This window comes from Flavobacterium fryxellicola (genome assembly GCF_900143245.1).
Taxonomy (GTDB): Bacteria; Bacteroidota; Bacteroidia; order Flavobacteriales; family Flavobacteriaceae; genus Flavobacterium; species Flavobacterium fryxellicola.
Genome location: NZ_FRDK01000005.1, coordinates 115,344 through 173,014 on the forward strand (window position 1 = coordinate 115,344; position 57,671 = coordinate 173,014).

The 57,671-nt window shown below is 35.1% G+C and carries 62 protein-coding genes (2 of these 62 cut by a window edge); 12 read left to right on the forward strand and 50 right to left on the reverse strand.

Going from position 1 to position 57,671, the window contains the following annotated elements:
* Positions 1-1,310, forward strand: the 3' portion of a protein-coding gene (locus BUA03_RS09440; protein WP_066081241.1) for a sodium:solute symporter. The gene continues 199 nt to the left of window position 1, outside the view; only the last 1,310 of its 1,509 coding nucleotides appear in the window; the start codon falls outside the window, past its left edge; its stop codon occupies positions 1,308-1,310.
* Between the two features lie 371 nt (positions 1,311-1,681).
* Here BUA03_RS09440 and BUA03_RS09445 read toward each other — a convergent pair whose 3' ends face one another.
* Positions 1,682-2,047, reverse strand: coding sequence for a CoA-binding protein (locus BUA03_RS09445; protein ID WP_066081244.1), 366 nt, complete (start codon positions 2,045-2,047; stop codon positions 1,682-1,684).
* Between the two features lie 146 nt (positions 2,048-2,193).
* Between BUA03_RS09445 and BUA03_RS09450 the strand changes: the two genes are divergently transcribed.
* Positions 2,194-2,823 carry a MarC family NAAT transporter gene (locus BUA03_RS09450; RefSeq protein WP_066080979.1) on the forward strand — a complete coding sequence of 210 codons (630 nt, stop codon included), beginning with the start codon at positions 2,194-2,196 and terminating at the stop codon, positions 2,821-2,823.
* A 46-nt stretch (positions 2,824-2,869) separates the two neighbouring features.
* On the opposite strand, the gene ctlX is transcribed toward BUA03_RS09450, so the two are convergent.
* The 37 genes from ctlX to rpsL form a co-directional block, all read right to left on the reverse strand.
* Positions 2,870-3,805 (reverse strand): citrulline utilization hydrolase CtlX, encoded by a 936-nt coding sequence (gene ctlX / locus BUA03_RS09455; RefSeq protein WP_066081247.1) that lies wholly within the window; start codon positions 3,803-3,805, stop codon positions 2,870-2,872.
* Between the two features lie 69 nt (positions 3,806-3,874).
* On the reverse strand, positions 3,875-4,789 hold the full coding sequence (locus BUA03_RS09460; RefSeq protein WP_066080981.1) for a dimethylarginine dimethylaminohydrolase family protein: 915 nt from the start codon (positions 4,787-4,789) through the stop codon (positions 3,875-3,877).
* Between the two features lie 65 nt (positions 4,790-4,854).
* Positions 4,855-6,138, reverse strand: a complete 1,284-nt coding sequence (locus BUA03_RS09465) for a citrate synthase (protein WP_066080984.1) — start codon at positions 6,136-6,138, stop codon at positions 4,855-4,857.
* Positions 6,139-6,293: 155 nt separating this feature from the next.
* On the reverse strand, positions 6,294-7,586 hold the full coding sequence (eno, locus tag BUA03_RS09470) for a phosphopyruvate hydratase (protein WP_066080987.1): 1,293 nt from the start codon (positions 7,584-7,586) through the stop codon (positions 6,294-6,296).
* A gap of 666 nt (positions 7,587-8,252) precedes the next feature.
* Positions 8,253-9,353 (reverse strand): glutamine-hydrolyzing carbamoyl-phosphate synthase small subunit, encoded by a 1,101-nt coding sequence (gene carA / locus BUA03_RS09475; RefSeq protein ID WP_066080990.1) that lies wholly within the window; start codon positions 9,351-9,353, stop codon positions 8,253-8,255.
* A gap of 413 nt (positions 9,354-9,766) precedes the next feature.
* A complete protein-coding gene (gene rplQ / locus BUA03_RS09480) occupies positions 9,767-10,282 on the reverse strand; it encodes a 50S ribosomal protein L17 (protein ID WP_066080993.1) in 516 nt (171 codons plus the stop codon).
* 36 nt (positions 10,283-10,318) lie between these two features.
* On the reverse strand, positions 10,319-11,311 hold the full coding sequence (locus BUA03_RS09485; RefSeq protein ID WP_066080995.1) for a DNA-directed RNA polymerase subunit alpha: 993 nt from the start codon (positions 11,309-11,311) through the stop codon (positions 10,319-10,321).
* A 21-nt stretch (positions 11,312-11,332) separates the two neighbouring features.
* The gene (rpsD, locus tag BUA03_RS09490) at positions 11,333-11,938 is read right to left on the reverse strand and encodes a 30S ribosomal protein S4 (RefSeq protein ID WP_066080998.1); all 606 of its coding nucleotides are present in this window, start codon (positions 11,936-11,938) and stop codon (positions 11,333-11,335) included.
* A gap of 90 nt (positions 11,939-12,028) precedes the next feature.
* The gene (gene rpsK / locus BUA03_RS09495; protein WP_024981527.1) at positions 12,029-12,412 is read right to left on the reverse strand and encodes a 30S ribosomal protein S11; all 384 of its coding nucleotides are present in this window, start codon (positions 12,410-12,412) and stop codon (positions 12,029-12,031) included.
* A gap of 8 nt (positions 12,413-12,420) precedes the next feature.
* On the reverse strand, positions 12,421-12,795 hold the full coding sequence (gene rpsM / locus BUA03_RS09500; RefSeq protein WP_066081001.1) for a 30S ribosomal protein S13: 375 nt from the start codon (positions 12,793-12,795) through the stop codon (positions 12,421-12,423).
* Between the two features lie 2 nt (positions 12,796-12,797).
* Positions 12,798-12,914, reverse strand: coding sequence for a type B 50S ribosomal protein L36 (gene ykgO, locus BUA03_RS09505; protein WP_007094966.1), 117 nt, complete (start codon positions 12,912-12,914; stop codon positions 12,798-12,800).
* A 12-nt stretch (positions 12,915-12,926) separates the two neighbouring features.
* Positions 12,927-13,142: a translation initiation factor IF-1 gene (gene infA, locus BUA03_RS09510; protein ID WP_007136545.1), complete on the reverse strand. Its 216-nt coding sequence runs from the start codon at positions 13,140-13,142 to the stop codon at positions 12,927-12,929.
* A 4-nt stretch (positions 13,143-13,146) separates the two neighbouring features.
* A complete protein-coding gene (secY, locus tag BUA03_RS09515) occupies positions 13,147-14,493 on the reverse strand; it encodes a preprotein translocase subunit SecY (protein ID WP_066081004.1) in 1,347 nt (448 codons plus the stop codon).
* A 13-nt stretch (positions 14,494-14,506) separates the two neighbouring features.
* Positions 14,507-14,959: a 50S ribosomal protein L15 gene (rplO, locus tag BUA03_RS09520; RefSeq protein ID WP_066081007.1), complete on the reverse strand. Its 453-nt coding sequence runs from the start codon at positions 14,957-14,959 to the stop codon at positions 14,507-14,509.
* A gap of 11 nt (positions 14,960-14,970) precedes the next feature.
* Positions 14,971-15,153, reverse strand: coding sequence for a 50S ribosomal protein L30 (gene rpmD, locus BUA03_RS09525; protein WP_027310825.1), 183 nt, complete (start codon positions 15,151-15,153; stop codon positions 14,971-14,973).
* Between the two features lie 12 nt (positions 15,154-15,165).
* Positions 15,166-15,693: a 30S ribosomal protein S5 gene (gene rpsE, locus BUA03_RS09530; protein ID WP_066081010.1), complete on the reverse strand. Its 528-nt coding sequence runs from the start codon at positions 15,691-15,693 to the stop codon at positions 15,166-15,168.
* Positions 15,694-15,699: 6 nt separating this feature from the next.
* On the reverse strand, positions 15,700-16,050 hold the full coding sequence (rplR, locus tag BUA03_RS09535) for a 50S ribosomal protein L18 (RefSeq protein WP_066081012.1): 351 nt from the start codon (positions 16,048-16,050) through the stop codon (positions 15,700-15,702).
* A gap of 11 nt (positions 16,051-16,061) precedes the next feature.
* Positions 16,062-16,604, reverse strand: coding sequence for a 50S ribosomal protein L6 (gene rplF, locus BUA03_RS09540; RefSeq protein WP_066081015.1), 543 nt, complete (start codon positions 16,602-16,604; stop codon positions 16,062-16,064).
* 17 nt (positions 16,605-16,621) lie between these two features.
* Positions 16,622-17,020 (reverse strand): 30S ribosomal protein S8, encoded by a 399-nt coding sequence (gene rpsH, locus BUA03_RS09545; protein ID WP_066081018.1) that lies wholly within the window; start codon positions 17,018-17,020, stop codon positions 16,622-16,624.
* 123 nt (positions 17,021-17,143) lie between these two features.
* Entirely contained in the window at positions 17,144-17,413 is a 270-nt protein-coding gene (gene rpsN, locus BUA03_RS09550) for a 30S ribosomal protein S14 (protein WP_007136553.1), read from the reverse strand.
* Between the two features lie 3 nt (positions 17,414-17,416).
* Positions 17,417-17,968, reverse strand: coding sequence for a 50S ribosomal protein L5 (gene rplE, locus BUA03_RS09555; RefSeq protein ID WP_066081021.1), 552 nt, complete (start codon positions 17,966-17,968; stop codon positions 17,417-17,419).
* A gap of 2 nt (positions 17,969-17,970) precedes the next feature.
* On the reverse strand, positions 17,971-18,285 hold the full coding sequence (gene rplX, locus BUA03_RS09560) for a 50S ribosomal protein L24 (protein WP_066081024.1): 315 nt from the start codon (positions 18,283-18,285) through the stop codon (positions 17,971-17,973).
* 11 nt (positions 18,286-18,296) lie between these two features.
* The gene (rplN, locus tag BUA03_RS09565) at positions 18,297-18,665 is read right to left on the reverse strand and encodes a 50S ribosomal protein L14 (protein WP_026717863.1); all 369 of its coding nucleotides are present in this window, start codon (positions 18,663-18,665) and stop codon (positions 18,297-18,299) included.
* A 2-nt stretch (positions 18,666-18,667) separates the two neighbouring features.
* Entirely contained in the window at positions 18,668-18,928 is a 261-nt protein-coding gene (rpsQ, locus tag BUA03_RS09570) for a 30S ribosomal protein S17 (protein ID WP_066081027.1), read from the reverse strand.
* Positions 18,929-18,945: 17 nt separating this feature from the next.
* Positions 18,946-19,137, reverse strand: coding sequence for a 50S ribosomal protein L29 (gene rpmC / locus BUA03_RS09575; RefSeq protein WP_066081030.1), 192 nt, complete (start codon positions 19,135-19,137; stop codon positions 18,946-18,948).
* Between the two features lie 13 nt (positions 19,138-19,150).
* The gene (gene rplP / locus BUA03_RS09580) at positions 19,151-19,576 is read right to left on the reverse strand and encodes a 50S ribosomal protein L16 (RefSeq protein ID WP_007803637.1); all 426 of its coding nucleotides are present in this window, start codon (positions 19,574-19,576) and stop codon (positions 19,151-19,153) included.
* Between the two features lie 19 nt (positions 19,577-19,595).
* Positions 19,596-20,354: a 30S ribosomal protein S3 gene (gene rpsC, locus BUA03_RS09585; RefSeq protein ID WP_066081035.1), complete on the reverse strand. Its 759-nt coding sequence runs from the start codon at positions 20,352-20,354 to the stop codon at positions 19,596-19,598.
* 6 nt (positions 20,355-20,360) lie between these two features.
* On the reverse strand, positions 20,361-20,771 hold the full coding sequence (gene rplV, locus BUA03_RS09590) for a 50S ribosomal protein L22 (RefSeq protein ID WP_066081038.1): 411 nt from the start codon (positions 20,769-20,771) through the stop codon (positions 20,361-20,363).
* Positions 20,772-20,777: 6 nt separating this feature from the next.
* Positions 20,778-21,056 carry a 30S ribosomal protein S19 gene (gene rpsS, locus BUA03_RS09595; protein ID WP_007136562.1) on the reverse strand — a complete coding sequence of 93 codons (279 nt, stop codon included), beginning with the start codon at positions 21,054-21,056 and terminating at the stop codon, positions 20,778-20,780.
* Between the two features lie 6 nt (positions 21,057-21,062).
* Positions 21,063-21,887, reverse strand: a complete 825-nt coding sequence (gene rplB, locus BUA03_RS09600) for a 50S ribosomal protein L2 (RefSeq protein WP_035668122.1) — start codon at positions 21,885-21,887, stop codon at positions 21,063-21,065.
* A 9-nt stretch (positions 21,888-21,896) separates the two neighbouring features.
* Entirely contained in the window at positions 21,897-22,187 is a 291-nt protein-coding gene (gene rplW / locus BUA03_RS09605) for a 50S ribosomal protein L23 (protein WP_066081040.1), read from the reverse strand.
* Positions 22,188-22,193: 6 nt separating this feature from the next.
* Positions 22,194-22,823 (reverse strand): 50S ribosomal protein L4, encoded by a 630-nt coding sequence (rplD, locus tag BUA03_RS09610; RefSeq protein WP_035668126.1) that lies wholly within the window; start codon positions 22,821-22,823, stop codon positions 22,194-22,196.
* Entirely contained in the window at positions 22,823-23,440 is a 618-nt protein-coding gene (gene rplC / locus BUA03_RS09615) for a 50S ribosomal protein L3 (protein ID WP_066081043.1), read from the reverse strand. Before rplC ends, rplD begins: the two co-directional genes overlap by 1 nt.
* A 154-nt stretch (positions 23,441-23,594) precedes the next feature.
* Positions 23,595-23,900, reverse strand: a complete 306-nt coding sequence (gene rpsJ / locus BUA03_RS09620; protein WP_011963470.1) for a 30S ribosomal protein S10 — start codon at positions 23,898-23,900, stop codon at positions 23,595-23,597.
* A gap of 11 nt (positions 23,901-23,911) precedes the next feature.
* Positions 23,912-26,068, reverse strand: a complete 2,157-nt coding sequence (fusA, locus tag BUA03_RS09625) for an elongation factor G (RefSeq protein ID WP_066081046.1) — start codon at positions 26,066-26,068, stop codon at positions 23,912-23,914.
* 10 nt (positions 26,069-26,078) lie between these two features.
* Positions 26,079-26,555, reverse strand: coding sequence for a 30S ribosomal protein S7 (gene rpsG, locus BUA03_RS09630; RefSeq protein WP_035668130.1), 477 nt, complete (start codon positions 26,553-26,555; stop codon positions 26,079-26,081).
* Between the two features lie 71 nt (positions 26,556-26,626).
* A complete protein-coding gene (rpsL, locus tag BUA03_RS09635) occupies positions 26,627-27,010 on the reverse strand; it encodes a 30S ribosomal protein S12 (RefSeq protein WP_007136570.1) in 384 nt (127 codons plus the stop codon).
* Between the two features lie 269 nt (positions 27,011-27,279).
* Between rpsL and BUA03_RS09640 the strand changes: the two genes are divergently transcribed.
* The 4 genes from BUA03_RS09640 to rlmB all read left to right on the forward strand — a co-directional run bounded on the left by BUA03_RS09640 (position 27,280) and on the right by rlmB (position 34,709).
* Entirely contained in the window at positions 27,280-28,986 is a 1,707-nt protein-coding gene (locus tag BUA03_RS09640; RefSeq protein ID WP_066081049.1) for a BamA/TamA family outer membrane protein, read from the forward strand.
* Positions 28,987-29,070: 84 nt separating this feature from the next.
* Positions 29,071-32,166, forward strand: a complete 3,096-nt coding sequence (locus BUA03_RS09645; protein ID WP_066081052.1) for a SusC/RagA family TonB-linked outer membrane protein — start codon at positions 29,071-29,073, stop codon at positions 32,164-32,166.
* A gap of 10 nt (positions 32,167-32,176) precedes the next feature.
* A complete protein-coding gene (locus tag BUA03_RS09650) occupies positions 32,177-33,724 on the forward strand; it encodes a SusD/RagB family nutrient-binding outer membrane lipoprotein (RefSeq protein WP_066081055.1) in 1,548 nt (515 codons plus the stop codon).
* A gap of 250 nt (positions 33,725-33,974) precedes the next feature.
* Positions 33,975-34,709 carry a 23S rRNA (guanosine(2251)-2'-O)-methyltransferase RlmB gene (rlmB, locus tag BUA03_RS09655; protein WP_066081058.1) on the forward strand — a complete coding sequence of 245 codons (735 nt, stop codon included), beginning with the start codon at positions 33,975-33,977 and terminating at the stop codon, positions 34,707-34,709.
* A 60-nt stretch (positions 34,710-34,769) separates the two neighbouring features.
* Here rlmB and BUA03_RS09660 read toward each other — a convergent pair whose 3' ends face one another.
* Positions 34,770-35,558, reverse strand: coding sequence for a rhomboid family intramembrane serine protease (locus BUA03_RS09660; protein ID WP_066081061.1), 789 nt, complete (start codon positions 35,556-35,558; stop codon positions 34,770-34,772).
* A gap of 269 nt (positions 35,559-35,827) precedes the next feature.
* Here BUA03_RS09660 and BUA03_RS09665 point away from each other — a divergent pair, with 269 nt between their 5' ends.
* Complete coding sequence (locus tag BUA03_RS09665; protein ID WP_066081064.1) at positions 35,828-37,105, forward strand: replication-associated recombination protein A; 1,278 nt, start codon at positions 35,828-35,830, stop codon at positions 37,103-37,105.
* Positions 37,106-37,177: 72 nt separating this feature from the next.
* Here the strand turns inward: BUA03_RS09665 and BUA03_RS09670 are convergent, their stop codons facing one another.
* Genes BUA03_RS09670 through BUA03_RS09695 form a run of 6 tightly spaced genes read right to left on the reverse strand, consistent with a single transcriptional unit; the run spans position 37,178 to position 41,899 of the window.
* Entirely contained in the window at positions 37,178-37,924 is a 747-nt protein-coding gene (locus tag BUA03_RS09670) for a hypothetical protein (RefSeq protein WP_066081067.1), read from the reverse strand.
* Positions 37,925-37,927: 3 nt separating this feature from the next.
* Entirely contained in the window at positions 37,928-38,617 is a 690-nt protein-coding gene (locus tag BUA03_RS09675) for a YjjG family noncanonical pyrimidine nucleotidase (RefSeq protein WP_066081070.1), read from the reverse strand.
* 9 nt (positions 38,618-38,626) lie between these two features.
* Positions 38,627-39,322, reverse strand: a complete 696-nt coding sequence (gene radC / locus BUA03_RS09680; RefSeq protein ID WP_066081073.1) for a RadC family protein — start codon at positions 39,320-39,322, stop codon at positions 38,627-38,629.
* Positions 39,323-39,333: 11 nt separating this feature from the next.
* A complete protein-coding gene (locus tag BUA03_RS09685; protein WP_066081076.1) occupies positions 39,334-39,792 on the reverse strand; it encodes a GNAT family N-acetyltransferase in 459 nt (152 codons plus the stop codon).
* An 8-nt stretch (positions 39,793-39,800) separates the two neighbouring features.
* Positions 39,801-41,156, reverse strand: a complete 1,356-nt coding sequence (locus BUA03_RS09690; protein WP_066081079.1) for a UDP-N-acetylmuramate--L-alanine ligase — start codon at positions 41,154-41,156, stop codon at positions 39,801-39,803.
* A 44-nt stretch (positions 41,157-41,200) separates the two neighbouring features.
* A complete protein-coding gene (locus BUA03_RS09695) occupies positions 41,201-41,899 on the reverse strand; it encodes a tetratricopeptide repeat protein (RefSeq protein ID WP_066081083.1) in 699 nt (232 codons plus the stop codon).
* A gap of 131 nt (positions 41,900-42,030) precedes the next feature.
* On the opposite strand from BUA03_RS09695, the gene BUA03_RS09700 reads away from it, so the two are divergent.
* Positions 42,031-48,516, forward strand: coding sequence for an alpha-2-macroglobulin family protein (locus BUA03_RS09700; protein WP_066081086.1), 6,486 nt, complete (start codon positions 42,031-42,033; stop codon positions 48,514-48,516).
* A 75-nt stretch (positions 48,517-48,591) separates the two neighbouring features.
* Here the strand turns inward: BUA03_RS09700 and obgE are convergent, their stop codons facing one another.
* The 4 genes from obgE to hpt all read right to left on the reverse strand — a co-directional run bounded on the left by obgE (position 48,592) and on the right by hpt (position 52,274).
* A complete protein-coding gene (gene obgE / locus BUA03_RS09705) occupies positions 48,592-49,593 on the reverse strand; it encodes a GTPase ObgE (RefSeq protein WP_066081089.1) in 1,002 nt (333 codons plus the stop codon).
* A 72-nt stretch (positions 49,594-49,665) separates the two neighbouring features.
* Positions 49,666-50,940, reverse strand: a complete 1,275-nt coding sequence (locus tag BUA03_RS09710; protein WP_072675733.1) for a hemolysin family protein — start codon at positions 50,938-50,940, stop codon at positions 49,666-49,668.
* Between the two features lie 215 nt (positions 50,941-51,155).
* On the reverse strand, positions 51,156-51,728 hold the full coding sequence (locus BUA03_RS16915; protein ID WP_066081098.1) for an adenylate kinase: 573 nt from the start codon (positions 51,726-51,728) through the stop codon (positions 51,156-51,158).
* A gap of 15 nt (positions 51,729-51,743) precedes the next feature.
* Complete coding sequence (hpt, locus tag BUA03_RS16920) at positions 51,744-52,274, reverse strand: hypoxanthine phosphoribosyltransferase (protein ID WP_066081101.1); 531 nt, start codon at positions 52,272-52,274, stop codon at positions 51,744-51,746.
* Positions 52,275-52,489: 215 nt separating this feature from the next.
* Here hpt and BUA03_RS09720 point away from each other — a divergent pair, with 215 nt between their 5' ends.
* Positions 52,490-53,641: a 5-(carboxyamino)imidazole ribonucleotide synthase gene (locus BUA03_RS09720; RefSeq protein WP_066081104.1), complete on the forward strand. Its 1,152-nt coding sequence runs from the start codon at positions 52,490-52,492 to the stop codon at positions 53,639-53,641.
* Positions 53,642-53,746: 105 nt separating this feature from the next.
* A complete protein-coding gene (gene purE, locus BUA03_RS09725; protein WP_066081106.1) occupies positions 53,747-54,232 on the forward strand; it encodes a 5-(carboxyamino)imidazole ribonucleotide mutase in 486 nt (161 codons plus the stop codon).
* A gap of 50 nt (positions 54,233-54,282) precedes the next feature.
* On the opposite strand, the gene BUA03_RS09730 is transcribed toward purE, so the two are convergent.
* The gene (locus tag BUA03_RS09730) at positions 54,283-54,954 is read right to left on the reverse strand and encodes a hypothetical protein (RefSeq protein WP_066081110.1); all 672 of its coding nucleotides are present in this window, start codon (positions 54,952-54,954) and stop codon (positions 54,283-54,285) included.
* A gap of 223 nt (positions 54,955-55,177) precedes the next feature.
* Between BUA03_RS09730 and BUA03_RS09735 the strand changes: the two genes are divergently transcribed.
* Together BUA03_RS09735 and BUA03_RS09740 are read left to right on the forward strand one after the other, a co-directional pair.
* Positions 55,178-57,205 (forward strand): M3 family metallopeptidase, encoded by a 2,028-nt coding sequence (locus tag BUA03_RS09735; RefSeq protein ID WP_066081112.1) that lies wholly within the window; start codon positions 55,178-55,180, stop codon positions 57,203-57,205.
* Between the two features lie 24 nt (positions 57,206-57,229).
* Positions 57,230-57,671 carry the 5' portion of a DEAD/DEAH box helicase gene (locus tag BUA03_RS09740; RefSeq protein ID WP_066081118.1) on the forward strand. The gene runs 3,227 nt beyond the window's last position, so only the first 442 of its 3,669 coding nucleotides appear in the window; the start codon lies at positions 57,230-57,232; its stop codon lies off the right edge, out of view.

Consider the following 57,671-nt stretch of genomic DNA (forward strand, 5'->3'; position numbering starts at 1 on the left):
TAGGATCGCCAAATGGGGAGCAATTCAAGTATTTTCAATTTGTTTTAGGAAATGCAATTGGTTTTGTCATTATTGCCAAAATACTCTTGCCGCTATATTACCGCTTGAATCTAACTTCGATTTACAGCTATATCGAACAGCGATTGGGCATATATTCCTATAAAACTGCCGCCACCATTTTCTTGATTAGCAGAACCATCGGCTCATCGTTTCGACTGTATCTTGTGGTGATTGTTCTACAGCGCTATGTTTTTGACTTTTACGGAATCCCATTTGCCGTTACCGTTTTGATTTCGCTAGCTTTAATATTTGCTTATACCTACCGCGGCGGATTGAAAACCATTATCATCACGGACACATTACAAACTTTCTTCTTGGTCACTTCCGTTTTTTTGACCATTTACTTCATCTGCAAAAGTTTAAACTTTGGTATTTTTGACGCTTTTGAAGCAGTAAAAAACAGCAATTATTCGAAAGTCTTTTTCTTAGACGATTTTGTATCGAATAAGTTTCATTTTGTCAAACAAATTCTGGGAGGGATTTTTGTCACTATTGCTATGGTTGGCTTAGATCAGGATTTAATGCAAAAGAACCTGAGCTGCAAGAACATTGGCGAAGCCCAAAAAAACATGTTTACCTTTACTGGAATATTTGTACTAATCAACATTTTCTTTTTAAGTGTGGGCGCCCTGCTTTACATTTATGCGAATAAAAATGGAATTGCAGTCCCTACCGACCTAATAACTGGAAAACCCAGAACCGATTTACTTTTTCCAGAAATTGCTTTTCATCATTTGACGCTAATTCCATCCGTCATTTTTTTATTGGGATTGACCGCCGCTACCTTTGCGACCACAGACTCCGCATTAACGGCTTTGACGACCTCGTTTTGCGTCGATTTTTTGGGTATGGATAAAGCGGAGAACCGAAACAAACCCAACGTAGTGCGCAATAGACATTATGTCCATATTGCCTTTTCATTTTTAATGTTTCTGGTGATTGTATTTTTTAACACAATCAATGACAGCTCTGTGGTTGGAATGATTTTTAGGGTAGCATCGTATACGTATGGCCCACTATTAGGACTGTATTGCTTTGGATTGTTTGCCAAATCAAAAACGGTTAAAGATAAATTTGTACCATGGATCTGTCTATTGGCTCCAGCGCTAACCTACTTTATAAGCGAAAATTCAAAGACCTTATTTTTTGGATACGTATTTGACAATGAACTCATCATCCTAAATGGACTTATAACTTTTATTGGATTGCTATTGATAAGCAAACCTATCGCAGCGGAAAGACGTTTTTAAAATACTGCATGAAGATTCCCAAAGCAACACTAAATTCTATGATACACCTTTTTAATTTATAATCTTGAGAAGAAAATCCCTTGACTCTTTTTGACTATTCAATCTTGTTCTTTTTAAATTCCAAATATTGACCTTGAGATTTTTACTATTGAAATGCAGTACTGATGCAAAACAAACCGTTTACATCCTAACAATTCAGGTTAATTCCGATGTTCCTAGCCCTGATAAAAATGGAAATCCTTTTGATTAAAAAACAGTACTTTTTTCTCATAAAAAAAGAGCGACCAACGGAAGCTCCTTTTTATATGTAGAAAAAGACTGTTTTTAATCAAAAGATTGAAATGAATAGCAGGAAATAGCTTCAGAAAAAACTAATACTGATTTGTGGCTAATAAAACCAATGTACAAGCCACGTCTACTTTAATATCGTTCAATTTTAGCAACTGATAGAATTCTGGATTTTCTGTGCCGGGATTAAAAATAACCCGTTTCGGTTTTGCCTCTACGATATAATTATAATAATCACGCTGACGCGTTGGATTTAAATATAAGGTAACGGTATCGATATTTTTTAATGGAATGGCTTTAGTCTGGATTTTAACCCCCGCAACTTCACCAGCATTTTGACCTAGCGCAAGTACGGAATGCCCTTTATCTACTAACATTGATATGGCTTTGAACGCATATCTATCTGGTTTCGTTGTTGCTCCAAGAACCAAGGTTTTTTTACTCTTTATCATTTTCTTTAATTGTATTTAGCAAAAGTAATCAAAAAGGTTTGTTCGTTTAACAATTTTACGGTTTAGTTCTCAAAGCAATAAAAAACAGTAGCTTAACTTTAAAAAGCAAAAAAAGAGTATTTTTGCAGTCTTAAAAACAAAATATGGATTTATTTATTTATCTGTTTGTCGCTCTTTTTTCAGTTTTAAACCCTATTGGTACGGTTCCCATCTTTGTGGGCCTTACGCAAAATGACACCAAAAAAGAACGTTCTAGAATTTCTTTATGGACGGCGATAAATGTATTTATTATCCTAATTGTCTCTTTTTTTATAGGCCAATATGTTTTGATTTTCTTTGGTATCAGTATCGATGCCTTGCGAATAGCTGGAGGAATCATTATTGTAAACTCTGGATTTTCGTTGCTTTCGGGAGAATTTAATAAAAAGAGGGGAATCAATAAAAAAGCAGAATCCGATGCTCAAAAAAGAAATGACATTGCCTTAACACCGCTTGCCATTCCTATGCTTGCTGGACCGGGTTCCATATCATTACTTATTGCATTTTATCAGGAACACAATTCAACGATGGAGATTTTAATTTCTTCAATCGCTATTCTTGCTATTGCAGTGACCATATTTTTAATACTTAAAAGCGCGCATTATTTAGCAAAAATACTGGGAGTATCCGGCATTGTTGCCATATCGAGAATCGTAGGATTCATTGTAATTGCGATAGGAATACAATATATCGTAAGTGCCATTATCAATATTATAAAAGGGAATCTATCCTAAGGTAAAGCCATAAAAAAACCGGATAATAATTTTATCCGGTTTTTCTTTATTTCCTAGGCAGGAAAATCTCTGCCATCATACATCTGGCGCTTCCGCCACCGCACGCTTCAATTGTATCTAAGCTCGAACTCAAAATTTCAGCATGTTTTTCTAATTGTTCGATCTGCTTTGGCGTTAACGCTTGATGCGCTGCAGCACTCATTACTAAATATCTTTTCTCATTACTTCCACGAACTTCAAGCATATTCCCTGCAAAATTGTTCATTTGGGCTTCAGTAATTACAATAATTTCTTTGCCATTTTCCTTAAGATTATCAAGAACCATTTTGCGTTCTTTTTTATCATCGATACAATCCGAACAAATTACAGCAAAAGTTTCGCCTAAGCACATCATTACATTAGTGTGATAAATTAATTTTCGTTCTCCATCGACGGTTTGAAAAGCTTCAAAAATTACGGGAGCATAATCAAAATCTTCGCAAAATTCGATAAACAATTCTTCATCTGCTCTTGGTGACAAAGCGCAATAAGCTTTACTATTTGCTCTGTCTAAAAGTAAACTTCCTGTTCCCTCTAAGAAAAAACCATCTTCCTCTGCCGATGTGTAGTCTACAATGTTAGAGATAACAAAACCTTTGTCCTCCAGCATATCTAGAATTTCTTCCCGACGTTCTTCCCGACGATTTTCGGCAAACATTGGATATAATGCCACATCACCATTCTCGTGAAATGAAATCCAATTGTTTGGAAAAATGCTGTCTGGCGTATCTGGACTCAAGGTATCATCCACAACGGTTACATCAACACCAACTGCTCTTAATTTCTCGACAAAAACATCGAATTCTTGTTGCGCCTTGGCATTTACGGTTGCTGGCAACAAACCGTCCAGTACTTTTTGGTAATAATTATTAACTGCGGTTTGTTCGTTCATTCGAAACGCAACGGGGCGAATCATAACTATGGAATTTGTGGTTTGTTTCATGATTTTTATTTTATTTTTTGTTGCAACGCATTGCATTGCGTCTCTCCTACTATGCGCCTCTATCTAAAATTAATCCCTTTTTAAAGGTAAAGTCGTACATCGCAATAACCCTTCCTGTTTTGCGATTTCTGCGTACGGAATCTCTTCTACCACAAAACCGTTTGCACGCAACCAATTGTTAAGTCGCGTAAAATTTCTTTCAGAAACTACTACATTGGTATCGATAGAAAAAACATTCGAATTCATGTTGTACATTTCGTCTCTAGTGATATGAAATAGATTGTCTTTTCCAAAAAGATGAACTAAAAACAAATAGTCTGCTTCCTCGCGGAAACCATTTTTGTAAATAATCCCTTTGTCATTCCCTACGGGTTGAAAACAACAATCTAAATGCAAGGCATTATCGCGGGCATCAATTTTGGATTTAACCAAATCAAATTCTTTGACAATTTTATTAGGAAATAATTCTTTAATGTATTGAACTCCGTGCACGTTTGTTCGTGCAGTAATGTACTCTTTATAATCACTTCCTTTATAAGTACCAATAAAAATATACTCATTCCACAACATAACATCACCTCCTTCGATGTGAACTTCCTCGGGTGGACGAACAACTTTTTTAGGATTAATTTGATCGATGACGTATTGAATCGCATCTAATTCTCGTTCGCGATCCGGTAAAATATTAGATTTTACAAAAACATCATCAATAACAAAACCAATATCTCTGGTAAATATTTGATTGTAATTTTCGATCTGCTCTGGACGAAAAACCGTTACATCATATTTTTTCAACACCGTATTAAATGCCTCCATTTCATTTATCATATCCAGCTCCTTTGGGTAGGTTCCCGCTAAGATATGCTCTAATGATTTTGGATCGTAGGCCTCTTCAGCCTTTGGAGTAGGTCCATTATCAACGGCCGAACCAAGCACTACTGCCCTCAGTCTCGAAGTTTCATTATTTACCTTTAATTCTAACATATCTTTTTAGCTTTTGGCAAATATAAAAAAAGCTTCACAAATTCGTGAAGCTTTTTAAACTGATTTTATCTTTTATCTGTTGGAACAAAATCCCTCAAAGGATGTCCCGTATAAATTTGTCTTGGTCTTCCTATTGGCTCTTTATTTTCACGCATTTCTTTCCATTGTGCGATCCAACCTGGTAAACGACCTATGGCAAACATCACCGTAAACATATCTGTAGGAATTCCTAATGCTCTGTAGATGATCCCAGAATAGAAATCAACATTTGGATATAAATTTCTGGATTTAAAATATTCGTCTTCCAGAGCAGCTTCTTCTAGTTTTTTAGCTATGGCAAGGATTGGATCCTCAACTCCCAATGTGGCTAAAACCTCATTGGCAGCTTTCTTGATAATTTTTGCTCTTGGATCGAAATTTTTATAAACTCTATGACCAAAACCCATTAAACGGAAGGGATCATTTTTATCTTTGGCTTTAGCCATGTATTTATCAGCATCACCACCATTCCTATGAATTTCCTCTAACATTTCCAGCACCGCTTGATTTGCTCCACCATGCAATGGTCCCCAAAGTGCAGAAACTCCTGCCGATATTGAAGCAAACAATCCTGCGTGAGAGGATCCTACCATTCTAACAGTAGAGGTAGAACAGTTCTGTTCGTGATCACCGTGAAGTATGAATAATTTATCCAATGCATCGATAACTATAGGATTTGCAGCGTACGGCTCAGTAGGCAATTCGAACATTAATCGCATAAAATTTTCAACATATCCTTTGGTATTATCATAATAATTCAAAGGATAACCCATGCTTTTTCTGTAGGTCCAAGTTGCTATTACCATGAATTTACCCATAGTTTTACAAACGGCCTCATACATTTCTTTTTCATTATCAACATTAACCGATTTCGGGTTAAATGCAGTCAATGCACTCGTCAAAGCTGCTAAAACGCCCATTGGATGCGCTGTTTTAGGAAAGCCATCAATGATGCTCTTCATCTCTTCATTGACCAACGTGTATTTCCTGATATCAGTTTCAAATTGCGCTAACTGCTTCATGTTTGGCAATTCTCCAAAAATCAAAAGGTAAGACACTTCTAGAAAATCAGCTTTTGCTGCTAAATCTTCTATTGAATAGCCTCTATAACGAAGAATTCCTAATTCTCCATCAAGAAAAGTGATATCACTTTTGCAGGAACCTGAATTTTTATAGCCCGGATCAAGCGTAATAATACCGGTTAAATCACGTAATTTGTTAATATCGATGGCAACTTCGTTTTCACTCCCTACGACTACAGGAAGCTCAATTTTCTTTCCATCAATTTCTAATGTTGCTATTTTTGACATAATATATTGAAAATAAACTTTTAAAATAATAATTTATCAAATCTAGGGAATTAAACACTAATTAAAAAGAGAATTCCACAACGAAATTGTTAAATATTACCAAAAAAAGCCACTCACAGTACGTGAATGGCTTTAAATAAAAATATCGTAGGAATTTATTTTATTTTGAATGCATTTTTACCAGGAAAATAAGCAGTATCGCCCAATTCTTCTTCAATCCTAAGCAACTGATTGTATTTAGCCATACGATCCGATCGTGAAGCAGAACCTGTTTTAATTTGACCACAATTTAAAGCTACTGCTAAATCTGCAATCGTATTGTCTTCTGTTTCTCCCGAACGATGTGACATTACGGATGTATACCCTGCATTTTTAGCCATATTTACAGCCGCAATAGTTTCAGTCAAAGTCCCTATTTGATTTACCTTAATAAGAATAGAATTAGCAATTCCTTTTTCTATACCTGTTGACAAACGCGTTACGTTGGTAACGAATAAATCATCTCCAACTAATTGCACTTTATCTCCAATTTTATCGGTTAATAACTTCCATCCCTCCCAGTCATTTTCATCCATACCGTCTTCGATAGAAATAATTGGATATTTAGAGGCTAGTTCCGCTAAATAATCCACTTGCTCCGCAGAAGATCTAATCTTACCTGTTTCACCTTCAAATTTAGAATAATCATACTTACCATCTACGTAAAACTCTGCTGCAGCACAATCCAAAGCGATCATGATTTCATCACCAAAACTATACCCTGCGTTTTCAACTGCTTTTTTGATGGTGTCCAAAGCATCTTCAGTACCTCCAGGAAGATTTGGTGCAAAACCACCTTCGTCACCTACAGCAGTAGAAAGTCCTCTATCATGTAATACTTTTTTCAAACTATGAAAAATTTCTGTCCCCATTTGCATTGCGTGGGAGAAAGAAGTTGCTTTTACAGGAAAAATCATAAATTCTTGAAAGGCGATCGGCGCATCAGAATGTGATCCTCCGTTGATAATATTCATCATCGGCACTGGTAATGTGTTTGCAGAAACACCACCTACATATCTATACAGTGGCAAACCCAATTCATTTGCAGCAGCTTTGGCTACAGCCAAGGAAACTCCTAAAATTGCATTTGCACCCAAGTTTGATTTATTAGGGGTACCATCCAAATCAATCATCATTTGATCAATCAGATTTTGTTCAAAAATTGAAACTCCTAAAAGCTCATCAGAAATAAGGGTATTCACATTTTTCACTGCATTCAAAACTCCTTTTCCAAGGTAAGCCTTTCCTCCATCGCGCAACTCCATTGCTTCATGCTCTCCAGTTGATGCTCCAGAGGGTACTGCAGCTCTTCCTAAAACACCATTATCTGTAATTACATCTACTTCTATTGTAGGATTTCCTCTAGAATCGAAAATTTGTCTTGCGTGAATTTTGATAATTATACTCATATACTGAATTTTTAAATTTTAAAACACAAATATATTCTATCTTTTTGATTCATTTAATGAAAACAATGAATCTTATTAACGAAAACGTTGTAATTACTTGTAGAAAATAGATACCTCCAGTTTTGCATAAAAAAGAAGATGAAAAATTTCATAATTTTCCTTTACCGCAATCTAAAACTATAAAATATAATTAAAACTCAAAAACTGAAAGTTCGAAAAAGAATTTAGTGCTGCACATACCTTACTAAATTGATGAAAATTAATTACTAATAGTGATCATTTTAAACTTCCGTACAATTCCTTTTCGGCTTCCAAAAAAAAGGTTTTAGTGATTTAACTCTAATCCATGATTAGAAACTACAACTCTTACTTAAATGAGAAGAAGAGACCATCTAAATGCCATTCCATCAAAAAAATAAAAGAAATACAACAATTTGCCGCGGAAAACGAACCAAATTTTAAATACAAAAAGAATAATAAGCGATAGCAATCAATCTGTAAAATCGGCATTAAAACGTAAATCATAACACATAATTTCAGTAATAAAAGACGTGCATAGTAATTCAATACCAATTTAAAAGTAAAAAGGGATTGACTTTTTGACAAAAGACAATCCCTAAGTATTTTAATATGAAGCATTTAATACTGTATGGCAACTAAAAAAAGTTACCCTTTAATATTCTCAATAAATTGATCAAATAAATAAGAGGAATCATGAGGACCTGGACTGGCTTCTGGGTGGTACTGAACAGAAAAACAATTTTTGTTTTTCATACGCATTCCCGCTACAGTTCCATCATTAAGATGTACATGTGTGATTTCTAACTCCAGATGACTCTCTAATTCTTCTTTATTTACAGAAAAACCATGGTTTTGAGAAGTAATTTCGCCTTTTCCTGTAATGATATTTTTTACAGGATGGTTTATACCTCTATGTCCATTAAACATTTTGTATGTCGAAACTCCATTAGCCAAACCAATTACTTGATGACCAAGACAGATCCCAAATAAAGGTTTATTATTTTCAATAATTACTTTGGCTACTTCAATCGCACTTGAAAGTGGCTCTGGATCTCCAGGACCATTAGATAAGAAATAACCATCCGGATTGAAGGACTCCATATCCTGATAGGATGAATTAAAAGGAAAAACTTTTATATAGCAATCTCTTTCAGCAAGATTCCGAAGAATATTCATTTTGATTCCTAAATCAAGAGCCGAAATTTTGTAGGTCGCATTTTCATCACCGTAAAAATAAGCTTCCTTTGTAGATACCTTAGAAGCCAACTCTAACCCATTCATGTCAGGAACTTTTGCTAATGCCTCCTTTAACTCTTCAACAGTAGAACCATCCGTACAAATGACTGCATTCATAGCTCCATTTTCACGAATATAACTCACCAAAGCTCTTGTATCAACATCAGAAATGCAAATAAGATTTTGTTCTATAAAGTAATTTTCTAAACTTCCTGATGCGTCTTCGCGTGAATAATTAAAGCTGAAATTTTTACAAACTAAACCTGAGATTTTAATACTGCTAGATTCAATTTCCTTTTCATTTACACCATAATTTCCGATGTGGGCATTGGTCGCCACCATTATTTGACCAAAATAAGAGGGATCTGTAAATATCTCTTGGTAACCAGTCATTCCGGTATTAAAACAAACCTCTCCAAAAGTAGTTCCACTGATTCCAATGGATTTACCGTGAAAAATAGTTCCGTCACTTAGTAAGAGTATCGCGCTTTGTCGTGTTGTATATTTCATTCGTTGATTTCTATTATTTTTTTAATAGTTTCATGGAACTAGAAAAACTGGTTTCATGCGTAGTTAGATATTTTGCAAACTTAATTCTTTAAAGCAATGGTTGCAATGTTTTTAAAATTATTATTTTTTAAAAAGTATAAAGCAGCTCGAAATTCGTGTTTTAAGAAATCTCACTTTTAGTATAATATCAGCTGCAATAATAGTAAAAAATACATCGACTCCTAGTTCAGGTCATATCACAATTCAAATTGGAGATAACAAAAAAAGTAACAAAAAAGCCACTTAGAAAAGCGAGTCGGATATTCTATTACAAAAAACTGTTCCTGAATCATTTCCTTTAAAAAAATATCAAAAAAAAAGGATAAACTATTATTAGCTTATCCTTGATTTTTATAGAGTGATTATTTTCATAATTACTCAGCAGTATCAGTAGTTGGTTCAGTTTTTTTTGATCCTTCGCTTGCGCTTGAATCTGCAACTGAAGCTTCCGTAGCTTCATCAGCTTTTTTGGCTTTACCACCACGACGCCTTTTTGCTTTTTTAACTTCTTTTTTACCACCGTTGTAAAGTTCATTAAAATCTACTAGTTCGATCATTGCCATATCAGCATTATCTCCTAAACGATTTCCAACTTTAATGATACGAGTGTATCCACCGGGACGGTCTCCTACTTTAGCAGCTACGTCTCTGAACAGGTCAGTTACGGCATATTTGCTACGCAAGTAAGCAAAAACGATACGACGATTGTGAGTCGTATCTTGTTTTGATTTTGTTATTAAAGGCTCAACAAATTGTTTAAGCGCTTTTGCTTTAGCAACAGTAGTGTTAATACGTTTGTGCTCAATAAGAGAACAAGCCATATTAGCTAACATAGATTTTCTATGTGCAGTCTGTCTGCTTAAGTGATTGAATTTTTTTCCGTGTCTCATTGCTTTATGAAATTTAATCCGCCTAAGCGGATTAGATTATTCTTTATCTAGTTTGTATTTTGCTAAATCCATACCGAAGTTCAAATTTTTAACTGCAACAAGCTCATCAAGTTCAGTTAAAGATTTTTTACCAAAATTACGGAATTTCATTAGGTCATTTTTATTGAACGATACTAAATCACCAAGTGTATCAACTTCAGCCGCTTTCAAGCAATTTAATGCTCTAACAGAAAGATCCATATCAACAAGCTTAGTTTTAAGCAATTGTCTCATGTGTAATGACTCTTCATCATACGATTCTGTTTGTGCAATTTCGTCAGCCTCAAGTGTAATTCTTTCGTCAGAAAACAACATGAAATGGTGAATTAAAACTTTTGCAGCCTCAGTAAGAGCATCTTTAGGATTGATTGATCCATCAGTTTTAATTTCAAAAACTAATTTTTCATAATCTGTTTTTTGCTCAACACGAAAGTTTTCAATCGCATATTTTACATTTTTTACCGGAGTAAAAATTGAATCAGTAAAAATAGTTCCAATTGCAGCATTCTGTTTTTTGTTTTCTTCAGCAGGGACATATCCTCTACCTTTTTCAATCGTTAAATCGAAATTAAGTTTGATTTTACTATCTAAATTACAGATAACTAGTTCTGGATTCAAAACTTGGAAACCTGAAATAAATTTTTGAAAATCACCAGCTGTTAATTGATCTTTACCTGAAACAGAAATAGTAACTGCTTCATTATCTATATCTTCAATTTGACGTTTAAAACGTACTTGTTTTAGATTAAGAATAATTTCGGTAACGTCTTCAACAACTCCTGAAATAGTAGAAAACTCATGATCTACACCTTCAATGCGAACAGATGTAATTGCATAACCTTCTAATGCTGAAAGCAAAACTCTTCTAAGTGCATTACCAACGGTCAATCCGTAACCAGGTTCTAAAGGTCTAAATTCAAACTTACCTTCAAAATCGGTGGAATCGATCATGATAACTTTATCGGGCTTCTGAAAATTAAATATTGCCATAAATTTCGACTAAGTCAATTATTATTTGTTGTACAACTCTACGATTAATTGTTCTTTAATGTTTTCTGGGATCTGAAGTCTAGCTGGTACAGAAACGAAAGTACCTTCTTTAACGTCATTATTCCAAGTAATCCATTCATAAACATGACTTGAATTAGATAAAGAACGTTCGATAGCATCTAAAGATTTAGATTTTTCACGAACAGCAACTTTGTCACCAGGTTTAAGGTGGTAAGAAGCAATATTTACTACATCACCGTTTACGGTAACATGTCTGTGAGAAACTAATTGTCTAGCGCCTCTTCTAGAAGGAGCGATACCCATTCTAAAAACAACGTTATCTAATCTTGCTTCACACAATTGTAAAAGAACCTCACCAGTAACACCTTTAGTAGCCGATGCTTTTTTGAATAAACCTCTGAATTGTTTTTCTAAAATTCCATAAGAATATTTAGCCTTTTGCTTTTCCATTAACTGGATTGCATATTCAGATTTTTTACCTCTTTTTTTAGCCATCCCGTGTTGTCCAGGTGGATAATTTCTTTTCTCGAAAGATTTATCATCTCCGAAGATTGCTTCGCCAAATTTACGAGCAATTCTAGTTTTTGGACCAGTATATCTTGCCATTTCTAAAAATTAAATTAAGGTAGAGATTATGAATTCAGGTCATATCCTTCGATAATCGTATATTCTACCTAGTTATACTTAAATATATAATTAAACTCTACGTCTCTTTGGAGGACGACATCCGTTGTGAGGCATTGGAGTAACATCGATAATCTCAGTCACTTCAATTCCACCGTTATGTAAAGAACGGATAGCAGACTCACGTCCGTTTCCTGGTCCTTTTACATACACTTTCACTTTTTTAAGTCCAGCTTCAAGAGCTACTTTACTACAATCTTCTGCTGCCATTTGGGCTGCGTATGGAGTATTCTTTTTAGAACCTCTAAAACCCATTTTTCCAGCTGAAGACCAAGAAATAACTTCACCTTTTTTGTTTGTCAAAGAAATGATGATATTGTTAAAAGTAGCAGAAATATGAGCTTCTCCCGTTGATTCAACGATAACTTTACGTTTTTTTGCAGTTGCTTTAGCCATATTACTTATTATTTAGTTGCTTTTTTCTTGTTAGCAACAGTTTTTCTTTTACCTTTTCTTGTTCTAGAGTTATTTTTAGTTCTTTGTCCTCTTAATGGAAGACCAGATCTATGACGGATACCTCTATAACATCCAATATCCATTAAACGCTTGATGTTTAAAGAAACTTCAGAACGCAATTCTCCTTCAATTTTGAAAGTCGATACTGCTTCACGAATTGCTCCGATCTCATCATCATTCCAGTCTTGAACTTTTTTATCTTGGCTAACTTGAGCTTTTTCTAAAATCTCAACAGCTCTACTTTTTCCTAATCCAAAGATATAGGTAAGTGCTATAACACCTCTCTTATTTTTTGGGATATCTACCCCTGCTATTCTTGCCATAATTATCCTTGTCTTTGTTTAAATCTAGGATTCTTTTTGTTTATTACGTACAATCTCCCTTTTCTTCGCACAATTTTGCACTCGGGACTTCTCTTTTTTATTGAAGCTCTAACTTTCATTTTGAATATCCTTTAATATCTATAAGTAATTCTTGCTTTTGACAAATCGTAAGGGCTCATTTCTAGTTTCACTTTATCACCAGGTAATAATTTGATGTAATGCATGCGCATTTTTCCAGATATATGTGCGATTACAATATGTCCATTTTCTAACTCTACACGGAACATAGCATTTGATAATGCCTCAATGATTGATCCGTCTTGTTCTATTGCTGATTGTTTTGCCATAAAATTAAGCTACTGCTTTTCTATTTTTACCACTTTTCATTAAACCATCATAATGTTTATTCAACAAATATGAATTGATTTGCTGCATTGTATCTATGGCAACACCAACCATAATTATTAATGAAGTACCTCCAAAAAACATTGCCCAAGACTGCTGAACATCCATAACACTAACAATTATTGCCGGGAACACAGCAATTAAAGCCAGAAATAATGATCCTGGGAACGTTATTAAAGACATCACTTTATCAAGATAATCAGATGTTTCCACTCCAGGTCTAATACCAGGAATAAAACCTCCGCTTCTCTTTAAATCATCAGACATCTTATTAGTAGGAACTGTGATCGCGGTGTAAAAAAATGTAAATACAATTATTAATGTTGCAAATACTAAATTATACCAAAACCCAAACATATTACTAAAAGCACCAACGATTGATTGTGACGCATCTGATTTAGACAAACCAGCTAAAGCTGCTGGTATAAACATGATCGCTTGTGCAAATATAATTGGCATAACTCCTGAAGCATTAAGCTTTAATGGAATCCATTGTCTATTTCCATTCAGCATATCTTGTTCGAAATCACCTGAAGTTGTACGACGAGCATATTGCACTGGAATTCTCCGAACCGCCATTACTAATAGTACACAACAAATAATAACCAATAACCAGATGATAATTTCAATAACCAGCAACATTGGACCACCATTGTTATTGGTAACCCTAGTTGTAAACTCTTGGATGAATGCTTGTGGCAATCTAGCCAATATCCCAACCATAATCAACAAAGATATACCATTTCCAATTCCTTTATCAGTAATCTTTTCTCCTAACCACATGGCAAAAATTGTACCTGTAACTAAAATAACAACTGATGAAAACAAGAATTCAAATGAATTGAATCCCAATAAAAATGCATTACTAGGTAATGTTCTATATAAATTATAGATATAAGTTGGACCTTGAACTAAAGTAATTCCAATTGTCAACCAACGAGTAATTTGATTGATCTTCTTTCTACCACTTTCTCCATCACTTTGAAGTTTTTGTAAATAAGGAATCGCAATTCCCATCAACTGAACCACAATGGAAGCAGAAATGTAAGGCATAATTCCTAAAGCAAAAACAGAAGCTTGAGAAAATGCACCTCCGGTAAACATGTCAAGAATTGAACCAATTCCTTCTTTGGTTTGCCCAGCTAAATTACCTAACTGTGTAGCATCAATGCCTGGTAGGGTAACTTGAGCCCCGAAACGATAAACTAAAAGTAGTCCTAAGGTGATTAGAATTCTATTTTTCAGTTCTTCTATTTTCCAAACATTACTTATTGATTCAATAAATTTCTTCATATTAATAGAAAAATTACATTGTTACAGCTTCTCCACCAGCAGCTTCAATAGCAGCTTTAGCAGTAGCAGTAAATTTGTGAGCGGTTACTTTTAATTTTGCTGTCAATTCACCTCTACCTAAAATCTTAACGATTTCATTTTTAGTAGCTAAACGATTAGCAACATAAACTGTCATATCAACAGTATCTTTAATAACACCATTATCAACTAGTAGTTGAAGTGTATCAAGATTTACACCTTCGTAATCTTTACGATTGATGTTTGTAAAACCAAACTTTGGTACACGTCTTTGAAGTGGCATTTGTCCACCTTCAAAACCAATCTTCTTAGAATAACCAGAACGAGATTTTGCTCCTTTGTGTCCTCTTGCAGAAGTACCACCTTTTCCAGAACCTTCTCCTCTACCTAATCTCTTATTTTGATTGTGTGTAGAACCTTCAGCAGGTTGTAAGTTACTTAAATTCATAACAGTATTTGTTATTTAGCTTCTTCAACAGAAACTAAGTGTTTAACTTTATTTATCATCCCAAGGATTGTAGGGTTTGAATCATGCTCTACAACTTGTCCCATTTTACGTAGACCTAAAGCTTCCAATCCTCTCTTTTGAGTAAGAGGACAGTTGATTTTGCTTCTAACTTGTTTTACTAATAATTTAGCCATAATTTCCTAGAATTAACCTTTAAAAACTTTTTCTAAAGAAACGCCTCTTTGTTTTGCAACAGTATAAGCACTTCTCATTTGTAATAAAGCATCAAAAGTTGCCTTAACTACGTTGTGAGGATTCGAAGATCCTTGTGATTTAGATAATACATCATGAATTCCTACTGATTCAAGAACTGAACGAACAGCTCCACCAGCAATAACTCCAGTACCATGAGAGGCAGGAATTAAAAATACACGTGCACCACCAAATTTACCTTTTTGTTCGTGAGGAACTGACTGACCATTCAAAGGAATTTTTACTAAATTTTTCTTAGCATCTTCTACCGCTTTCGCAATTGCTTCAGAAACATCTTTAGACTTTCCTAATCCGTGTCCAACCACTCCGTTTTCATCACCTACAACTACAATAGCAGAAAAACCGAAAGCTCTACCACCCTTTGTAACCTTAGTAACACGATTTACACTTACCAAACGATCTTTTAATTCAAGACCACTTGGTTTTATTAACTCTACATTCTTGTATTTACTATTAGACATACTATATTAGAATTTAAGTCCAGCCGCTCTTGCGCCTTCCGCTAATGATTTAATACGACCATGATACAAATAACCTCCTCTATCGAAAGTTATCACGCTTATCCCAGCTTTTAAAGCTTTCTCAGCAACTAATTTCCCAACTGCTGTAGCAACTTCAATATTCGTACCGTTACCTATTTCTTTTTCTCTTGAAGAAGCCGCCAATAAAGTAACACCGTTTACGTCATCTATAAGTTGAGCGTAAATTTCTTTGTTACTTCTAAACACAGATAGTCTAGGATTAGTAGCAGTACCACTAATCGATTTTCTAATTCTGAATCTAATTCTTTGTCTTCTTTCAGGTTTTGTTAATGACATAATCTTATTTTTTAAGCTGATTTACCTGCTTTTCTTCTTAATACTTCACCTACGAATTTAACACCTTTTCCTTTGTACGGTTCAGGCTTACGGAAACCTCTGATTTTCGCAGCTACCTGACCTAAAAGTTGTTTGTCAAATGATGTTAATTTAACGATAGGGTTCTTACCTTTTTCAGAGATTGTTTCCAAAGTTACTTCGGGAGCAATTTCTAAAACTATATTGTGAGAGTAACCAAGCGCTAAATCTAATTTCTGTCCTTGGTTTGAAGCTCTGTAACCCACTCCAACCAATTCTAATGACTTAGTAAAACCATCTGTAACTCCAATAATCATGTTATTGATTAAAGATCTGTACAAACCATGCTTTGCTCTTTGGTCTTTGTGATCAGACGATCTTTCTACTTGAACTTGACCGTCTTCAACTGTAACAGTAACGTCCGAAAACTCCTGAGTTAGTTGACCATTTTTTCCTTTTACTGTAATAATACCATTTGCAACTTCAACAGTTACACCAGCAGGGATTACAACCGGATTTTTACCTATTCTTGACATCTTATATAGTCTTTAAATTAGTATACGTAACAAATTACTTCACCACCTACATTCAATTGTTTTGCTTTTTTTCCAGTCATCAACCCTTTAGAGGTAGACACAATAGCAATACCTAATCCGTTAAGGATTCTAGGAATGGTAGAAGAACTTGAATATTTACGTAAACCTGGTTTACTAATTCTTTGGATATCTTTAATTACGGACTCTTTGGTATCTTTATCATACTTCAAAGCAATTTTGATTGAACCCTGAACAGCGTTGTCTTCAAATTTGTAACTCAAGATATAACCCTGATCAAATAAGATCTTTGTTATTTCTTTTTTTAGATTAGATGCAGGAATCTCAACAACTTTGTGGTTTGCGGCCACTGCGTTACGAACTCTTGTCAAATAATCGGCAATAGGATCTGTATACATATGTATCAATTTGCGGTTTTGGTTTTCGTTAAACTATTTAACGAACCTGAAACCAATTTATAAATATTTATGATACAGACGAAACCTAAGTTAAGTCTGTACCAGGACGCAATAAATTACGTCTTACCAAGATGCTTTTTTAACACCAGGTATCAATCCGTTGTTTGCCATTTCACGAAATGTAACACGTGAAAGACCGAATTGACGCATATACCCTCTTGGTCTACCTGTTAATTTACAACGATTGTGCAAACGAACTGGCGAAGCATTTTTTGGTAACTTTTGCAAACCTACGAAATCTCCAGCTTCTAACAAAGCTTTTCTTTTCTCAGCATACTTAGCTACTGTTTTTTCTCTCTTAACCTCGCGGGCTTTCATTGATTCTTTAGCCATGTCTTAATTCTTTTTAAAAGGTAATCCTAATTCTGTCAATAGAGATTTTGCTTCTTTATCTGTTTTTGCAGTAGTTACAAAAGAGATGTCCATTCCTGATATTTTATTTACTTTGTCAATATCAATTTCTGGGAAAATGATTTGCTCTAAAACACCAAGGTTGTAATTTCCTCTTCCGTCAAAACCAGTAGCTTTAATACCACTGAAATCTCTTACACGTGGCAAAGATGATGTGATAAGTCTATCTAAAAACTCATACATTCTTTCTCCACGTAAAGTAACTTTTGCTCCAATAGGCATCCCTTTTCTCAATTTAAAAGACGCAACGTCTTTCTTTGAGATAGTAGATATTGCTTTCTGTCCAGTGATCTTTGTTAACTCATCAACTGCATAGTCAATTAATTTTTTATCAGATACAGCTGCACCAACTCCTTTACTTAAAACGATTTTCTCCAATTTAGGAACTTGCATTACGTTTACGTATCCGAATTCCTCTTTAAGAGCAGCAATTACTCTGCTCTTATATTCTTCTTTTAGTCTAGGTATATACTCCATTACTATAGTACTTGATTAGATTTTTTTGAAAATCTTACTTTCTTATCTCCTTCTACTCTAATACCAACTCTAGTTGCTTCCTTAGTTTTAGGATCAATTAAAGAGATGTTAGATATTTGTATAGAAGCTTCTTTCTTTACGATACCACCTTGAGGGCTTTTTGCACTAGGTTTCGTGTGTTTTGAAACCATGTTAACACCTTCAACAATCGCTTTATTTTTCTCTTTGTACACGCGCAACACTTTACCTTCAGCACCTTTATGGTCTCCAGCAATTACTCTTACGATGTCACCTGATTTTATTTTTAGCTTTATCATCTTAAAACGAATTAAAGCACTTCTGGTGCTAATGATACAATTTTCATGAATTGTTTTTCACGAAGTTCTCTTGCTACGGGTCCAAAAACACGAGTTCCTCTCATTTCACCTGCAGCATTCAAAAGAACACATGCATTGTCATCGAAACGGATATAAGAACCATCGGCTCTTCTCACTTCTTTTTTGGTACGTACAACAACTGCAGTTGAAACGGCTCCTTTTTTAACGCTTCCGTTAGGGGCTGTATCTTTGATAGAAACTACAATCTTGTCACCAACAGAGGCATACCTTCTTTTGGTACCTCCCAAAACACGGATAGTTAAAACTTCCTTTGCTCCAGTGTTATCTGCTACTTTTAGTCTTGATTCTTGTTGTACCATAATTATTTAGCTCTTTCTAAGATTTCAACTAACCTCCAACATTTAGTTTTACTTAAAGGACGCGTTTCGCTAATCCTTACCGTATCTCCAATGTTACAGTCGTTCATTTCGTCGTGTGCGTGATACTTTTTAGTCTTCAACACGAACTTACCGTATAATGGGTGTTTTACTTTACGTACTTCAGCAACAACAATAGATTTATCCATTTTGTCCGAAGTAACAACACCAACTCTTTCTTTTCTTAAATTTCTTTTTTCTTCCATCTTTCAGCAGACTACAGTTATTGTAACTCTCTTTTAGTAAGTTCTGTAGCTAATCTAGCAACCACTCTTCTTACACTTCTAATTTGAAGTGGGTTCTCAATTGGTGAAATAGCGTGAGCCATTTTTAGATCAGCATATGTTTTCTTAGTCTGGCTAAGCTTTTCTTGCAACTCTGCTGCAGAAAGATCTTTTATTTCTGATTGTTTCATAATATAATATAGATTATGCTTCGAAATCTCTAGCAACAACGAATTTAGTTTTTACTGGAAGCTTTTGAGCCGCAAGACGTAACGCCTCTTTTGCAACTGACAAAGGTACTCCTCCAACTTCAAACATAATTCTTCCGGGTTTAACAACAGCAGCCCAATATTCAACGGCTCCTTTACCTTTACCCATACGTACCTCAAGAGGCTTCTTAGTAATTGGTTTGTCTGGAAATATTTTGATCCATAATTGTCCTTCTCTTTTCATAAAACGAGTTGCAGCAATACGCGCAGCCTCGATTTGACGTGAGGTTAAGAACATTCCATCTTCATGTACAGATTTAATACCAAACATTCCATTAGAAAGTTCATGCCCTCTTTGAGAGTTTCCTTTCATTTTACCTTTTTGTACCTTACGGTATTTTGTTCTTTTAGGCTGTAACATTTTTCTTTAGTTTAAAAATTTACTTTCGTTTACGAGCGTCTGGTTTTCCACCTTTATTAAAAGGTTTTCTGTCTCCTCTAGGAGAATCACCACCTTTACCACCAGCACCAGATTGTTTTTTGTCCATTCCAGCAAGTGGAGAAAGATCTCTCTTTCCATAAACTTCACCTTTCATGATCCATACTTTGATTCCCATTCTACCATAAGTAGTATGAGCCTCTGCCAAAGCATAATCAATATCAGCTCTGAAAGTTGATAGAGGAATTCTACCTTCTTTGAAACCCTCTGAACGAGCCATCTCAGCACCATTCAAACGACCAGAAATCAAAACTTTGATACCTTCTGCATTCATACGCATAGAGGCAGCAATAGCCATTTTGATTGCACGTCTATAAGAAATACGGCTTTCGATTTGACGACAGATGCTTGTAGCAACTAGATACGCGTCAAGTTCAGGTCTTTTTATTTCAAAGATGTTGATTTGAACCTCTTTGTCAGTAATTTTCTTAAGTTCTTCTTTTAACTTGTCTACCTCTTGGCCACCTTTTCCGATAATAATACCAGGTCTAGCAGTAGTGATAGTAACGGTTACAAGTTTCAAAGTTCTCTCAATGATTACTTTTGATACACTAGCTTTTGATAAACGAGCATGGATATACTTTCTGATTTTATAATCTTCGGCAAGTTTATCACCATAATCATTTCCACCATACCAGTTTGAGTCCCATCCTCTGATGATACCAAGTCTATTTCCAATTGGATTTGTCTTTTGTCCCATCTTGTATTAAATTGCTTGTGTGTTATTAATAGATCCAAGCACGATTGTTACGTGGTTAGAACGTTTTCTAATTCTGTGTGCACGACCTTGTGGAGCTGGACGAAGTCTTTTCAACATCATTCCACCATCAACTGTAATCGTTTTTACAAATAAACCAGCTTCTTCCATATTAGCTTCAGGGTTTTTTGCTTGCCAGTTGGCAATAACAGATAAAACCAATTTTTCTAATTTTCTTGAAGCCTCTTTAGAACTAAATCTTAAGATGTTCAATGCTCTCTCTACCTTCTGACCTCTTACCAAGTCCGCTACTAAGCGCATTTTTCTAGGTGAAGTAGGGCAGTTATTCAATTTTGCGAAAGCAATAGACTTATTAGCCTCTTTTCTCGCATCTGCTGTTTCTCTTTTACGAACTCCCATTGCTTCTTATTTTTTACCTTTATTTTTTGCTCCAGCATGACCTCTAAAAGATCTAGTTGGTGAAAATTCTCCTAATTTGTGACCTACCATGTTTTCAGTTACATAAACCGGTACAAATTGACGACCGTTGTGAACTGCGATAGTTTGACCAACAAAGTCTGGAGTAATCATAGAAGCTCTAGACCATGTCTTTACCACTCCTTTATTTCCACCTGCAATGTTTTCTTGAACTTTCTTGTCTAACTTATAATGAACAAAAGGTCCTTTTTTTAATGAACGTGCCATATCTTATTATTTCTTTCTACGTTCTACGATATACTTGTTACTCGGGTTTTTCTTAGAACGAGTTCTATAACCTTTTGCTGGTATTCCATTTCTTGAACGTGGATGTCCACCAGAAGAACGTCCTTCACCACCACCCATTGGGTGATCGACAGGGTTCATTGCAACAGGTCTTGTTCTAGGTCTTCTTCCTAACCATCTCGTTCTACCAGCTTTTCCTGATACAACTAATTGATGATCTGAATTAGATACTGCCCCAATTGTAGCCGAACACGTCAACAAGATTAATCTTGTTTCACCAGATGGCATCTTAATTGTTGCATATTTTCCATCTCTTGCCATTAATTGAGCAAATGTTCCAGCAGAACGAGCGATTACCGCTCCTTGCCCTGGTCTCAATTCGATGCAAGAAATTACAGTTCCTAGTGGAACTCTACTTAAAGGTAAGGTATTACCAATTTCAGGTTGGGATTCTGGACCAGAAACTAATTTCTGACCAACTTTCAATCCGTTTTGAGCAATAACATACGTTTTCTCTCCATCAGCATAAGCTAATAAAGCGATAAATGCAGTACGATTTGGATCATATTCGATTGATTTCACTGTAGCTGGAATTCCTTCTTTTGTACGTTTGAAATCAATAATACGATATCTCTGCTTGTGACCACCACCCGTATAACGCATGGTCATCTTTCCTTGACTATTTCTACCACCAGAGTTTTTTATCGGCGCTATCAAAGAGCGTTCCGGCTTATCAGTTGTAATGGCGTCATAACCATTCACAACTCTAAATCGCTGACCTGGGGTAATAGGTTTTAATTTTCTTACTGACATTTTTCTATCTTAGATATTGTTGTAAAAATCAATTGTTTCTCCTTCTTGTACTTGAACAATTGCTTTTTTAATTGCATTAGTCTTTCCACTGATCAAACCACTTTTAGTGTATTTTGTAGTTCTATCCGGTCTTACGTTCATCGTGTTAACACTCAAAATAGTTACTCCGTAAGCAGCTTCAATAGCTTTCTTAATTTGCACTTTGTTTGCTTTTTTGTCAACAACGAATCCGAAGCGGTTTAAAACTTCACTTTCTTTGGTTACTTTTTCCGTTACTATAGGCTTAATTATGATGCTCATATCCTATTATTTACTTAAATTTTCTTCAATTATCTCTAAAGAACTCTCTAAAAGAACTAAATTATTAGCATTTAGAATAGCGTAAGTGCTTAATTCTAAGCTACTTACAACACTAGATCCTTTTAAATTGCGTGAGGACAAATATACATTTTTATTGGTATCACCCAATACAAATAGAGATTTTTTATTTTCTAACTCTAAAGCTTTCAAAACGTTGATGAAATTTTTAGTGTTTGGTGTTTCAAAATTAAAGTCTTCAAGAACGATTATGTTCGACTCTTTTGCTTTAATTGAGAAAGCAGATTTTCTTGCCAAACGCTTCAAGCTTTTATTCAATTTAAATGAATAACTTCTTGGTCTTGGTCCAAAAACTGTTCCACCACCTTTAAACAATGGATTTTTAGCAGATCCTGCACGAGCAGTTCCTGTTCCTTTTTGTTTTTTAATCTTACGCGTACTTCCCGCTACTTCAGCTCTTTCTTTAGCTTTGTGCGTTCCTTGTCTTTGATTAGCAAGATATTGCTTTACATCAAGATATACTGCGTGATTGTTTGGTTCGATACCAAATACTGAATCAGAAAGTTGAACTTTTCTTCCAGTATCTTTTCCGTTGAAATCTAATACTTTTGCTTCCATTACTTCTGAATGATTACATAAGAGTTGTTACATCCAGGAACACATCCTTTAATAACAAGTAGGTTCTTTTCAGCCACCACTTTTAAAACTCTAAGGTTTTGAACTTTTACATTGTCTCCTCCCATTCTTCCAGCCATACGCATTCCTTTGAATACTCTAGATGGATAAGAAGAAGCTCCTACAGAACCTGGCGCTCTTAAACGGTTGTGTTGACCGTGAGTCGCTTGTCCAACACCACCAAAACCGTGACGTTTAACAACCCCTTGAAAACCTTTACCTTTAGATACACCTTGTACATCTACAAACTCTCCTTCAGCAAAAATAGAAACATCAATAAGATCTCCTAATTTTTGTTCAGTTGCAAAATCTTGAAATTCAACGACTTTTTTCTTAGCTACAGTTCCCGCTTTTTTAAAGTGACCTAAAGCCGCTTTTGTGGAATGTTTCTCGTTTTTGTCATCGAAACCAAGTTGCAACGCTTCGTACCCGTCAACACCTTTGGTTCTGACTTGGGTAACAACGCATGGTCCAGCTTCGATTACTGTACAAGGAATGTTCTTCCCGTTCTCGTCGAAAATGCTAGTCATGCCGATTTTTCTACCAATTAACCCAGACATAAATATTAATTATTAATTATTAAATATAAATATAGAACGCAGCTTTTAAGCGAATCCTATTTTTTTAGTGGGTGCAAATGTATAACTTATTTACACACAAACCAAAAAAATATTTTTCGCTTAAAAACAGCGTCCTTTTTTACTCTTAAACTACTTAAACTTTGATTTCAACTTCAACTCCACTTGGCAATTCAAGTTTCATTAGAGCATCAATAGTTTTAGATGAAGATGAATAAATGTCAATCAATCTCTTGTATGACATTACTTCAAATTGTTCTCTGGCTTTTTTGTTAACGTGTGGAGAACGAAGCACAGTGAAAAGTTTTTTGTGAGTTGGCAAAGGAATTGGTCCTGTTACTACTGCACCGGTACTCTTAACCGTTTTTACGATCTTTTCAGCAGACTTGTCTACTAACATGTGATCGTAAGATTTTAGTTTTATTCTGATTTTTTGACTCATTTTCTTAAAGATTAAGCGTTTCCTTTTGCTTTTTTAATTACTGCTTCTGAAATATTAGAAGGTGTTTCAGCGTAATGTGAAAATTCCATAGTAGAGGTTGCTCTACCAGAAGAAAGTGTTCTTAACGTTGTAACATATCCAAACATTTCTGATAATGGCACATCTGCCTTAATGGTTTTAGCTCCATTTCTGTCACCCATGTCATTCACCTGACCTCTACGACGGTTGATATCACCTACGATATCTCCCATGTTTTCTTCTGGCGTAATAACTTCCATTTTCATGATAGGCTCCAAAATAACAGCACCTGCAGCACGACCTGATTCTCTGTATCCCATTCTTGCCGCCAACTCAAAAGATAGCGCATCTGAATCGACAGGGTGAAAAGATCCGTCTAATAAAGTCACTTTCAAACTATCTACTTGGTATCCAGCTAATGGACCCGTTTTCATAGCTTCTCTGAAACCTTTTTCAACAGATGGAATATATTCTTTAGGAACGTTACCCCCTTTTACTGCATTAATAAACTGCAATCCCACCGGAGCTTTACCGTCAACTAAATCTGCTGGCTCGATTCTAAATACGATATCACCGAATTTTCCACGACCACCTGATTGTTTCTTGTACGTTTCTCTATGTTGAGCAGACTTAGTAAATGCTTCTTTGTATTCAACTTGAGGTTCTCCTTGATTTACTTCGACTTTGAACTCACGTTTCATACGATCTACCAAGATATCCAAGTGAAGCTCACCCATACCAGATATAATTGTTTGTCCCGAAGCCTCATCTGTTCTAACGGTAAACGTTGGATCTTCCTCAGCTAATTTAGCCAAAGCCATACCCATTTTATCAACGTCAGCTTTAGTTTTAGGCTCAATAGCAATACCAATTACTGGCGCAGGGAATTTCATTGACTCCAGAATAATTGGGTGTTTTTCATCACACAAAGTATCTCCAGTTTTTATATCTTTAAATCCAACTGCTGCTCCAATATCACCTGCCTCAATATAATCGATTGGGTTTTGTTTGTTAGCATGCATTTGATAAATACGTGAAATTCTTTCTTTATTTCCTGAACGTGTGTTCAGAACATAAGAACCTGCATCTAAACGTCCTGAATAAGCACGGAAGAAAGCCAAACGACCTACGAATGGGTCAGTAGCAATTTTAAAAGCTAAAGCAGCAAAAGGCTCTTTAACATCCGGCTTACGCAAAATTTTAGTTTGGTCTTCTTCTAACAAATCGGCATCATCAGGATGAATCCCTTCGATACCTTCTTTATCCATCGGAGAAGGTAAATATTTACAAACTGCATCTAACATGAATTGAACTCCTTTATTTTTAAAAGAAGAACCAGCAATCATTGGAATAATCGCCATATCCATAGTAGCAGCTCTTAAAGCGGTATTGATTTCTTCCTCTGTAATAGAGTCTTCATCTTCCATGAATTTTTCCAACAAATTTTCATCGTAATCAGCTACTGCCTCAATAAGAATCGATCTGTATTCTTTCACTTCAGCAACCATGTCTTCAGGAATAGGCACAATATCATAAGTAGCACCAAGACCTTCTTCATGCCATACAATTGCTTGATTTTTTACCAAATCTACCACACCTTTGAAGTCATTCTCTTCACCAATTGGCAAAGTGATAGCAACTGCATTAGACTTTAACATGTCTCTAACTTGTTGACAAACCATCAAAAAATTAGATCCTTGACGGTCCATTTTATTAACAAATCCAATACGTGGCACTCTGTATTGATCCGCTAGTCTCCAGTTCGTTTCTGATTGTGGCTCAACACCATCAACAGCACTAAACAAGAAAACCAACCCATCAAGTACACGCAATGAACGATTTACTTCTACAGTAAAATCAACGTGTCCTGGGGTATCAATAATATTAAAGTGATACGGTAAGGTATCAGGTAAAACTTTACCTTGTTCAGTTGGGAAATTCCATTCACAAGTTGTAGCAGCAGAAGTAATTGTAATTCCTCTTTCTTGCTCTTGTGCCATCCAGTCCATAGTTGCAGCACCATCATGCACTTCACCTATCTTATGTGACTTTCCAGTATAGAATAATATACGCTCTGTTGTTGTTGTTTTACCAGCATCAATATGAGCAGCAATTCCTATGTTTCTTGTATATTTTAAATCTCTAGCCATTTCTTATGAATTAAAATCTAAAGTGAGAGAATGCTTTATTAGCTTCTGCCATTTTGTGAGTATCCATTCTCTTTTTAACAGCAGCACCTTCCTCTTTAGCCGCAGCCAAACATTCTGAAGCTAGTCTTTGAGCCATAGATTTTTCATTTCTTCTTCTAGAATAAAGTATCAACCACTTCATCGCCATAGATATTTTTCTATCTGGACGAATTTGCATTGGAATTTGAAATGTAGCTCCACCTACTCTACGACTACGTACTTCTACGTGAGGCATAACATTGGTTAATGCATCTTTCCAAATTTCTAATGATGGTTTCTCCGCATCTTGTTTTTTAGACTCAATGATGTCAATTGCATCATAAAATACTTTAAACGCTGTCGATTTTTTTCCATCCCACATTAAGTTGTTCACAAAACGTGTTACCAGTTGGTCATTAAACCTTGGATCTGGTAAAAGTGGTCTCTTCTTTGCCGCTCTTTTTCTCATGTCTTTTTTTTAATAAAATTGCACACCCAGATAGCCGCAATAAATTGCGTCTCTATAATGCAAAATTTAAATTACTTTTTTGCTTCTTTTGGGCGTTTTGCTCCGTACTTAGATCTTCTTTGCGTTCTTCCTGCTACTCCTGACGTATCAAGTGCACCACGAACGATGTGATATCTAACTCCTGGTAAATCTTTTACCCTTCCACCCCTAACTAATACTATCGAGTGCTCTTGTAAATTGTGTCCTTCACCAGGGATGTAGGCATTTACTTCATTACCATTTGTCAAACGTACACGCGCTACTTTACGCATTGCAGAGTTTGGTTTTTTTGGTGTTGTAGTGTAAACACGCGTACAAACCCCTCTTCTTTGAGGACAAGAATCTAAAGCAACCGATTTACTCTTCTTAGTTATCTGAGTTCTTCCTGTTCTTACTAATTGTTGAATTGTTGGCATAATTAATACTAAAAATTTCTTATTATATTAAATTCCCGCTTTTTACGGGGTTGCAAATGTAGAAAATATTTTTTACTCTACAAACGTTAATCTATTAATTTTTTTACGAACTAATAATTTGTTCTTTAAAGGAATAAAGAATTCCTAAATGAAGAATGGTTTAGAATTCACTACTATTTAAGCGAGAAATTCAATACCGTTGTTTTACACTTTGATTTTTATTATAAACCATAGATATTTGCATTATATTTATTAAAACAAATACACATTTGAAATCTTTCGTTGCTATTCTTTTAATATTAATCTTTGGGTGGCACTCTTCCGCTCAAAATTTTCAGCTACAAATAATTGGACAATCCGACTTCGAAACCAAAACTATCGATTCTTTAGGATACAACTCCAAACACCAAAACACAAAAGCACTTCAAGATGAAATAAATAAGTTTACAGTAAAATTAACCCAGATAGGTTATATCGACAACACAACGCTTGATTTTACTAAAGCAAAAGATTCCTGTTATATCGCAAAAATCGCTTTAGGGAAAAAAGTAGAAACCATCTACCTATATATAGGAGCTCACAAACAATTAAATAATTTAATCACACTAAACAAAAAAAATGATATTGTTGAAGTACCTTACTCAGAAATAGATTCCTTTCTGGAGCAAACCGTCAAAAAATTAGAACAAAATGGTTTTTCATTAGCTAAATTAAAACTAGTAAATATTAAAAGAGATAAAAGTGCTCTTTCCGCAACCCTACAATTGGAAACAGAACAACAAAGGATTTTAAATTCAATTACAATTCGGTATGCCGAAAACGGACGTACAAATAAATTTCCAAAGGGTCATTTAAAACAAATTAATAAAAAATACCAAAAAATAATTTTCAATCAAAAAGTGGTTGAACAAATTAATAGTGATTTCGAAAAATATAATTTTGTAAATCAAGTAAAATACCCGGAAATTTTATTTACAAAAGACAGTACTAAAGTTTATGTGTACCTAGAAAAAAGAAATTCAAATACTTTTGATGGCTTCCTCGGTTTTTCAAATAATGACAACGAAAAGATCGCATTAGCTGGATATCTTGACATTAAACTTGAAAACATCTTGGGCTCTGGCGAGCAAGTTGCTATCTATTGGAAAAGCGACGGCAACGACCAAAAAACTTTTAAAGCCAGCCTTGAACTTCCGTATCTGCTCCAAACGCCATTAGGCCTAAAAGCACAATTACAGGTTTTTAGACAAGATACCACTTTTCAAAACACAAAAACTGCAATCGATTTAAGCTATTTTTTAAACTATAATTCCCGCGTGTACTTGGGATATCACATTACAGAATCCAGCGACATTCAAAATTTAAATAACACTTCAATCAGTGATTTTACTAATTCATTTTTAACCTCGAGTTTTGAATATCTAAAATCAGACACAAACAACCTTCTTTTTCCCATAAAATCAAAATTCCAAACCATAATAGGAATTGGAAAAAGAGAAATCTCCAATCCAACTGACAATTCAAAAAACAACCAATTGACGCTTACAGTTCAAGCAATGCACAACATCTATTTAAACAGAAAGAATTCGATTCATCTAAATAGTCAGAATAACTATCTTAGAAGTAACCGATATGTTGTTAATGAATTGTTTCGTTTTGGAGGCCTTAACAGCATAAGAGGCTTTGCAGAAAACAGCCTAGAAGCTTATTTGACAACATCATTACTAACAGAATACCGCTATATCCTATCTCCAAATCTTTACTTGCATTCTATTCTGGATTATGGCCTCACAAAAAACAAAGCTGGTTCAGGAACTTCAGACATTACGGAAAACCTTATTGGCATTGGGTTAGGGATGGGATTACAAACAAAAAACGGATTACTCAAATTAGCTTTGGCCAATGGCAAAACTAAAAAGCAACAATTTGAAATTTATAACACCATCATCCACATCAGCTATAATGTTAAATTTTAACTTAGGGCAAAATTAGCATTTCATATATTAGGAAAGTTAACAAATTATTAAGAGGTTTGCGAGACTAATTCAAAATATTAAAAAATGAAACTAAAGTTTAATGGATTCTTAGTACTGTTAGTAGTACTTGTGGCGCAAATAACTTTTGCGCAAGAAAGAACTGTTTCAGGTGTTGTTTCTGATAATGCAGGATTGCCTTTACCGGGCGTGAGTGTATTAGTAAAAGGAACTCAATCTGGAACACAAACTGATTTTGATGGAAAATATTCCATCAGAGCGACACCAAGTCAAGTCTTGGTATTTAGCTACATTGGGATGAAAACTCAAGAAGCAACTGCCACTTCGGCAAACGTTAACGTAAAACTTTTAGATGATTCTATCCAATTGGAAGGAGTTGTGGTAGGAGCTTTAGGGATTAAAAGAAGCAAAAATTCGCTAACATCCTCTACGCAAGTTGTAGCGAGTCAAGAGCTTACTCAAGCGGCCAACCCTAACGTAGTACAGTCTTTAGTTGGTAAAGTATCTGGTCTTCAAATAAACAAATCCTCAAGTGGAGTTAATGGAACAAACAGAATCGTATTAAGAGGTTCAAGATCTATCACTGGTAACAACGAAGCTTTAGTAGTTATTGACAACTCGATATCTTCATCAGCTGTTTTGCAACAATTACCACCTGAATTAATTGAAAGCGTGAACGTTATTAAAGGTATGCAAGGTGCTGCCTTATATGGTGAGCAAGGAGTTAACGGAGTAATAATAGTTACTACTGTAAAAGGAAAAGAAAAAGGAAAAATCACGGTGAATGTAAATTCAGCTATCGATTTTGAGACAGTATCTTTTCTGCCTGAAACACAACAAAAATACGGTCAAGGCTGGGACGGAGTTCACTATCCTGAAGAAAACGGATCATGGGGACTTCCTTTTGATGGCGTGTTGAGACCTACAGGTTTACCACAAGCGGACGGACTTGAATTCCAAAGACCTTACTCTTTCATCAAAGACAACGTTAAGGATTTCTACCAAACAGGTACTACCTACCAAAATGGATTTTCTATAAACGCTGGAACTTCAGACTCCTACGCCCTATTTTCTGCTAACAAAGTAAAAACAGAATTTGTTGTAAACGGAGATCAACTTGAAAGAAATAGTTTTTTATTTAAAGCAGGTAAAAAAATTGGAAAATTAAGCATTGATGGTAACGTAAACTACAACTATCAAAAATCTAGCGAAACCTCTAATGACTTGCTTGACGATTTAATTCAAACTCCAGGAAATATAGATTTAGGTTTGTTCAAAAATTCTGGAAATGAAGGTAACTACAATATTTACTTCAAAAATCCATATTGGACAATAGATAATAATCGTAATGACGCTAGAAGAACATTTATAAATACTATCGCTGCTTTAAAGTACGATATTAATGAAAATATAAATGTAACCTACACAGGAAATTTACAGTTTACGAATAGAGATGCACAATCCCATATAAATCAGTATAATGAAACTCCCGCTTTGGCCGGAGCAGGAGCGAATAGAAATCAAGTTTCTGAATATTTTGCTAGTCAATCCTCTTTAAGAACCTATTATGGTGATTTCTTAGTGAATTTTGACTACGATTTGACAGATGATTTGAGTTTAAAAGCCAATATCGGAAGTAACATGCAAGATCGTAATTACAGAATTACTTCACAAGGAGGACAAAATCTAGACATACCAGGATGGTATCACATTAATAATGTATTGAGTCCAGCAAATCCATCTAATTTAGATAATAGATCTCAAAAATCAAATCGTGCTTCCGTTTTAGCCAACGTTGATTTAGGATACAAAAACTACTTATTTTTAAATCTTACAGGTAGAAACGATTGGACTTCGGTTTTATCAAAAGAGAACAATAACTTCTTCTATCCTAGTGCTGGTGTATCTTTTGTACCAACTTTGGCCTTTGAAGGACTAAAAAGCGAAACTTTGAATTATTTGAAAGTATCTGCTAACATTGTAAAAGTGGGTAACTCCTCTTCTATTCAGCCCTATGCTACTTCTGAAATTGGTGTATTTCCAACAGGATTCCCTTATGGACAACTAGGATCTTACATCATCAACCAAAGACCAACGGATAAAAATATCAAACCTGAATTTGTAACTACAAAAGAGGTAAATATTAACATTGGACTTTTTAACAATAGAATAACAATTGACGGGTCTGCTTACATATCAGACACAAAAGATTTGATTACAGCCGCTACTGCTTCTTCTGCTTCAGGATTAGCTACATCTCAAAGTAACATTGGAGATATGACTACAAAAGGTTTAGAAATTGATTTAGGATTCGTACCTGTTAAAACGGAAGATTTCAAATGGGACTTAAGAGCAAGTTATGCAACGAATAAATCAGTTATCAATTCACTTGCTGCTGGAGCAAATGAAATCAACCTATTATCTGACGTCGCTACCGGAACTGGAATTTTTGCTCAAGTAGGAGAAGAATTTCCTTTGATTAAAGGAACAACCTTTTTAAGAGATGACAATGGAAGCATTATTGTGAACCAATTTGGACTTCCTACAAGGTCTTCTTCAAATTCAATTTTAGGTAAATCAACTCCAGATTATATTTTAGGATTATCTAACTCATTTGAGTATAAAGGAATTAGATTATCTGCTGTTATGGATTATAGAACAGGTCACCAAATTATTTCTGGAACTAAATACGACTTAACTTGGCCAGGACGTTTGGTAGAATCAGCAGATTTTGACAGAGAAGTTGGTTTCATATTACCAAATTCTGTAGTTGAAACTGCTCCAGGATCTGGAATCTACACTCCTAATACTTCAGTATATTCTGCCGCTGGTTATGATCCAAACGGAATTATTGATTATTATGGAACTTTGAGCAGAGCTGGTGAGCATAATGTTATTAATGCTACTGCTTTCAAAGTGAGAGAACTTGCTTTAAGTTATTCGATACCAACTGCTACAATTGAAAAAATTGGATTAACTTCCCTTAGATTTGGTGTAAATGCAAGAAACCCATTTACTGTTTTGGCAAAAAGCAATAAAGGTTATACTGATCCAGAAGCATCTGACAGTACTGCAAACAATGGTAATGGTCTAGGATATTCAGGAACAGGACAGTATCCAAATACAAGAACTTTTGGTGGAAGCATCAATTTAACATTCTAAATTAAAAAACATGAAAAAAATATTTTTATTAATAGCAGTAGCAGTTGTATCACTTACATCTTGTAGTGATTACTTAGCAGACAACACCAATGTAAATAGTCCATTAGAAGACGCTCTTCCGCCAAGACTTATTTTACCGGGTGCACAATCTCAAGCATTCAGAACACAAGCTATAAACATGAACCGTTTAGGTAGTGTAATGACAAATGCATGGGGTGGAAATATATACCAATTTACAAATCCATTGCAAGTAGAATATTCGTATAATTTTGACAACAACACCTATGCAGCTGTATGGGATGGATTGTACAGAAGTGTAAATAATTTTCAAAAGATAATTGAAACTCCTTTAGAGAATCAAGGCAACTTTGTTGCTATATCCAAGATTATGAAAGCACATTACATGCAATATATTGTAGATTTATATGGCGATTCACCTTACTTCGAAGCATTCAAAGGCCAAGCTAACTTAACACCAGCTTATACAGATGACGCAATAATTTACAAAGAATTAGTTAAAGAATTAGAAGAAGCACGTGCTCTTATTCAAAATCCATCAGCCACGGCTGAAGGTGTAACAACTGACGTTATTTTTAGCGGGGACATGAGTAAATGGCTTAAGTTAGCCAACACAGTCGAACTTAGAATTCTTTTGAGACAAAGCAAATTATCAGATGCTGCTACAGTAGCCTATGTAAATAGTAAATATGCACAATTACAGGCTTTAAATAATTTTGTCGATGCTGATGTATTAATAAACCCTGGATACTCATCCAGTAATGATGCCAAACAAAATCCATTTTTTGGTTCATTTGTTAGAGATGCAGCAGGATCTACAACTAATACAACTAATACTTTATTTACCTCTTCAAAACATTTTTCAGATGTTTTAAATGGAGAAGCAGGTGGTCCAACAGCTGGAGTTATTGATCCAAGAAGATCTAGAATTTGGACTCTTGTAGGAGGAAAAGTTGTAGGTACAGATCAAGGACAAAAACCCGTTCCTGGTCAAAATAACTCAACAAATCCTACATCTAGATTTGGAGCAGGAATTACAGGCTACGCGGGAGCTAATGGAGCAGCAGCAACTGCTGCGGGATCTTCTAAATCTGGCGTATTGATGCTTCTTTCGGAAAGCAAATTTCTTCAAGCTGAAGCTGTTCAAAGAGGTTTTTTAACTACGGGAATAGCTCAGACTTTATTTAATGAAGGAATTCAAGCTTCATTCACTTACTTAGGCGCTACTATTGGAACTTATGCAGTTCAAATCGAAGCAGTTCCTGGATTTGGATGGACAGCATCTACTAATAAAATTCAAGCAATTTTAACACAAAAATGGATTGCACTTAGCGGAATTCATGGTGTAGAAAATTACATTAATTACACTAGGACTGGATTCCCAGTAATTCCTAGTTCAATCAATGGTTTCAACTTGCAACCTACTAGACCAAAAAGACTAATTTATCCATTGTCAGAGTACAATGCAAATTCAGGTAATGTACCTGTTTTAACCTCTGCTCAAGTTACGACACAAGGTCCTTTCTGGTATGTACCATAATTAATCTTATGATTTAGTTTAAAAGAGGCTGTTCCAATTTGGACAGCCTCTTTTTTATTTAACTACCCTTTCTAAAGAAAAATTAAAAATCTAAAGAATTTTTTAAAAATAGTAACATCTGAAAATCCTTACCTCCTACTAAGATACTTTGTGCAGTATTAAAAGATCACTTTAAACTAATGTACAGTATGAAACTAAATCTTTAAAACCATCAGCAAATGCTGATGGTTTTTTTTTATATATTTGCATCATGGAAAAAGAACATCAAATATTTGGGATTAGAGCGATAATTGAAGCCATCCAAGCTGGCGCAACCGTAGATAAAGTCTATATTCAAAAGGAAGCAAGCAGCGAACTTATGAAAGACTTAATGAAAGTAATGAAGCGTGGAAACATCAATTTTTCCTATGTTCCAGTTGAAAAGTTAAACAGACTGACGCCTAATAATCATCAAGGTGCAGTGGCAACGATATCTCCGATCTCCTTTTTTGATCTAGAATCTTTAATTGAATCTGTTGTTGAAAACGGAAAAAAACCATTATTTTTAATTTTAGATCAAATCTCTGACGCACGCAATTTTGGCGCGATCATACGAACTGCAGAATGCACCGGAGTAAATGGAATTATTGTTCAAAAAGCAGGTTCAGCGCCTGTGAATGGAGATACCGTAAAGACATCAGCAGGTGCCGTATTCAACATTCCGATTTGTAAAGTAGAACACATTAAAGATGCCATTTTTTTGTTACAAGCAAGTGGTATTAAAACTGTCGCTGCAACTGAAAAAACAGATACAACAATTTATGACATCTCTTTAAACGAGCCCGTTGCAATAATCATGGGATCGGAAGATCGTGGTGTAAACCCATCGGTTCTTAAAATTGTAGATGAAAAAGCGAAACTACCTATGTTTGGAACTATAGGGTCTTTGAATGTTTCAGTAGCTTGCGGTGCTTTCTTGTATGAAGCCGTAAGACAAAGAAGTTAATTCCCCTCACCGATCCTTACCAAAGGGAAGAGAGCCATGACAGCGAAAGTATGAAATGAATTAAAACTCCGGTTTTGATTCATTTTTTTCGTTTAGGACGATCTCATAATTTACAGGAACATTGACCGTATAATACGACAAGAACCCCTGTTGTTCTTCAAATTCCTCGCTTTTAGGAATGTTTACAAAGTTTCCGTTGTCATCAAAACGTTGCATAAATTTATCTTCTGAAGCATCAAAATCTGGATGTTCCCAATCGTATTTGATAACTTTTTTATACTCTGGAGTTTTATAAACTAAAGAAAGAAAAAATCCTGTAAGTAATCCACCTAAATGACCTTCCCAAGAAATAGCTTTATTCCCTGTTATCTCCGGGCTCGGAAAAACATACCAAACTAAGCCACCGTAAACAACTATCACCGCCAACGATAAAGCTACGAGCCGATTGTATTTCGTTTGCAGGCCTTTAAAAAAGACAAAACTAAACAGCACATAAATTAAACTGCTTGCTCCTATATGGTAATTATCGCGGCCAATAATCCAAGTGATACATCCTGAAACTACAATTCCGTATCCAATAACCTTCATGGCTTGCTCTGCATAAAAAAATTGCAGCGCAGCCAATAAAATCAGCAATGGAATGGAATTATTATAAAGATGCTCTACATCAGCATGAATAAAAGGACTAAATAAAACACCTTGTAAACCTGAAAAAGTTCTAGGGTAAATACCGTTTTCGATAAAGTCAAAACCAAAACGAATTTCGAGCCAAAAAACAAACCAAAGAAATACTACAAAAAAAAGAGGTAAAGCAATAACTGAAGTGGTAAATTTAAAATGCTTTTCCATGAATAGCGTTTGGTTTGTGTTCTCATTAGTATTCAAAAACTTATCCAAACGCAATTTAATGCTATTTTGTCATATTTAAAATAAAAAAACCTTCCTAAGTATAAATCCTTAGCCCGGATGGGAGCGGCATCCTTTTATATTTCGTTTTTTAACGAGATATAAAAGATATAGTGTACAGCCGGAAATAGCTCCGAATAAAAATAGTAATTTTACCAAAGTCATCATTTTGATTGAAGAATAACAAATTTAGATTTTAGATTTAAACAAAAATGGAAGCACCACTTGCAGAACGCATACGCCCGCAAAAATTAGAAGACTACATCAGTCAATCCCATCTCGTGGGACCAAATGGTTCATTGACGCAACAAATAATAAAAGGAATTATTCCGTCATTAATTTTTTGGGGACCGCCTGGAACTGGGAAAACTACATTGGCACAAATTATTGCACAAGAATCGAAACGTCCCTTTTATATTTTGAGCGCGATTAATTCAGGTGTTAAGGATATTCGGGAAGTGATTGACAAAGCAAAGCAAAGTGGCGGTTTATTTACTGCAAAAAATCCTATTCTTTTTATTGATGAGATTCACCGTTTTAGCAAATCCCAGCAGGATTCGTTATTGGCTGCTGTCGAAAAAGGTTGGATTACTCTAATAGGCGCCACTACCGAAAACCCAAGCTTTGAAGTGATTCCTGCTTTACTTTCCCGCTGTCAGGTCTATGTCTTGAACGCTTTCACAAAAAAGGATTTAGAATCTCTGCTAGCTCGCGCAATGAAAACCGATACTTATTTCTCTACTAAAAACATTAAATTAAACGAGACCGAAGCACTACTGCGACTTTCCGGCGGAGATGGCCGTAAGCTATTAAATATTTTTGAACTTGTTGTAAACGCTTCTAACGAAGACGATGTAATAATCACTAATGATCGTGTTTTTGCTTTGGTACAGCAAAATACTGTTTTGTATGACAAAACTGGAGAACAACATTATGACATTGTTTCTGCTTTTATAAAATCGATTCGTGGCAGCGATCCCAACGGAGCGGTGTACTGGCTTGCCCGAATGATCGAAGGCGGTGAAGATGTAAAATTCATAGCCCGACGAATGCTTATTCTCAGCAGTGAAGATATAGGAAATGCAAATCCTACTGCCTTTATCATGGCCAACAATACGTTTCAAGCGGTGACTACGATTGGGTATCCGGAAAGCCGAATCATATTAAGCCAATGTGCGGTTTATCTTGCGACTTCTCCCAAAAGTAATGCTTCCTATTTAGCGATTGGAACTGCACAACAGCTAGTAAAGCAAACCGGAGATCTGCCAGTTCCTATTCACCTGCGCAACGCACCCACAAAATTAATGAAAGAATTAGGTTATGGTGAGGAGTACAAATACGCCCATGATTACACTAATAATTTTGCTGAACAAGAATTTTTACCTGATGCCATCAGTAAAAAACCTATTTATATTCCTGGAAATAATTCAAGAGAAAACACAATAAGAGAATTTCTAAAAAACCGTTGGAAAAATAAATACGGATATTAAATTCCATAAAAAAAGTCTTGATTACTCAAGACTTTTTTTATGGAACTATGCAGAAAATGAATAGGTAAGAATTTAAAACTTAACCGCTACTTTTTCTGAAATTAATTTATCATTTTGATAATACTCAAAATACCATTGGTTGTCTTTCAAAATTAAGGATCCTTGAACTGTATCACGCATTGCAATAAATGAATTGGCTTGCGATGTTTTAAACAACTTCATAACCACTTTTGGGGTATTGTCAATAAGCTGAAAACCAGTTTCGGTCGCCTGAGCGTAAAGCATAGTACCCTCTTTACTTGTTAGGTTTGGATTCAAATCTGTTACATTTACCATTTCCTTTATTACAGGAGTAGCAGCAGCTGCGATAACTACCGGCTGCGCCTTAGCACGAACTCCACTGTATTTATATTGCAACTCATACACGGATTCGAAGGCTTCAGCAAATGCTTCATTATAAGCAACTTTATAGTCTTTCTCTTTGCTCTTACCTGCAGCGGATTGAAAAATGATTTTACCATAGCAATCCTTTAAAGTAATGTACAATCTTGTTGTCAAAAAGCCACTATCATTGACAACATCAGCATACAATAAATCACAACGATCCGCATACTCGCTAGGAATTGCCTCTTTACTATAAAAAGAAACAAATCCTGCCTTACTGAAGTTAAACTTTGTTAAGGTGTTCAAACGGTATTGGTTCTCTGCCTTTAGAAAATCATATTTCAAAGGAACGATTACTGCCTTATACTCATTTACGGATTGCCCGTACGAATAATTAATTACTAGTATTAGTACGAATAGAAATAACTTTTTCATAGTTTATAAATATTTTTTGATTTCTAATAAATGATTAATTTGTTTAATGTGACTTCCAACTTCAATTTTTGCTTCGTTGAAAAATACAGCATCTAATCCTGCATCGATTGCTCCTTGAACGTCAGCATCTAAGCTATCTCCAATCATAATGCTACTTTCTTTTTTGGCTTTAGCCAAATCTAAAGCAAAATCAAAAATTAGTGGATTTGGTTTCTTAACTCCAGCCATTTCCGAATTGGTAACGGTTCGAAAATAAGACTCAATCTTAGAATTACTTATCTTTTTATATTGTACCTCCGCAAAGCCATTTGTAATGATATGAAGTGTATATCTTTGACTTAAATACTCTAAAACTTCAATTGTTCCATCAAAAAGGTGATTGTTATCAGGCAAAAAACGAAGATAATCCTCGGCAATAGCATCTATTTCTTCATCGGAAATTGTATAATTTATAGCATCAAAAGAGTGTTTCAGTCGATTGTATCGCAATTCTTGATGTGTAATTTTATCATATTGATACAACTTCCAACATTCTTGATTTATGGGTACGTATTTTTCAATAAATAATTTGGTTTCAATTTCGGGATGATTTCTATTAAAAATCCCCTCGAAAGTCAACTCTGAATTTTTATCAAAATCCCAAAGCGTATGGTCTAAATCGAAAAATACGTCTTTTATATGTGTTTGTTTCATTTTTTAATTTTAAAATATTCCTTCATCTGCAAAGCTGAAATAACTGGTTTCTGTGACAATTAGATGATCCAATACTTTTATTTCTAAGCTATCCCCAGCTAATTTCAATTTTCTTGTAATCTGCTTGTCTGCATCACTAGGCATCAAAGTACCAGAAGGATGATTGTGACATAGTATCAAAGCTGTAGCTCCCATTTCTAGCGCCGTTTTAAAAACAATGCGAACATCCACTAACGTTCCAGTAATACCGCCTTTACTTAACTGCGATTTAGCAATCACCTTATTTGAATTATTCATGTAAATGATCCAAAATTCTTCATGGGGCAATTCACCAATAATGGGTTGCATAATCTCAAAAATAATTTTGCTAGAGGTAATTTTTTTTAATTCTACTGCATCCTCAGAACGCCTGCGCCTTCCTAACTCCAAAGCTGCTATAATTGAAATCGCTTTGGCCTCTCCTATTCCTTTGAATTGCATGAGCTGAGACAATGATAATTTTCCCAACGCATTCAAATTATTATCCACACTCGCTAGAATCCGTTTACTTAAATCCACTGCTGATTCATTTCTACTCCCGGAACCAATCAAAATAGCAATAAGTTCCGCATCACTCAAAACACTTTTGCCTTTCAACATTAGTTTTTCTCGTGGCTTATCATCTTCGGACCAATTGGTAATAGGAAAAAAGGAATTTTCAGCCATTCACTTGTTATTTAAATTTTTTTTCGCATGCAAATACTATTCGATAAACCCACATAAGGTTCGTAATTTTCAACTATTTCATAACCTGATTTTTGATATAAAGCAATAGCCTCTTTTTGCTTGGACAATGTTTCCAAAACAGAGAATGTAAATCCCGAGTCTAGTGCCCAAAGCTCTAACTCCTGTAAAACAGTTTGGGCTAAGCCCATTCCTCTCGCTTCAGGAGAAACAAACATACGTTTTATTTCAATCGCATTTGTATCGTATTTTTTAAAACAACCACAACCTACTGCTTTGTTGTCCTTGTAAATAACAATCACATTTGGATTTAGTTCTAAAATATTGTTGCCCCAGTAATTTGCTTTCAATTCCGGATATCGTTCCCATAAACTTTTATCCAAAACGGCTATCAAATGGACAAAATCAAGATTTTCACTAGTAGTTCTTACAATTTTTATTGTGTCGTTCATATCCCTATTTACTGAACTAATTCCTTTACCTCATCGAAGTTTAATCCACCATAATTACCTGAACTCATCAACAGCAAAGCCGTGTTTTCGAGTTTCAAGTTAAATAAATAATTTTTGAAATCTTTCGGATTGGTATAAATAATTAAATCTTCCCGATTAAATGCTTTAGCAATTTGTTCGTAGGTAACTTCTTCAAGCTGTTTGATTTTTACGGCATCAGGAGAGTAAAAAACGACTGCTTTATCTGCATATTCCAAAGCGCCTTCATATTCTTTAAGAAACTCAGCATTCAAACTGCTGTAGGTGTGTAGCTCTAAACACGCTACCAAAGTCCGGTTTGGATATTGCTCTTTTACGGCTCTTGTCGTCGCCGCAACTTTGCTTGGAGAATGGGCAAAATCTTTATAGGCTACTTTTGTTTTGCTTTCTGCAATTTTTTCTAATCTTTTTGATGCGCCTTTGAAACTTGCTATGGCTTCATAAAAATCAGCTTCATCAACGCCCATATTTTGACAAATCCATTTGGCTCCAGCCAAATTATTCAAGTTATGCTCGCCAAAAACCTCAATTGGCATGGCGCCTTCTGGAGTTTCAAGAAGGGTTACGCCATCATTAACAGAATATTTAGGGGTGTGATATGCTAGTTTCCGAACGGGGTTTGTGGCTGCCTCAGAAACCCGTTTCACTTCAGCATCGTCTTCATTGTACACTAAAATCCCACCATTTGTAATTTTTCTAATAAAAACCTCAAACTGTTCTACATAATTTTCATACGTTGGAAAAACATTAATGTGATCCCAAGCAATCCCTGAAATCAATGCGATATTGGGTTGGTACAAATGGAATTTTGGTCTGCGGTCGATTGGTGAAGACAAATATTCATCTCCTTCCAGAACGATAAAATCGTTCTCCTCGGTAAGATGAACCATGGTATCGAAACCCTCCAATTGAGCACCCACCATATAATCTACTGCTATATCATGGTAATGCATCACATGTAAAATCATAGAGGTAATTGTTGTTTTCCCATGAGAACCACCAATCACTACCCGTGTTTTATTTTTGGATTGTTCGTATAAGAATTCTGGATAGGAATATATTTTCAGTCCTAGTTCTTGTGCTTTTATCAATTCTGGATTGTCTGCTTTGGCATGCATACCCAAAATAACCGCTTCAAGATCTTGTGTTATTTTCTCAGGAAACCAGCCCAATTCCTGCGGTAAAATTCCTTTTTTATCTAGTCTTGATTTTGATGGTTCGAAAATAGCATCGTCACTTCCCGTAACTTGATACCCTTTATTATGTAGTGCTAAGGCTAGATTGTGCATCGCGCTTCCTCCTATCGCAATAAAATGTGTCCGCATTCTTATTTTTAGTTTATGGTTGTTGCATTCAAGTAGGGATAAAATCAGTCTTGAATTTTTTTATTGTAGGTCTCTAATATTGTTTTTGCTTTTTCAGGTTCGCTCATTTTATTTTTATATAGACTGGCTAATTTTTCATAACTTGTTTTGGAACCTCCTGCTAGTATTGCTTTTTTATAGTGTTGTTCTGCTGTTTTATACCGTTTAAAATACTCCTCAATATGCCCTCGTGACAAATAGCCATCGACAGAAGATAGGCGAAGTAATTCATTGGAATACTTTATGGCTTTCGATTCACTACCGCCCACAATTCCCGGCAACTGAATATACAATTCGATAAGTGCCCAACGGGCTTCAAGGTGCTTAGGATTAAGCTTTATTGCTTTTTCAAAAGATTCTTTTACTTCATCAATCATACCAAGCGCCTTAAACTTATTTGACTCCTTAGCTTTCATCCCTAAAGCACCGCCGTATTTATAGTTATAATTAGCCTCAGATGGCTTGAGCTGTTTTAACTTTTTGTAGTACCCAATCGCTGCATCCCAAGACTTACCTCGACCAGCAATATCGCCTAAATACTCAATGGTTTTTAGATCTACAGGATTAGCCTTTAAAACCGATTCAAAAATAGCTTCCGCTTGACTGTATTTTTTTTCTTCGAACAGTTTTTCACCTTTTTCAAAATTGGATTGAGACCACATCATAATTGGTAGCAATAAAAATAAATAAAGAATTTGTTTCATTCTTCAAAAATAGGGAAATATCAATTGTTAGGTTTGTTTTTAAGTAAATATTAGTAATTTGGTAGGAAATATTTTCAGTTCTTATCTCTATATGATCTTAGACTATTTGGTAATAATTTTAAATAGAACCTATGAAACGTATTTTCTTGCTCTTTATCTTCCTTTCTGCCATTGCTTTTGGACAAAATTATGACAAAAACTGGCAGAAAGTTATTGAAAATGAAAATCTCGGAAAAATTAAAACAGCAAATGCTTTTGTAGAAAAAATTTATAAAAAAGCAGCGGCTGAACATGATGAAGCGCAAATCATCAAGTGCTTTTTCTATACTTCTAAATTTTTACAAGTAGTTGATGAAAATGCGCAAACAAAAATCATTAATAATTTAAAATCAGAAATCACTCGTGCATCTGCACCAGGAAAGGCAATTTTGAATTTGGTTTACGCCAAATGCTTGATTGATTATCAAAAACAAAACTCCTATTTACTTTACAATAGAACAAATAGTGTAAGTTTGGACGATCAATTTTTAACTTGGACAACAAAAGACTTTTTGGAACAAATCAATCGTGCTTTAGAAAAAACATTAGAAAATGACGCAATATTAAAGCAAACCTCCTTAAGTAACTACCAGCTAATTTTTAATTATCTTGATGAAGAAAAAATAAAAAAAGAAAACCTATTTAACTATTTACTGAAAGAAAACATTACGCTATATACGTCACAGATTAGGCAATGGGAAATCCAAAAAAAGGAATTCTTGCCTTATCAACAAGAACTCTTGGGGAATTCGGCATCTTTTTTAAAACTAAATTTTGATTTTGTCAAAAATATAATAGTAAAAAAAATCCTTGAATTGTATCAAATACAAGAGACAAACTCTTCTGATTTCGAAAACCAACTCGATAGAATTCAATTTTGCAATAGCGTTTTGGTAGACTCTGATGATATCGTTATGAAATCATTAATTGCGATTCAAAAAGTATCCAAAGATCCACTTCTGACTCAAAAAATTCAGTTAGAAAAAGCCATTATTCTGAACAGACACGCTTCAAAAGAAACACACTCCGACTATAACATTCAAGCTATTGCAACACTTGACAGTATTATAAAAATCAATAATCGTTCAAACGCTCACAAACATGCTTTACAAAAAATACAAAACATTCAAGCTAAATCATTGAATATTCAACTTCAAAAATTTTCGTATACCAATGAAAATACTAGAGCATTTATTAGATATAAAAATCTAAATGAACTTTCCATTTCTTTCTTTCAAATCGATCAAAATACGACAAAAAATTTCCGAAATTCTCCCCATAACAAAGACAGTTTAGTTGCTGCAATAATTAAAAACAAAAAAGCACTTACCACTAAAAACTATATACTTGAAGAAAAGAATAATTATTTTGAATACAGCACTGAAGTACTTTTACCTCCATTAAAAACGGGCAGTTATTTAGTGTATTTTGAAAGCACTTCAGATATCAAGAATACTAAAGCATTTGCTTACGAAACCATTACAATTTCAAATATCACAGTATTAACCTCGGAAAACAATAAGAAAGAGAATTATCTGGTGTTAGACAGAAAAACGGGAAAACCTATAGAAAATGTTTCGATAGCACTCTTGAATCAAACAAGTATAACCGACAAAAATGGTACGGCAACGCATGTAAAAGAAAATAACAACCGTAATTATAGCCTTGTCGAATATACAACAGATACCGATTCGTTACTCCTTAATAATCGGTACTCGAATTACCATAATGATTACGCTACTTTAGAAAACCAGAAAGCAAAAGGCAAAGTCGAATTTTATTTGGACCGCGCTATTTACCGTCCTGGACAAACGGTGTTTTACAAAGGAATTGCGGTACAAAAAATCAAAAATAAAACAAGTGTTCTTCCAAAAACCACCTTTAAAATTATCGTAAAAGATGCAAATTATACAATTTTCAAAGAATTGCAAGTAACAAGCAATGAATTTGGTTCTTTTTCAGGATCCTTTATTCTGCCATCATCAGGATTAACAGGTACTTTTAGAATAGAAGCCGACGAGCCCCACTACAATGAAAAGGATGTGATTTACAATTCTATTAAAAAGGAACATTCGTTCTGGGACGAAAATGATTTTGAAGATTCTTCGCTATCATTTCAAGTGGAAGAGTACAAAAAACCAAAATTTGAAGTGACTTTCGAACCTTTTAAAAATGCCTATCAAGTCAATCAAAAAGTAAGCGTAAATGGATTGGCCAAAGCTTTTGCCGGAAGCAGCATTTCGGATGCAAAAGTAAGTTATAAGGTCACATTAATCCCTTACACCTTAAGCAACGGGTACTACTACCAACAAAATGGTAAATCAGAAAATATTTTAGTTGGCGAGACTACAACGGATGCTTCTGGAAAATTCGATATAAATTTTATCGCTACACCATTTGAAAACACCTCTAAAGAACAGTTACCCATTTTTGAATATTATATCTCAGCAACCGTTACTGATAGTAATGGCGAAACGCATCAAAACCGCACGAATATCCGGATTGGGTATCATTCTTTGACACTCACTGCAACAATTCCAAACCGAATTGAAACCAAAAACGAAAATGAAATCGCACTTAAAAGCACTAATCTCAACGGAGAATTTTTAGCTGTAAAAGGCGAGATTAACCTTTATTATGTGAGTCCTTTTTCGGATAAATTTAAATCCCGAGTTTTTCCACAACCAGAAATCGAATCGATTTCAAAAGAAGATTTTGAGCGATTATTTCCATACGAACAAAATGAAAAAGCAACTGTTGAAAAACCAAGTCCAACTTTAGTCTTTTCTAAAAAGATTGACACTGAAAAAGATAAAAAACTAGCGTTGGATTTCATTTCCAAGTATAAATCAGGCAATTATAAAGTTATTTTTTCTGCCAAAGATGCTTTTGAAAATCCAATAGAAACCAGCACTAATTTCCAATTGATACAGAGCAAGGACAAAATCGATTCCAGTAAATTATTTGTTGCGAAACAAATCAATGCTGATGCTAAAAAAGATGGTTTTGTTGTAGTAAAATTAACGTCGGTTATTCCTGAACTTTATATCAATACAACCGCAAATTATCAAAGTTTCCTCTATTTCGAAAATACTTATCATCTGCAAAACAATGAAGTCATTATCAAAGTTCCGCTAAAAAAAGAGTTTGAAAAAAGAATGAACATTGGTTTTGAAAGTGTGTTTGAAAATCAAACTTTTTATGACGAAATAAAAGTAATTCTCAATGAGGAGCAATCCAAATTGGAATTCACAGTTGAAAGTTTCAGAAACAAATTACAACCCGGAAGTAGCGAAAATTGGTCGTTTCAATTAAAAACATTTAATACTTCAAAAGAAGCTGAAGTTTTGGCCTCAATGTATGACAGTTCTTTAGATCAGTTTGCTAAAAGGGATTGGAATGATTTGACTTTTAGAGATGGCAACTATAACGCTCTATCCTTCAAAACAAGCTTAGGATTTGAAAAGATTTACAGTTCGATTCGTAATTTAAATCTCTTGTTTAAAAGCATTGAGTTAAACGATAAAAACACCGAATTACTGTGGTTTGGCTTTAATATCAACGATTCTTTCACCCAGCAGCAACAAAAAGCGTATCGAAAAGAACTAAATAGTAAAAGCAGAAAACCGCTAACTGCCAAAATGATTTCTGGAATTGTTACTGATGGTCAAGAACCGCTGCCAGGCGTCAGTATCGTCATTAATGGACTTCAACGAAGCACACAAACTGATTTTGATGGTTATTACCAAATAGAAGCCGCTATAGGAGAAGAGTTAACCATAAACTATATTGGTTTTGAACAAAAAACAATCAAAATTGATTCTAATACCGTAGACATTATCTTGACAGAAGCGCAAAACAGTCTTCAAGAAGTTGTAGTGATGGGGTATGGGAGTGTAAAAAATAAGTCATTATCAAGTTCTGTACAAGTCGTTGAAGAAGCTGATAATGCTATCTACAATACAGCAGGAATAGCTATAAAACTAGAAGGAAAAGCCAGTGGAGTAACACTTAGAGGTATCGGCAGCATTTCAGATAAGTACAAAAATGCCTTATATATCGTTGATGGCGAACCAGTAACAGAAGAAAAATTAAAATTAATTGCAGCATCAGATATTATTGCTGTGGATGTTTTAAAAAGCGATAAAGCAACCGCACTTTACGGCAGCAAAGGAGCAAATGGCGCCATTATAATCACCACCAAAAAAGCACTTGAAGCGGTAACGCAAGTCAAAGCAAGAACCAACTTGGCTGAAACAGCTTTCTTTTATCCTGATTTAAAAACAGATTCAAACGGAAAAATAAGTTTCAATTTCACAACGCCTGAAGCATTAACAGCTTGGAAATTGCGTTTAATGGCACACAACAAGCAAGCAGTTTCCGGTTATTTAGAGAAAACGGTTGTAACACAAAAAGAACTTATGATTACGCCAAATTTCCCTCGCTTTTTTAGAGAAAAAGACCGCATTACCATTACCGCAAAAATTGCAAACATCACGAAGGATCCTAAAGTAGGAATAGCGCTTTTTCAGCTTTTTGACGCTACAACCATGCAACCTATTGATCCTAAAATGATGCATACAAAAACAACTCAAAATTTTATACTTCCTGCTTTTGGTAACACTACTGTCAGTTGGGAAATCTATATTCCCGAAGGCTTGCAAGGAGTGCAGTATAAAATTTTGGCGAAAGCCGGAAACTTCTCTGACGGGGAAGAAAGCCTACTTCCAGTTCTTAGCAACAGCATGCTCGTTACAGAGAGTATTCCGGTTTGGGTGCGCGAAAATTCGAAGAAAGAATACTCCTTTGAAAATCTAAAAAATAATACGTCGAGCACGTTACGCCATCATCAATTTACGTTTGAATACACTTCAAATCCGTCATGGATCGCCATTCAATCCTTGCCCTATTTAATGGAATACGAACATGAATGTGCTGAGCAAACTTTTGCACGCTTTTATGCAAATGCTTTAGCTACCGAAATAATAAATAGCAATCCTACAATTGCTGCTGTTTTTGATAGTTGGAAAAAAAATGGAGCATTACATGCTAAACTCGAAGAAAATGAAGCCTTAAAATCTATAATTTTATCCGAGACCCCTTGGCTTAATGATGCGAAAACCGAAGACGAAAAGAAACAGCAACTTGCCACCCTTTTTGATTTAGAAAAAATGAAAACTTCACAAGAGGCAACATTCAGCAAACTCAAACAAAAGCAAAAACCTTCAGGAGGATTTGCATGGTTTGACGGCAGCGATGAAAACGAATACATCACAAGGCATATTTTAGCAGGTTTAGGCCATCTTGCTGCGCTTAGTCAAGAAAAAAGTACCAATATAAAAATCGGCAGTATTACAAAAACAGGCGTACCATTTTTAGATCAAAAGTTTTTACAAAAACACTCAACTAGAATACAAAATTTAAAGGCTGAGGATCAATTCATTTGGCACAATCCGTATTCCGAACTGCATTATTTGTACAGCAGAAGTTTTTTCTTGAAGGAATATCCGCTTTCAGATACGTTACAAAAAGTAACAAAACAGTATCTCGAAATTGCTAAAAAAGATTGGATGACGTATTCTATTTATGAAAAAGGATTAGCCGCGCTAAGTCTAAGTCGCTTTGGCGAAAAGGAGACGGCTAAAAAAATTCTTGTTAGCCTTAAAGAAACTAGTTCAAATAATGAAGACTGGGGAATGTATTGGATAGCTAACAAATCTGGTTATTTCTGGTATCAGGCGCCTATAGAAACGCAAGCACTTCTGATTGAAGCTTTCACCGAAATAACAAACGACACCAAATCAGTAGATGCCATGAAGGTTTGGTTATTAAAAACCAAACAAACCAAAAATTGGCCGACAACCAAAGCTACAACTGAGGCAGTTTATGCTTTGTTAATGCAAGGATCGGATTGGTTGAGTGTAAAAAACAACACCAGTATCAAAATTGGTGATGAGAAAATCCTGACCAGAAAACTTGCTGACAGCGAAAAGGAAGCTGCAACAGGCTATATAAAACTCAACTGGAGCAGCAACGAAATTAAAAAAGAAATGGCAAACATTGTCATCGAGAACAAATCAAAAGTTCCGGGATATGGCGGTATTTACTGGCAATATTTTGAAGATTTAGATAAAATTAAAGACAACGCAGCACCTAGTTTGGCTGTTGCCAAAGAATTATATCTCAAGAAAGACACCGCTAAAGGAGAACAACTAGAGCGGATTACTGCCAAGAACACCTTAAAAATCGGTGATTTGGTCACGGTTCGTTTGATTCTTACTGCTAAAGAAAATATGGAATTTGTGCATTTAAAAGACATGCGAGCTTCGTGTTTTGAGCCTACAAATGTACTTTCGGAATACCAATACAAAGAGGGATTGGGCTTTTATCAAAGTACCAAAGATGCTGCAACACATTTCTTTTTTGACCAAATAAACAAGGGAACTTATGTATTAGAATACGACATTCGAGTGAACAACGAAGGCGATTTCTCTAATGGCATTTCCACTATTCAAAGCATGTACGCACCAGAGTTTTCAAGTCATACCAAAGGCATTCGAGTGCAAGTGTCGAAATAAAAAATAAAATATAGACCAAAAAAAAATCCGCTTCAAGCAACTTGAAACGGATTTACTATATAAAAAGAACTAAAATTAATCGTTCAACATTTTCCACAACTTGTCTTTCAACTCTGTTAGCCCTTGTTGTGCAACAGAGGATATAAACATGTATGGTACGTCCTTGAAAGCGACATCTAGTTCTATTTTTAATTCTGCTTTCAATTCATCATCCAGCATATCACATTTAGAAATTACCAACAAACGTTCTTTGTCTAGCATTTCAGGATTGTATTTGGTCAACTCATTCACTAGAATATCATATTCCCCTTTAATATCTGGCGTATCAACCGGAACTAAAAACAGCAATGTTGAATTACGCTCGATATGTCTTAAAAAATAATGTCCAAGCCCTTTTCCTTCTGCCGCTCCTTCAATAATTCCCGGAATATCGGCAATTACAAACGATTGAAAATCTCTGTATGCTACAATTCCAAGATTTGGTTTTAAAGTAGTAAACGGATAATCTGCAATTTTAGGCTTAGCCGAAGTCAACACTGACAACAAAGTTGATTTTCCTGCATTAGGAAAGCCTACCAAACCTACATCGGCTAGTACTTTCAACTCTAGAATAACGTCCATCTCTGCTCCTGGTAATCCAGGTTGGGAATACCGCGGTGTTTGATTTGTTGAACTTCTAAAATGCCAGTTCCCTAAACCACCTTTACCTCCTCTTGAAAGTACTTGTTTCTCACCATCTTCAGTAATTTCAAATAATATTTCTCCAGTTTCTTTGTCTTTTACCACAGTTCCCAAAGGGACTTCGATAAATTTATCATCACCGTCGGCACCTGTACTTCGATCACCACTACCATCTCCACCATTACCCGCTTTGATGTGTCTTGCAAATTTTAAGTGAAATAAAGTCCAAAGACCTTTGTTTCCAACCAAATACACATGGCCGCCGCGACCACCGTCGCCACCATCTGGACCCCCTTTTTCAATAAATTTTTCTCTGTGTAAGTGCGTAGATCCTTTTCCTCCCTTTCCGGAAGAAACATATATTTTAACGTAATCTACAAAATTCCCTTCTGTCATTTTTTCTACTATTCAATTTTCAACTACACCATTGAAATTCCATTTTGAAATTCCCCATGATGTTCACTATTTTTATACTTGTAATGCCTTTACCATTACTTTATCAATTTTCACACCATCCATATCGATGACTTCTAACTCAAATTTTTGCCAAATCAATTTTTCCCCTTGTTTGGGTATATGAGAGAGTTCTGTCATGATTAATCCGCTTACCGTTGTGACTTCATAATCATTGATTAATTCATCTAACTCAAAGTAAGTCAAGAAATCGTGTAATGAATAATGCCCGTCTACTAACCACGTTCCGTCTTCTCTTTCTACTAACTGAAAATCATCTTTATAAAAATCTGATGCATCACCTACCAACGCTTCTAGTATATCATTCAAAGTAATTACTCCTTGAAAAACGCCATATTCATCAGATACAAATGCGTAATGAATGCCCGATTTTTTAAATATTTCTAAAGCGATATATGCAGTCGTTTGCTCCATCATAAATGGAGCTTCGGTCATGATGTCAACCAAATTGAAATTTTCATTTTCAAAATGAGCAAAAATATTTTTTAGATTAACAACGCCAACAATATCATCATAATTTTCCCCATACACTGGATAAATCGAATGCAACTCCTTCAGCATAAATTCCCTAACTTGTTCTTTATTAGATTGCAAAGGCAAAAACATCACTGATTTCCTATGAGTCATCAAAGAGTTTATTTTGCGGTCTCCAATATGAAATACGCGCTCCACAATATCTTGTTCTATTTCTTGTACTTCGCCACCTTCAGTCCCTTCTTTGATAATTGCCTTTATTTCTTCCTCGGTCACTCGCCCATCTGCTGTGGGTTTTATTTGCAAAACGTTAAGTAAAAACTCCGTAGAATGTGTTAATAACCAAATAAAAGGTGCCGTAACGATCGAGACTATTTTCATAGGTAGCGCTACCGCTTTTGCTATCGCTTCTGGATGATTTAAACCAATTCTCTTTGGCAATAATTCCCCTAGAACTAAAGAGAAAAAGGTCAAAATAACAACAACCAAACCTACTGCAACAGGATGTGCATACGGTTTTAATATTTCAATTCCTTTGATGAATACCTCAACATCTTTCGTAATTTTATCGCCACTGTAAATACCCGTAAGAATCCCTATCAAAGTGATTCCTATTTGTACCGTGGACAAAAATTTATTGGGCGAATTTGCTAAGTCCAAAGCGATTCTAGCACTTTTATTCCCTTTTTTTGCTGCCGTTTCAAGCCTATTTTTTCGTGCTGAAATCAAAGCGATTTCCGACATGGAGAAAACCCCATTTAGTAATATTAGAAAAAATATTATTAGTATTTCCAATTTATTAGTTGATTCGTTTTTAATTAAAAATCTAATTTCTGAATTTTTCGTTCCTGAAATTGTCAATCCGGTTTTTAGCCCAGATCGAAGTAAAAAGCCCGGAGATAAAAAAACTATTTTTTCTTGTCAAAAAAGAGCGACCAAAGGAAGCTCCTTTTAGGACTTAGAAAAATGTTTTTTTATCGAGGACTTGCAACATAGAGCTGGAATAGCTCCTATAAATTATCAATAACCGCGCTTACTCGTTGCGTAATTTCGGCAATAGTACCGATACCATTCACTGCAAAAAACTTCCCCTGAGCTTGATAATAATCCATTAAAGGCGCTGTTTTTTCATTGTATTCCTGGTAGCGATTTCTGATTTTTTCTTCATCTTGATCGTCAATTCGACCACTTGTTTTTCCTCTTTCTAACAAGCGCTGTACTAAAAGCTCATCCTCTGCTTCTAGTGCTATTGTTGCAGCAACTTTGGAACCTATTGAAGTAAGAAAACCATCCAAAGCTACGGCTTGCGATAGTGTTCTAGGATACCCGTCAAACAATATTCCGTTAGCCTCTGGATGCTTATTTACTTCATCAATCAGCATTTTTGTAGTCAGTTCATCTGGTACTAAATCGCCAGCATCCATAAATACTCTTGCTTGTTTGCCAAGTTCGGTATCATTTTTTAAATTAAACCGAAATACATCACCGGTGGATATGTGCGTTAATTTGTATTTTTCCTTCAAAAACTCTGCTTGAGTTCCTTTACCTGCTCCTGGTTTTCCAAATAAAACAATGTTAGTCATGTTGTTGTTGTGTAGTTATTCTTTAAGTTTATATACTTCGGGTAAATTTCTTCCTAATCCATCGTAATCTAAGCCATAACCAACAATAAATTTATTAGGAATTCGGATTCCAATATAATCTATCTTGATGTCTTTAGTGTAGGCTTCTGGTTTAAAAAAAAGAGTTGCGATTTTAAAATGCTTTACATTTTGTTTCTTGAACAATTCTTTAAGTTCCACCAATGTGTTTCCAGTATCCACAATATCTTCGATAATGATTACGGAACGACCTGATAAATCCTGATTTAAACCAATCAATTGTTTCACTTCGTTTGTAGAAGAAGTTCCCTCGTACGATGCCATTTTTATAAAAGAAACTTCACATGGCTTTTTATATAATTTCATGAAATCAGAAACTACCATAAAAGCACCGTTCAATACGCCTATAAATACGGGTGTTTCATCAGCAAAATCGTCTTCTATTTGGGCGATCATTTTTGTTAAAGCAAATTCTATTTCCTTAGCAGAAATAAACGGAACAAATTGTTTATCGTGAAGTTGTATCATTTTTTGATGTTTAAAATAATGGGCAAAGATACAGAATTCGGAATTGTGAATTGATAAATGGTCATTAATTTGTATTTTTAAGTAAATTCCATAAAAAACAACTTAAAAATGTATCGAAAGTCATAAAAGTTACAGCATAAATTCCGAAGAAAATAAAATAGCATTTCCCAATTCAATCATTATAAAGTATCTTTGCTTAAACATACAACGACACCATGAATTATTTTTCTTCTGATTTTAAATTGGGGATTCTCGGCGGCGGACAATTAGGCAAAATGCTATTGTTTGACACTCGGAAATTTGACATCCAAACTTATGTGCTGGATCCTAGTGATGAAGCGCCTTGCAAAATTGCCTGCAATCAATTTTTTAAAGGCGACTTAATGGACTTTGAAACGGTTTATAATTTTGGAAAATTAGTCGATGTTTTAACTTTTGAAATTGAACTAGTCAATCTAGACGCCTTAGTAAAACTGGAAGAAGAAGGATTAAAAGTGTATCCTTCGCCAAAAACTTTAAAATTGATTCAGAACAAAGGAATTCAAAAAGATTTCTACCTTCACCACGCAATTCCAACCGCAAATTACCAACGCTTTGACGATTTAAAAAGCTTGGTAGTATCTATTTTGGATTCAAAAACAAAAGTTCCTTTCGTTTGGAAATGTACCGAATTTGGCTATGATGGAAATGGCGTAAAAGTCATTCGCCAAATCTCAGATTTAGACAATCTAGCCAATGTGGAATGCATTGCTGAAGAAATGATTCCTTTTAAAAACGAATTGGCAGTTATTGTTTGCCGCAATCCTTCGGGCGAAATAAAAACCTATCCCGTGGTAGAAATGGAATTTCATCCAGAAGCAAACCAAGTGGAATATGTGATTTGTCCTGCTCGAATTGCTGACACAGTAGCAGAAAAAGCAAGAACGATCGCACTTCATGTTTCTGAAAAATTCAATCATGTTGGTTTACTAGCTGTTGAAATGTTTCAGACCGAAAATGATGAAATTCTCGTGAACGAGGTAGCGCCTCGTCCTCACAATTCCGGCCATTATTCTATTGAAGCCAGCTACACCTCCCAATTCGAAAATCATTTACGCGCTATCCTAGATTTACCTTTAGGAAATACAGATAGCAAAGTGGCTGGGATTATGGTAAATCTAGTTGGTTCAGCAGGATTTTCTGGAGACGTGATTTATCAAAATATTGAAAAAATATTAGGTTGGAATGGTGTTACACCACACATTTACGGAAAGAAACAAACGCGTCCTTTTAGAAAAATGGGACATGTGACGATTGTAAATGAAGATATTAAAGAAGCAAGACGAATTGCTGAAAATGTAAAGAATACAATAAGAGTTATAAGTTAATTGAAAGATTGAAAAATTAAAAGACTGAAAAATTTAGAACGGCTACTATACGTAGGTTCACAAACAAATCTTTAATTGCTGAAATCTTTAAATCTTTAAATCATAATCATGAAAGTAGCCGTAATAATGGGAAGCATCTCAGACATGCCGATCATGCAAGAAGCAATCGACATTTTAAAAGCATTCGAAATAGAAATAGAAGTCGATATTGTCTCGGCACACCGAACTCCTGAAAAATTATTTGATTTCAGCAAAAATGCGCACACTCGCGGAATTGCGGTTGTTATTGCTGGTGCTGGTGGCGCGGCGCATTTGCCAGGAATGGTTGCCTCTATGTCTCCACTCCCGGTCATTGGCGTTCCTATCAAATCAAGCAATTCTATAGATGGTTGGGACAGTGTTTTATCAATTCTACAAATGCCTGGCGGCGTACCTGTCGCAACGGTTGCTTTGAATGGCGCCAAAAACGCAGGGATTTTAGCGGTTCAAATCTTAGGAAGCCATGATAAAAGTGTATTGAAAAAAATAATCAAGTATAAAACAGGATTAAAAGAAGCGGTTATTATCGCCTCTGAAAGTCTACAAAAATAAAAAAAGCTCCATCTGGAGCTTTTTTTATGACATACACGTGTTGAAATACTTTATTCAACGTCAAGTGCAATTTCTAGAATTCCTTCAAATTCTGATGCAATAATATCTTCTTTACTCAACCAATATTCAGAAGTTATGATCGTAAAATTACTATTATCTGTTGATCGTACTTCCCATAAAATAGCTTCCGCTTCTGGAAATGGAAGGTTTTCGGTCATTGGCAGGTCGAACAATCTTTTAATAAGATTACTACCTGACAAACCGTTGTTTAACAACTTCAAAATGCTTTCTTTAGTCAATTCAATTTCGCTTTCCTCTTCTAAAGGCTCAAAACTACATTCGATAATCGTCGCTTTGGCATTCGGGAATGTACCATTATACGCTTTAAAAAGCAACTGATTAATATGGAACAAGGTTGCATGCAGTCCAATTTCCGGATATTCTTCACATACCTTATCTAATAACATATCATTCGAAACCTGTTGAATCTGACCTTCATTTAAATTTTCAGACAGCTTATATTCCAATGCAATTACGGCAGCATCTTTAGGTTCAAAATCAGAAATAGCCATGAATAACAACTCCTTCAAAGTGGCAGGATCCGCATCACCAGCATCCGGATAATCGAATTTCTCCAGCAACTTTATATAATCTTCACTTGTCCAATACCCTTCAATTTCATCAACAGTATAGGCTTTCTTTATTGTAATTTGATAGTTCATCTTTTCTTTAAAATTTATTGTTTTTTAGATTCGTTTCGTTAAAAACCAATCTTTTTTTACAATTTAAGACTTTATTACTCAAGAACGAAATAAATAACATTTAAATAACACAATCTACTCTACCATTTTAGGGCAAATCAATTCCTTTATAACCCTCAATTTTTTCAATAAATCCCTACCTTTGTTCTGTTTAAAACATCAAATTATTTTTATTAAAAAACAAATGAGCATCTTAACCCATCACTTCAATACAAAATACAATACGGCCCCTTTTTCGAAAATAAAAAATGAGGATTTTCTTCCTGCTTTTCAAAAAGGAATCGAACTCGCGAAAGCCGAAATCGATGCCATTGTCAGAAACCCCATACAACCTACTTTTAAAAATACCATAGAAGCATTGGACTTTAGCGGAGACGTGTTGGATCGAATTTCTAGCATTTTTTTCAACCTTAATTCTGCAGAAACCAATGACGAGATTCAAAAAATCGCACAAGAAGTCTCTCCTTTATTATCAGAGTTTGGAAATGACATTCGACTGAATCCTGATTTATTTGCGCGAGTAAAAACAGTGTACGAACAAAGAGAGAAATTAAATCTGACGGCGGAACAGACTACGCTTTTAGACAAAAAATACAAAGGATTTTCTAGAAATGGCGCTAATTTACCTGAAGATAAAAAGAATCATTTAAGAGAAATAGACAAAGAATTATCGAAATTGAGTTTGCTGTTTGGCGAAAATGTTTTAGCTGAAACACAAGCCTATCAATTGCATCTTACCAATAAAAAGGATTTGACTGGTTTGCCCGAGGGAACGATTGAAGCCGCTCGTTCATTGGCTAAAAGCCAAGAAAAAGAAGGTTGGGTTTTTACTTTGGATTACCCAAGCTATGTTCCATTTGTGACCTATGCTGATAATCGTGAATTGCGTAAAAAGATGGCAATTGCTTTTGGCGCAAAAGGTTTTCAAAACAACGAATTTGACAATCAGGAAATTGTACTTAAAATTGCCGCATTGCGTTTTGATCGAGCACACGTTTTAGGATATGCCAGTCACGCCCATTTTGTACTGGAAGAACGAATGTCCGAAAGTCCAGAGAAAGTAAAAAAATTCTCCAATGACTTACTAGAAAAAGCAAAACCGGCTGCTTTAAGAGAATTTGCTCAATTATCTGCCTTCGCAGAAGAATTAGATGGCCTTACACTACTGGAAAAATGGGATGGCGCTTATTACTCGGAGAAATTAAAACAGCAATTGTACCATTTAGACGATGAAATACTAAAACCTTATTTCCAATTAGAAAAAGTTTTGAAAGGTGCTTTTGCAATAGCGCAAAAATTATACGGAATCACATTTGAAGAAAGCTTTGAAGTGGACAAATACCACGAAGAAGTAAAAACTTACGTAGTAAAAGATGAGGAAGACCAACTTGTCGCCATTTTTTACGCTGATTTCTTTCCAAGAAAAGGGAAACGCAACGGTGCCTGGATGACTTCTTTTAAATCGCAATACATAAAAAAAGGAATTAATGAAAGACCGCACATTTCCATTGTATGCAATTTTACCAAACCTACAGAAACAAAACCATCTTTATTAACTTTTAACGAGGTGACGACTTTATTTCATGAATTTGGTCATGCGTTACACGGAATATTGGCTAATACTACGTATCCCAGTTTATCAGGAACAAGCGTTTATTGGGATTTTGTGGAATTACCAAGTCAGATTTTAGAAAACTGGTGTTACGAGCCGGAAGCTTTAGCATTGTTTGCGTACCATTATGAAACTGGCGAAATGATTCCGATAGAATTAGTGAACAAAATTAAAGAAAGTGCCAGTTTTCAGGAAGGAATTGCAACAATGCGCCAATTGAGTTTTGGGCTCCTGGATATGGGTTGGCATGCAGAAGATCCTTCGAATATTAAAAACATCAAAGCTTTTGAAACCAAACAATTTTCTGCTACACAATTATATCCTGATGTAAAGGAGAACGCTATGAGTACTTCTTTTTCGCATATTTTTCAGGGAGGATATTCCTCTGGCTATTACAGCTACAAATGGGCGGAAGTGTTAGACGCTGACGCTTTTGAATATTTCCAAGAAAAAGGTATTTTTAATAAGGAGGTCGCCACTAAATTTAAAGAAAACGTACTTTCTAAAGGCGGAACAGAACATCCGATGATTTTATACAAACGCTTTAGAGGTCAGGAACCAAGACCAGAAGCTTTGCTAAAAAGAGCTGGATTGCTTTAAATTACTGATTTATAAAGTTCAAAAATGGAGCTTACCGACCTAAAATTAATACAAGATTATTTAAAAGAAAATAGTATTGCAAGTTCTACGGCTAATGCAAAAAACATTAGCCCTACCCTTGTTAACGTCTACTTTGGGCAATATGAATTTGAATATCTTGGCGGCGCAACTAAACCGTATCAAATAGAAATTAATATTGCTAATCCTAAAAAAATTGAGTCTTATTGCAGTTGTCCTTACGATCACGGAGGTGTTTGCAAGCATATAATTGCAGCTCTTACTGATATTAGTAAAGTCATTATTAAAAAAACAAATAGTATTTTGCACGATTTAAATGATTTCACAGCAACCCAGAAATTACATTTAAATCAGGCACATTTAGAAAACGAACTCCTTTCGGATGCCGTTCTCTCACGATTTCCCTCGCGTTATACTAGTTACTATGACCATCAGTTACAAATTAGCA

Excerpts from the sequence above, each read along its gene's own strand:
- BUA03_RS09450 (WP_066080979.1), top strand. The coding sequence starts at position 2,194 with ATGGATTTATTTATTTATCTGTTTGTCGCTCTTTTTTCAGTTTTAAAC.
- ctlX (WP_066081247.1), bottom strand. The coding sequence starts at position 3,805 with ATGAAACAAACCACAAATTCCATAGTTATGATTCGCCCCGTTGCGTTT.
- BUA03_RS09460 (WP_066080981.1), bottom strand. The coding sequence starts at position 4,789 with ATGTTAGAATTAAAGGTAAATAATGAAACTTCGAGACTGAGGGCAGTA.
- BUA03_RS09465 (WP_066080984.1), bottom strand. The coding sequence starts at position 6,138 with ATGTCAAAAATAGCAACATTAGAAATTGATGGAAAGAAAATTGAGCTT.
- eno (WP_066080987.1), bottom strand. The coding sequence starts at position 7,586 with ATGAGTATAATTATCAAAATTCACGCAAGACAAATTTTCGATTCTAGA.
- carA (WP_066080990.1), bottom strand. The coding sequence starts at position 9,353 with ATGAAATATACAACACGACAAAGCGCGATACTCTTACTAAGTGACGGA.
- rplQ (WP_066080993.1), bottom strand. The coding sequence starts at position 10,282 with ATGAGACACGGAAAAAAATTCAATCACTTAAGCAGACAGACTGCACAT.
- BUA03_RS09485 (WP_066080995.1), bottom strand. The coding sequence starts at position 11,311 with ATGGCAATATTTAATTTTCAGAAGCCCGATAAAGTTATCATGATCGAT.
- rpsD (WP_066080998.1), bottom strand. The coding sequence starts at position 11,938 with ATGGCAAGATATACTGGTCCAAAAACTAGAATTGCTCGTAAATTTGGC.
- rpsK (WP_024981527.1), bottom strand. The coding sequence starts at position 12,412 with ATGGCTAAAGCAACTGCAAAAAAACGTAAAGTTATCGTTGAATCAACG.
- rpsM (WP_066081001.1), bottom strand. The coding sequence starts at position 12,795 with ATGGCAAGAATAGCAGGGGTAGATATCCCAAAAAATAAGAGAGGTGTT.
- ykgO (WP_007094966.1), bottom strand. The coding sequence starts at position 12,914 with ATGAAAGTTAGAGCTTCAATAAAAAAGAGAAGTCCCGAGTGCAAAATT.
- infA (WP_007136545.1), bottom strand. The coding sequence starts at position 13,142 with ATGGCAAAACAATCAGCAATAGAACAAGACGGATCAATCATTGAGGCA.
- secY (WP_066081004.1), bottom strand. The coding sequence starts at position 14,493 with ATGAAGAAATTTATTGAATCAATAAGTAATGTTTGGAAAATAGAAGAA.
- rplO (WP_066081007.1), bottom strand. The coding sequence starts at position 14,959 with ATGAATTTAAGTAACTTACAACCTGCTGAAGGTTCTACACACAATCAA.
- rpmD (WP_027310825.1), bottom strand. The coding sequence starts at position 15,153 with ATGGCTAAATTATTAGTAAAACAAGTTAGAAGCAAAATCAACTGTCCT.
- rpsE (WP_066081010.1), bottom strand. The coding sequence starts at position 15,693 with ATGTCTAATAGTAAATACAAGAATGTAGAGTTAATAAAACCAAGTGGT.
- rplR (WP_066081012.1), bottom strand. The coding sequence starts at position 16,050 with ATGTCATTAACAAAACCTGAAAGAAGACAAAGAATTAGATTCAGAATT.
- rplF (WP_066081015.1), bottom strand. The coding sequence starts at position 16,604 with ATGTCAAGAATAGGTAAAAATCCGGTTGTAATCCCTGCTGGTGTAACT.
- rpsH (WP_066081018.1), bottom strand. The coding sequence starts at position 17,020 with ATGTATACAGATCCTATTGCCGATTATTTGACAAGAGTTCGTAACGCA.
- rpsN (WP_007136553.1), bottom strand. The coding sequence starts at position 17,413 with ATGGCTAAAGAATCAATGAAAGCCCGCGAGGTTAAGAGAGAAAAAACA.
- rplE (WP_066081021.1), bottom strand. The coding sequence starts at position 17,968 with ATGGAGTATATACCTAGACTAAAAGAAGAATATAAGAGCAGAGTAATT.
- rplX (WP_066081024.1), bottom strand. The coding sequence starts at position 18,285 with ATGATAAAGCTAAAAATAAAATCAGGTGACATCGTAAGAGTAATTGCT.
- rplN (WP_026717863.1), bottom strand. The coding sequence starts at position 18,665 with ATGGTACAACAAGAATCAAGACTAAAAGTAGCAGATAACACTGGAGCA.
- rpsQ (WP_066081027.1), bottom strand. The coding sequence starts at position 18,928 with ATGGAAGAAAAAAGAAATTTAAGAAAAGAAAGAGTTGGTGTTGTTACT.
- rpmC (WP_066081030.1), bottom strand. The coding sequence starts at position 19,137 with ATGAAACAATCAGAAATAAAAGATCTTTCTGCAGCAGAGTTGCAAGAA.
- rplP (WP_007803637.1), bottom strand. The coding sequence starts at position 19,576 with ATGTTACAGCCTAAAAGAACAAAATACCGTAAGGTACAAAAAGGTAAA.
- rpsC (WP_066081035.1), bottom strand. The coding sequence starts at position 20,354 with ATGGGACAAAAGACAAATCCAATTGGAAATAGACTTGGTATCATCAGA.
- rplV (WP_066081038.1), bottom strand. The coding sequence starts at position 20,771 with ATGGGAGTTCGTAAAAGAGAAACAGCAGATGCGAGAAAAGAGGCTAAT.
- rpsS (WP_007136562.1), bottom strand. The coding sequence starts at position 21,056 with ATGGCACGTTCATTAAAAAAAGGACCTTTTGTTCATTATAAGTTAGAC.
- rplB (WP_035668122.1), bottom strand. The coding sequence starts at position 21,887 with ATGTCAGTAAGAAAATTAAAACCTATTACCCCAGGTCAGCGATTTAGA.
- rplW (WP_066081040.1), bottom strand. The coding sequence starts at position 22,187 with ATGAGCATCATAATTAAGCCTATAGTAACGGAAAAAGTAACCAAAGAA.
- rplD (WP_035668126.1), bottom strand. The coding sequence starts at position 22,823 with ATGGAAGCAAAAGTATTAGATTTCAACGGAAAAGATACTGGAAGAAAA.
- rplC (WP_066081043.1), bottom strand. The coding sequence starts at position 23,440 with ATGTCTGGGTTAATTGGTAGAAAAATCGGCATGACTAGCATTTTCGAC.
- rpsJ (WP_011963470.1), bottom strand. The coding sequence starts at position 23,900 with ATGAGTCAAAAAATCAGAATAAAACTAAAATCTTACGATCACATGTTA.
- fusA (WP_066081046.1), bottom strand. The coding sequence starts at position 26,068 with ATGGCTAGAGATTTAAAATATACAAGAAACATAGGAATTGCTGCTCAT.
- rpsG (WP_035668130.1), bottom strand. The coding sequence starts at position 26,555 with ATGAGAAAAAGAGCGGCAAAGAAGAGACCACTTTTACCAGATCCAAGG.
- rpsL (WP_007136570.1), bottom strand. The coding sequence starts at position 27,010 with ATGCCAACAATTCAACAATTAGTAAGAACAGGAAGAACTCAGATAACT.
- BUA03_RS09645 (WP_066081052.1), top strand. The coding sequence starts at position 29,071 with ATGAAACTAAAGTTTAATGGATTCTTAGTACTGTTAGTAGTACTTGTG.
- BUA03_RS09650 (WP_066081055.1), top strand. The coding sequence starts at position 32,177 with ATGAAAAAAATATTTTTATTAATAGCAGTAGCAGTTGTATCACTTACA.
- rlmB (WP_066081058.1), top strand. The coding sequence starts at position 33,975 with ATGGAAAAAGAACATCAAATATTTGGGATTAGAGCGATAATTGAAGCC.
- BUA03_RS09660 (WP_066081061.1), bottom strand. The coding sequence starts at position 35,558 with ATGGAAAAGCATTTTAAATTTACCACTTCAGTTATTGCTTTACCTCTT.
- BUA03_RS09665 (WP_066081064.1), top strand. The coding sequence starts at position 35,828 with ATGGAAGCACCACTTGCAGAACGCATACGCCCGCAAAAATTAGAAGAC.
- BUA03_RS09670 (WP_066081067.1), bottom strand. The coding sequence starts at position 37,924 with ATGAAAAAGTTATTTCTATTCGTACTAATACTAGTAATTAATTATTCG.
- BUA03_RS09675 (WP_066081070.1), bottom strand. The coding sequence starts at position 38,617 with ATGAAACAAACACATATAAAAGACGTATTTTTCGATTTAGACCATACG.
- radC (WP_066081073.1), bottom strand. The coding sequence starts at position 39,322 with ATGGCTGAAAATTCCTTTTTTCCTATTACCAATTGGTCCGAAGATGAT.
- BUA03_RS09685 (WP_066081076.1), bottom strand. The coding sequence starts at position 39,792 with ATGAACGACACAATAAAAATTGTAAGAACTACTAGTGAAAATCTTGAT.
- BUA03_RS09690 (WP_066081079.1), bottom strand. The coding sequence starts at position 41,156 with ATGCGGACACATTTTATTGCGATAGGAGGAAGCGCGATGCACAATCTA.
- BUA03_RS09695 (WP_066081083.1), bottom strand. The coding sequence starts at position 41,899 with ATGAAACAAATTCTTTATTTATTTTTATTGCTACCAATTATGATGTGG.
- BUA03_RS09700 (WP_066081086.1), top strand. The coding sequence starts at position 42,031 with ATGAAACGTATTTTCTTGCTCTTTATCTTCCTTTCTGCCATTGCTTTT.
- obgE (WP_066081089.1), bottom strand. The coding sequence starts at position 49,593 with ATGACAGAAGGGAATTTTGTAGATTACGTTAAAATATATGTTTCTTCC.
- BUA03_RS16915 (WP_066081098.1), bottom strand. The coding sequence starts at position 51,728 with ATGACTAACATTGTTTTATTTGGAAAACCAGGAGCAGGTAAAGGAACT.
- hpt (WP_066081101.1), bottom strand. The coding sequence starts at position 52,274 with ATGATACAACTTCACGATAAACAATTTGTTCCGTTTATTTCTGCTAAG.
- BUA03_RS09720 (WP_066081104.1), top strand. The coding sequence starts at position 52,490 with ATGAATTATTTTTCTTCTGATTTTAAATTGGGGATTCTCGGCGGCGGA.
- BUA03_RS09730 (WP_066081110.1), bottom strand. The coding sequence starts at position 54,954 with ATGAACTATCAAATTACAATAAAGAAAGCCTATACTGTTGATGAAATT.
- BUA03_RS09735 (WP_066081112.1), top strand. The coding sequence starts at position 55,178 with ATGAGCATCTTAACCCATCACTTCAATACAAAATACAATACGGCCCCT.